This window comes from Pollutimonas sp. M17, assembly GCF_025836975.1.
In the GTDB taxonomy this organism is placed as follows: domain Bacteria; phylum Pseudomonadota; class Gammaproteobacteria; order Burkholderiales; family Burkholderiaceae_B.
Window position 1 is genome coordinate 953,181 of sequence record NZ_CP107548.1, and the last position, 56,190, is coordinate 1,009,370.

52 protein-coding genes and 3 tRNA genes (2 of these 55 running past the window's edge) are annotated in these 56,190 nt (G+C 62.3%); 35 read left to right on the plus strand and 20 right to left on the minus strand.

What is annotated here, in order from left to right; all coding sequences use genetic code 11:
* The 7 genes from OEG81_RS04580 to OEG81_RS04610 form a co-directional block, all read left to right on the plus strand.
* A protein-coding gene (locus OEG81_RS04580) for an acyl-CoA synthetase (RefSeq protein WP_264131543.1) crosses the window boundary here: on the plus strand, window positions 1–335 show its 3' portion. The gene continues 1,321 nt to the left of window position 1, outside the view; 335 of the gene's 1,656 nt are visible here — the last part of the coding sequence; its start codon lies beyond the left edge, outside the window; the stop codon is at window positions 333–335.
* A gap of 188 nt (window positions 336–523) precedes the next feature.
* Window positions 524–1,783 carry an ABC transporter substrate-binding protein gene (locus OEG81_RS04585; protein ID WP_264131544.1) on the plus strand — a complete coding sequence of 420 codons (1,260 nt, stop codon included), beginning with the start codon at window positions 524–526 and terminating at the stop codon, window positions 1,781–1,783.
* Window positions 1,784–1,866: 83 nt separating this feature from the next.
* A complete protein-coding gene (locus OEG81_RS04590) occupies window positions 1,867–2,736 on the plus strand; it encodes a branched-chain amino acid ABC transporter permease (RefSeq protein WP_264131545.1) in 870 nt (289 codons plus the stop codon).
* A gap of 56 nt (window positions 2,737–2,792) precedes the next feature.
* On the plus strand, window positions 2,793–3,683 hold the full coding sequence (locus OEG81_RS04595; RefSeq protein ID WP_264132465.1) for a branched-chain amino acid ABC transporter permease: 891 nt from the start codon (window positions 2,793–2,795) through the stop codon (window positions 3,681–3,683).
* Window positions 3,680–4,429 carry an ABC transporter ATP-binding protein gene (locus tag OEG81_RS04600; RefSeq protein ID WP_264131546.1) on the plus strand — a complete coding sequence of 250 codons (750 nt, stop codon included), beginning with the start codon at window positions 3,680–3,682 and terminating at the stop codon, window positions 4,427–4,429. Before OEG81_RS04595 ends, OEG81_RS04600 begins: the two co-directional genes overlap by 4 nt.
* Window positions 4,426–5,151: an ABC transporter ATP-binding protein gene (locus OEG81_RS04605; protein ID WP_264131547.1), complete on the plus strand. Its 726-nt coding sequence runs from the start codon at window positions 4,426–4,428 to the stop codon at window positions 5,149–5,151. Before OEG81_RS04600 ends, OEG81_RS04605 begins: the two co-directional genes overlap by 4 nt.
* 244 nt (window positions 5,152–5,395) lie before the next feature.
* Complete coding sequence (locus OEG81_RS04610; RefSeq protein WP_264131548.1) at window positions 5,396–6,493, plus strand: PLP-dependent cysteine synthase family protein; 1,098 nt, start codon at window positions 5,396–5,398, stop codon at window positions 6,491–6,493.
* Between the two features lie 16 nt (window positions 6,494–6,509).
* Here OEG81_RS04610 and OEG81_RS04615 read toward each other — a convergent pair whose 3' ends face one another.
* A complete protein-coding gene (locus tag OEG81_RS04615) occupies window positions 6,510–7,412 on the minus strand; it encodes a LysR family transcriptional regulator (RefSeq protein WP_264131549.1) in 903 nt (300 codons plus the stop codon).
* Between the two features lie 130 nt (window positions 7,413–7,542).
* Here OEG81_RS04615 and OEG81_RS04620 point away from each other — a divergent pair, with 130 nt between their 5' ends.
* From OEG81_RS04620 to trxB, 3 genes are all read left to right on the plus strand, one after another.
* The gene (locus OEG81_RS04620) at window positions 7,543–8,358 is read left to right on the plus strand and encodes a glutaredoxin domain-containing protein (RefSeq protein ID WP_264131550.1); all 816 of its coding nucleotides are present in this window, start codon (window positions 7,543–7,545) and stop codon (window positions 8,356–8,358) included.
* Between the two features lie 78 nt (window positions 8,359–8,436).
* A complete protein-coding gene (locus OEG81_RS04625) occupies window positions 8,437–9,363 on the plus strand; it encodes a tripartite tricarboxylate transporter substrate binding protein (protein ID WP_264131551.1) in 927 nt (308 codons plus the stop codon).
* Window positions 9,364–9,373: 10 nt separating this feature from the next.
* Window positions 9,374–10,309 carry a thioredoxin-disulfide reductase gene (gene trxB, locus OEG81_RS04630; RefSeq protein WP_264131552.1) on the plus strand — a complete coding sequence of 312 codons (936 nt, stop codon included), beginning with the start codon at window positions 9,374–9,376 and terminating at the stop codon, window positions 10,307–10,309.
* 80 nt (window positions 10,310–10,389) lie between these two features.
* Here the strand turns inward: trxB and OEG81_RS04635 are convergent.
* Together OEG81_RS04635 and OEG81_RS04640 are read right to left on the minus strand one after the other, a co-directional pair.
* Window positions 10,390–10,466 (minus strand) — tRNA-Pro (locus OEG81_RS04635).
* A gap of 35 nt (window positions 10,467–10,501) precedes the next feature.
* Entirely contained in the window at window positions 10,502–12,085 is a 1,584-nt protein-coding gene (locus tag OEG81_RS04640) for a TerC family protein (RefSeq protein WP_264131553.1), read from the minus strand.
* 160 nt (window positions 12,086–12,245) lie between these two features.
* On the opposite strand from OEG81_RS04640, the gene OEG81_RS04645 reads away from it, so the two are divergent.
* Complete coding sequence (locus OEG81_RS04645; RefSeq protein ID WP_264131554.1) at window positions 12,246–12,827, plus strand: DJ-1/PfpI family protein; 582 nt, start codon at window positions 12,246–12,248, stop codon at window positions 12,825–12,827.
* On the opposite strand, the gene OEG81_RS04650 is transcribed toward OEG81_RS04645, so the two are convergent.
* On the minus strand, window positions 12,824–14,713 hold the full coding sequence (locus OEG81_RS04650; RefSeq protein ID WP_264131555.1) for an LTA synthase family protein: 1,890 nt from the start codon (window positions 14,711–14,713) through the stop codon (window positions 12,824–12,826). The two genes, OEG81_RS04645 and OEG81_RS04650, sit on opposite strands and share 4 nt — an antisense overlap.
* Window positions 14,714–14,832: 119 nt before the next feature.
* Between OEG81_RS04650 and OEG81_RS04655 the strand changes: the two genes are divergently transcribed.
* The 4 genes from OEG81_RS04655 to OEG81_RS04670 are packed head-to-tail and all read left to right on the plus strand — an operon-like array spanning window position 14,833 to window position 19,499.
* Window positions 14,833–16,044: an ABC transporter substrate-binding protein gene (locus OEG81_RS04655; protein WP_264131556.1), complete on the plus strand. Its 1,212-nt coding sequence runs from the start codon at window positions 14,833–14,835 to the stop codon at window positions 16,042–16,044.
* A gap of 40 nt (window positions 16,045–16,084) precedes the next feature.
* The gene (locus OEG81_RS04660; RefSeq protein ID WP_264131557.1) at window positions 16,085–17,968 is read left to right on the plus strand and encodes an ABC transporter permease; all 1,884 of its coding nucleotides are present in this window, start codon (window positions 16,085–16,087) and stop codon (window positions 17,966–17,968) included.
* Window positions 17,965–18,741 carry an ABC transporter ATP-binding protein gene (locus tag OEG81_RS04665; protein ID WP_264131558.1) on the plus strand — a complete coding sequence of 259 codons (777 nt, stop codon included), beginning with the start codon at window positions 17,965–17,967 and terminating at the stop codon, window positions 18,739–18,741. Before OEG81_RS04660 ends, OEG81_RS04665 begins: the two co-directional genes overlap by 4 nt.
* On the plus strand, window positions 18,738–19,499 hold the full coding sequence (locus OEG81_RS04670) for an ABC transporter ATP-binding protein (RefSeq protein WP_264131559.1): 762 nt from the start codon (window positions 18,738–18,740) through the stop codon (window positions 19,497–19,499). The genes OEG81_RS04665 and OEG81_RS04670 overlap by 4 nt, the downstream gene beginning before the upstream one ends.
* Before the next feature lie 66 nt (window positions 19,500–19,565).
* Here the strand turns inward: OEG81_RS04670 and OEG81_RS04675 are convergent, their stop codons facing one another.
* Window positions 19,566–23,129 (minus strand): indolepyruvate ferredoxin oxidoreductase family protein, encoded by a 3,564-nt coding sequence (locus tag OEG81_RS04675; RefSeq protein WP_264131560.1) that lies wholly within the window; start codon window positions 23,127–23,129, stop codon window positions 19,566–19,568.
* A gap of 106 nt (window positions 23,130–23,235) precedes the next feature.
* On the opposite strand from OEG81_RS04675, the gene OEG81_RS04680 reads away from it, so the two are divergent.
* The gene (locus tag OEG81_RS04680) at window positions 23,236–24,192 is read left to right on the plus strand and encodes a LysR family transcriptional regulator (RefSeq protein ID WP_264131561.1); all 957 of its coding nucleotides are present in this window, start codon (window positions 23,236–23,238) and stop codon (window positions 24,190–24,192) included.
* Between the two features lie 49 nt (window positions 24,193–24,241).
* On the opposite strand, the gene OEG81_RS04685 is transcribed toward OEG81_RS04680, so the two are convergent.
* Complete coding sequence (locus OEG81_RS04685; RefSeq protein ID WP_264131562.1) at window positions 24,242–25,537, minus strand: phospholipase A; 1,296 nt, start codon at window positions 25,535–25,537, stop codon at window positions 24,242–24,244.
* A 206-nt stretch (window positions 25,538–25,743) separates the two neighbouring features.
* On the opposite strand from OEG81_RS04685, the gene OEG81_RS04690 reads away from it, so the two are divergent.
* The 3 genes from OEG81_RS04690 to OEG81_RS04700 all read left to right on the plus strand — a co-directional run bounded on the left by OEG81_RS04690 (window position 25,744) and on the right by OEG81_RS04700 (window position 27,975).
* Window positions 25,744–25,820 (plus strand) — tRNA-Arg (locus OEG81_RS04690).
* Between the two features lie 25 nt (window positions 25,821–25,845).
* Window positions 25,846–27,516, plus strand: a complete 1,671-nt coding sequence (locus OEG81_RS04695) for an ABC-F family ATP-binding cassette domain-containing protein (RefSeq protein ID WP_264131563.1) — start codon at window positions 25,846–25,848, stop codon at window positions 27,514–27,516.
* A gap of 159 nt (window positions 27,517–27,675) precedes the next feature.
* Window positions 27,676–27,975, plus strand: coding sequence for a putative quinol monooxygenase (locus OEG81_RS04700; protein ID WP_264131564.1), 300 nt, complete (start codon window positions 27,676–27,678; stop codon window positions 27,973–27,975).
* A gap of 126 nt (window positions 27,976–28,101) precedes the next feature.
* Here the strand turns inward: OEG81_RS04700 and OEG81_RS04705 are convergent, their stop codons facing one another.
* The 3 genes from OEG81_RS04705 to OEG81_RS04715 all read right to left on the minus strand — a co-directional run bounded on the left by OEG81_RS04705 (window position 28,102) and on the right by OEG81_RS04715 (window position 29,462).
* Window positions 28,102–28,395, minus strand: a complete 294-nt coding sequence (locus OEG81_RS04705; RefSeq protein WP_264131565.1) for an addiction module antidote protein — start codon at window positions 28,393–28,395, stop codon at window positions 28,102–28,104.
* A gap of 1 nt (window position 28,396) precedes the next feature.
* Entirely contained in the window at window positions 28,397–28,693 is a 297-nt protein-coding gene (locus OEG81_RS04710; protein WP_264131566.1) for a type II toxin-antitoxin system RelE/ParE family toxin, read from the minus strand.
* A gap of 178 nt (window positions 28,694–28,871) precedes the next feature.
* Window positions 28,872–29,462 (minus strand): TetR/AcrR family transcriptional regulator, encoded by a 591-nt coding sequence (locus OEG81_RS04715; protein ID WP_264131567.1) that lies wholly within the window; start codon window positions 29,460–29,462, stop codon window positions 28,872–28,874.
* A gap of 76 nt (window positions 29,463–29,538) precedes the next feature.
* Between OEG81_RS04715 and bdcA the strand changes: the two genes are divergently transcribed.
* Window positions 29,539–30,252, plus strand: a complete 714-nt coding sequence (bdcA, locus tag OEG81_RS04720; RefSeq protein WP_264131568.1) for an SDR family oxidoreductase — start codon at window positions 29,539–29,541, stop codon at window positions 30,250–30,252.
* 91 nt (window positions 30,253–30,343) lie between these two features.
* Here bdcA and OEG81_RS04725 read toward each other — a convergent pair whose 3' ends face one another.
* Window positions 30,344–30,961, minus strand: a complete 618-nt coding sequence (locus OEG81_RS04725; protein WP_264131569.1) for a nucleotidyltransferase family protein — start codon at window positions 30,959–30,961, stop codon at window positions 30,344–30,346.
* A 136-nt stretch (window positions 30,962–31,097) separates the two neighbouring features.
* Window positions 31,098–31,997, minus strand: coding sequence for a LysR family transcriptional regulator (locus OEG81_RS04730; RefSeq protein WP_264131570.1), 900 nt, complete (start codon window positions 31,995–31,997; stop codon window positions 31,098–31,100).
* A gap of 101 nt (window positions 31,998–32,098) precedes the next feature.
* Between OEG81_RS04730 and OEG81_RS04735 the strand changes: the two genes are divergently transcribed.
* A complete protein-coding gene (locus OEG81_RS04735) occupies window positions 32,099–33,298 on the plus strand; it encodes an MFS transporter (protein ID WP_264131571.1) in 1,200 nt (399 codons plus the stop codon).
* A gap of 104 nt (window positions 33,299–33,402) precedes the next feature.
* On the plus strand, window positions 33,403–34,440 hold the full coding sequence (locus OEG81_RS04740; RefSeq protein ID WP_264131572.1) for an acyltransferase: 1,038 nt from the start codon (window positions 33,403–33,405) through the stop codon (window positions 34,438–34,440).
* A gap of 45 nt (window positions 34,441–34,485) precedes the next feature.
* Here the strand turns inward: OEG81_RS04740 and OEG81_RS04745 are convergent, their stop codons facing one another.
* Entirely contained in the window at window positions 34,486–35,697 is a 1,212-nt protein-coding gene (locus OEG81_RS04745; protein WP_264131573.1) for a trans-sulfuration enzyme family protein, read from the minus strand.
* 265 nt (window positions 35,698–35,962) lie between these two features.
* Between OEG81_RS04745 and OEG81_RS04750 the strand changes: the two genes are divergently transcribed.
* The 8 genes from OEG81_RS04750 (at window position 35,963) to OEG81_RS04785 (ending at window position 44,396) form a co-directional block, all read left to right on the plus strand.
* The gene (locus OEG81_RS04750) at window positions 35,963–36,685 is read left to right on the plus strand and encodes a GntR family transcriptional regulator (protein ID WP_412034106.1); all 723 of its coding nucleotides are present in this window, start codon (window positions 35,963–35,965) and stop codon (window positions 36,683–36,685) included.
* A 2-nt stretch (window positions 36,686–36,687) separates the two neighbouring features.
* Window positions 36,688–37,986, plus strand: coding sequence for a malonyl-CoA decarboxylase (locus OEG81_RS04755; RefSeq protein WP_264131575.1), 1,299 nt, complete (start codon window positions 36,688–36,690; stop codon window positions 37,984–37,986).
* On the plus strand, window positions 37,977–38,780 hold the full coding sequence (locus OEG81_RS04760) for an enoyl-CoA hydratase/isomerase family protein (protein ID WP_412034107.1): 804 nt from the start codon (window positions 37,977–37,979) through the stop codon (window positions 38,778–38,780). The genes OEG81_RS04755 and OEG81_RS04760 overlap by 10 nt, the downstream gene beginning before the upstream one ends.
* A 1-nt stretch (window position 38,781) precedes the next feature.
* Window positions 38,782–40,314: a malonate--CoA ligase gene (locus OEG81_RS04765; protein ID WP_264131577.1), complete on the plus strand. Its 1,533-nt coding sequence runs from the start codon at window positions 38,782–38,784 to the stop codon at window positions 40,312–40,314.
* 84 nt (window positions 40,315–40,398) lie between these two features.
* A complete protein-coding gene (gene dctP / locus OEG81_RS04770; protein ID WP_264131578.1) occupies window positions 40,399–41,391 on the plus strand; it encodes a TRAP transporter substrate-binding protein DctP in 993 nt (330 codons plus the stop codon).
* 89 nt (window positions 41,392–41,480) lie between these two features.
* The gene (locus tag OEG81_RS04775) at window positions 41,481–41,969 is read left to right on the plus strand and encodes a TRAP transporter small permease subunit (RefSeq protein WP_264131579.1); all 489 of its coding nucleotides are present in this window, start codon (window positions 41,481–41,483) and stop codon (window positions 41,967–41,969) included.
* On the plus strand, window positions 41,966–43,282 hold the full coding sequence (locus tag OEG81_RS04780; protein WP_264131580.1) for a TRAP transporter large permease: 1,317 nt from the start codon (window positions 41,966–41,968) through the stop codon (window positions 43,280–43,282). The genes OEG81_RS04775 and OEG81_RS04780 overlap by 4 nt, the downstream gene beginning before the upstream one ends.
* 142 nt (window positions 43,283–43,424) lie before the next feature.
* The gene (locus OEG81_RS04785; protein ID WP_264131581.1) at window positions 43,425–44,396 is read left to right on the plus strand and encodes a Bug family tripartite tricarboxylate transporter substrate binding protein; all 972 of its coding nucleotides are present in this window, start codon (window positions 43,425–43,427) and stop codon (window positions 44,394–44,396) included.
* A 13-nt stretch (window positions 44,397–44,409) separates the two neighbouring features.
* Here the strand turns inward: OEG81_RS04785 and OEG81_RS04790 are convergent, their stop codons facing one another.
* The 5 genes from OEG81_RS04790 to OEG81_RS04810 all read right to left on the minus strand — a co-directional run bounded on the left by OEG81_RS04790 (window position 44,410) and on the right by OEG81_RS04810 (window position 48,315).
* Window positions 44,410–45,864 carry a phospholipase D-like domain-containing protein gene (locus OEG81_RS04790; protein WP_264131582.1) on the minus strand — a complete coding sequence of 485 codons (1,455 nt, stop codon included), beginning with the start codon at window positions 45,862–45,864 and terminating at the stop codon, window positions 44,410–44,412.
* A gap of 118 nt (window positions 45,865–45,982) precedes the next feature.
* Window positions 45,983–46,192 (minus strand): hypothetical protein, encoded by a 210-nt coding sequence (locus OEG81_RS04795; RefSeq protein WP_264131583.1) that lies wholly within the window; start codon window positions 46,190–46,192, stop codon window positions 45,983–45,985.
* Between the two features lie 48 nt (window positions 46,193–46,240).
* A complete protein-coding gene (locus tag OEG81_RS04800; RefSeq protein WP_264131584.1) occupies window positions 46,241–47,332 on the minus strand; it encodes an FUSC family protein in 1,092 nt (363 codons plus the stop codon).
* A 40-nt stretch (window positions 47,333–47,372) separates the two neighbouring features.
* Window positions 47,373–47,873 carry a ferritin-like domain-containing protein gene (locus tag OEG81_RS04805; protein ID WP_412034108.1) on the minus strand — a complete coding sequence of 167 codons (501 nt, stop codon included), beginning with the start codon at window positions 47,871–47,873 and terminating at the stop codon, window positions 47,373–47,375.
* A 366-nt stretch (window positions 47,874–48,239) separates the two neighbouring features.
* Window positions 48,240–48,315 (minus strand) — tRNA-His (locus OEG81_RS04810).
* 306 nt (window positions 48,316–48,621) lie between these two features.
* Between OEG81_RS04810 and OEG81_RS04815 the strand changes: the two genes are divergently transcribed.
* Window positions 48,622–48,996 (plus strand): hypothetical protein, encoded by a 375-nt coding sequence (locus OEG81_RS04815; protein ID WP_264131586.1) that lies wholly within the window; start codon window positions 48,622–48,624, stop codon window positions 48,994–48,996.
* Window positions 48,997–49,006: 10 nt separating this feature from the next.
* On the opposite strand, the gene OEG81_RS04820 is transcribed toward OEG81_RS04815, so the two are convergent.
* Complete coding sequence (locus OEG81_RS04820) at window positions 49,007–49,855, minus strand: neutral zinc metallopeptidase (protein ID WP_264131587.1); 849 nt, start codon at window positions 49,853–49,855, stop codon at window positions 49,007–49,009.
* 99 nt (window positions 49,856–49,954) lie between these two features.
* Here OEG81_RS04820 and OEG81_RS04825 point away from each other — a divergent pair, with 99 nt between their 5' ends.
* The 4 genes from OEG81_RS04825 (at window position 49,955) to bamC (ending at window position 53,437) form a co-directional block, all read left to right on the plus strand.
* Entirely contained in the window at window positions 49,955–50,581 is a 627-nt protein-coding gene (locus OEG81_RS04825; RefSeq protein ID WP_264131588.1) for an L-threonylcarbamoyladenylate synthase, read from the plus strand.
* Between the two features lie 77 nt (window positions 50,582–50,658).
* The gene (locus OEG81_RS04830) at window positions 50,659–51,309 is read left to right on the plus strand and encodes a site-2 protease family protein (protein ID WP_264131589.1); all 651 of its coding nucleotides are present in this window, start codon (window positions 50,659–50,661) and stop codon (window positions 51,307–51,309) included.
* 88 nt (window positions 51,310–51,397) lie between these two features.
* Window positions 51,398–52,303 (plus strand): 4-hydroxy-tetrahydrodipicolinate synthase, encoded by a 906-nt coding sequence (dapA, locus tag OEG81_RS04835; protein WP_264131590.1) that lies wholly within the window; start codon window positions 51,398–51,400, stop codon window positions 52,301–52,303.
* Window positions 52,304–52,318: 15 nt separating this feature from the next.
* Window positions 52,319–53,437, plus strand: coding sequence for an outer membrane protein assembly factor BamC (bamC, locus tag OEG81_RS04840; protein ID WP_412034109.1), 1,119 nt, complete (start codon window positions 52,319–52,321; stop codon window positions 53,435–53,437).
* A gap of 69 nt (window positions 53,438–53,506) precedes the next feature.
* Here the strand turns inward: bamC and cysG are convergent, their stop codons facing one another.
* Together cysG and cysI are read right to left on the minus strand one after the other, a co-directional pair.
* Entirely contained in the window at window positions 53,507–54,904 is a 1,398-nt protein-coding gene (gene cysG, locus OEG81_RS04845) for a siroheme synthase CysG (RefSeq protein ID WP_264131591.1), read from the minus strand.
* A 27-nt stretch (window positions 54,905–54,931) separates the two neighbouring features.
* On the minus strand, window positions 54,932–56,190 hold the 3' portion of the coding sequence (cysI, locus tag OEG81_RS04850) for an assimilatory sulfite reductase (NADPH) hemoprotein subunit (protein ID WP_264131592.1). 442 nt of this gene lie beyond the right edge of the window; the window shows 1,259 of its 1,701 coding nt (coding positions 443–1,701); the start codon falls outside the window, past its right edge — the gene reads right to left on this strand; it ends in the stop codon at window positions 54,932–54,934.

The window sequence follows — 56,190 nt, forward strand, 5'->3', positions numbered from 1 at the left end:
CGTCCGCGGGCTACCGCATCGGCCCGGGCGAGATCGAGGACAGCATATTGCAACACCCCTCGGTGAAGATGGTCGCGGTGGTCGGTGCCCCCGACGAGCAGCGCACCGAGATCGTGGCCGCGGTCATCGTGCTGCACGACGACCGCAGCCCGAGCGATGGCCTGAAGCGTGAAATCCAGGAGCATGTGAAGTCGCGCCTGGCCGCGCATGAATACCCGCGCGAGATATTCTTCGTCGATGAACTGCCCATGACCACCACCGGCAAGGTGATACGCCGCGAGTTGCGCCAGATGGTCGGGCAATGGCGCCAGGATGCTTCGAAAGCCGCGTCCTGACTGGCTTCTGAATGAAAGCTTACCGCTTGCTGATAGATGCAAAAAGCCATTGACAAGCCCATGTGTTTGGGCGCAAATTAAAAAACAGGGGGACCGAAGCTTGACGCAGGCATGCGCGGCATCGGCGGGCATGTCCGGTCACGGACGGCCGCCGGCCTGGGCGCATGGGCCTGTTGGAGGAGAGTCCCATGGAGAATCAAAAAAAATCCACTGCAGTCAGCCGCCGGGCGGTTCTGCAACTGGCGGCGGCAACCGGCCTTGCACAGCTTGCGCCGCCCTTCATCATCAGTGCGCGCGGCGAGCAGTCGGTCAAGCTCGGGCTGGACAACCCCCTGACGGGAACCTATGCGGCCACCGGCAAGAACGAGCTGAACGGTTGCGAGCTTGCGGTGGAGCAGATCAACGCCAAGGGCGGAATACTGGGCCGTCCGGCCGAGCTTCTCATCGAGGATTCCACCAGCGGCGACGCCGGCACCGCGGTGCAGAAGGCGCGCAAGCTCATCGATCGCGACAAGGTCAACTTCTTGCTGGGCAACGTGAACTCGGGCCTGTCGCTGGCCATGGCGCAGGTCAGCAACGAAAAGGGCGTGCTGCATGTCGTCCCGGGCGGCCATACCGATGCCGTCACCGGCGAGACCTGCCACTGGAACGTCTTCCGCGTGTGCAACACCACCCGCATGCTGACCAATGCCATCGCCAAGACGCTGATGGACAACTACGGCAAGAAGATGTATTTCCTGACGTCGGACTATGCGTTCGGCCACACCCTGCAAGACGGTTATGACGCCAACCTGAAGCAGTACGGCGGCACGAAGCTGGGCGAAGACCTGACGCCGCTGGGCACCACGGACTTTTCCTCCTACCTGATCAAGGCGCAGTCCACCAACCCCGACGTCATCGTCTTCCTGATGAACGGCGAGGATTTGCTCAATGCCCTGAAGCAGGCTGTGCAGTTCGGCCTGGACAAGCGCATACATCTGGCCGGCGCCAACACCGAGCTTGAAGTGCTGGAAGGCCTGCCTCCGGAAGCGCGCATCGGCGACTGGGTCGCCGAGTGGTACCACATACAGCCCGGCGTTGCGCATGTTGACGAGTTCGTCGCGGCCATCAAGAAGAAGACCGGCCGCGTGCCCACCGCGCGGACCTGGTTCGGCTACGTGGGCGCCTGGACCTGCGCATTGGCGGCGAACAAGGCCAAGTCGCTCGATGCGGTGAAGATGGCCAAGGCGCTGCAAGGCATGGAGCTGCCGCCCGAAGTGGGGCTGATGCCCAACACGCCTTTCTATCGCGCGGACCAGAATCAGTTGATCGGGTCGCTGTATGTCGGCCATGCACAGGCCAAGGGCAGCGAGCCCGACGACCTGTTCCACGTCGACACCGTGGTCAACGGCAAGGACGTGGCGGGCACGGTCGAACAGTCCGGCTGCAAGATGAGCTGGCCGGCCTGACGGCGTCTTGAAGCGTGGGCGCCGCGGCGGTTGCGGCGCCCGCCCGAGCTGAAAGGCATGCGCATTACAAGACGGATACCTGAATGACCGAACTTATCCTGTTCAATGTGTTCAACGGATTGATCGTGGGCGCCTTCTACGCGCTGATGGCTCTGGGCCTGTCCCTGATCATCAATCTGACCAGCGTCATCAATTTCTCGCACGGCGGTTTCCTGGCCCTGGGCGCCTACATCGCCTACGAGCTGGCGCCTTATCTGGGATTCTGGGGCGCCTTGATTCTCGCCCCGGTGCTGACGGCGGTGCTGGGACTGGTGGTGGAGCGCGTAATGATACGCCGGCTGTATGGGCGCGACCCGCTGTACAGCCTGTTGCTGACCTTCGGGCTGGCCTATGTGTTCGAAGACGGCCTGCGCTACATCTGGGGCGCGCAGAGCTTGCCTTTCCACGTTCCGGACTGGCTTACCCGGCCGCTGAGCACCTATTTCTTCTTCCTGACCGGGTACCGGGTGTTCATGGTGGTGCTGGTGGCCGTCGCGGTGGCGGCGCTGTTCCTGATACTGACCCGGACGCGGCTGGGCATACGGATACGGGCGGGCACGCTGGACCTTGAAACCGTGTCGGTGCTGGGCGTGAATGTGCGCATCCTGCGCAACCTGAATTTCGGGCTGGGCATCTACCTGGCCGGCCTGGCCGGCGTGCTGGCGGCCGGCCTGCTGGGCCTGCAACCCACGATAGGCGATGCGCTCATCATGCCCAGTTTCGTGGCGATTATCGTGGGCGGCCTGGGCAGCCTGTTCGGCACTTTGCTGGGCGGCCTGCTGATAGGCGTGGCGGCCGGCATCGCAACCGTTTTCGTGCCGTCCGCTTCGGAAGCCATCATCTACATCATGATGGCTGTCGTCCTGTTGTTCCGGCCGCGCGGCCTGCTTGGCGAAGAAGGGATGAACCTGTGACCGATTCCAACAAGAAAATAGTCGCCATCGCGCTGCTTTGGCTCGTGCTGCTGACCATGCCCTACTGGATGGGCGCGGTGGGCGGCTATACCGGGCTGGCCACCCGCGTGGTGGTGCTTGGGCTGGCGGCCATGTCGGTGAACTTCCTGCTGGGCTTCACCGGCGTGCTGTCCTTCGGCCATGCGGCGTACTTCGGCCTGGGCGCGTATGGCGCGGGCATGCTGCTCAAGTATGTCGCGCCGAGCACGACGCTGGCCATACTGGTGGGCGTGGTGGTCGGAACGCTGGCGGCCGCGGCGGTGGGCGCGCTGATCGTGAAGCTGCGGGGCATCTACTTCGCCATGGTGACCATCGCCTTCGGGCAGATGTTTTATTTCATCGCTTTCCGCTGGAGCTCGGTGACGGGCGGCGACGATGGATTGACCGGCTGGCGGCGCCTGCCCATAGATCTGGGTTTCACCACGATAGACATACTCGACAACGCCGAAGCGTATTACTACATGGTGCTGCTGATCTTCGCCGTGTCGGTGGGCATCATGGCCCTGATATTGCGCTCGCCGTTTGGGCGGACGCTGCTGGCCATACGCGAAAATGAAAGACGGGCGCGTTTCCTGGGCATACCGGTGGAACGGCACATCTGGATCGCCTTCGTGATCTCGTGCTTCTTTGCCAGCCTGGCGGGCGTGCTGTACGCCTTGCTGAACAACTTCGTCGATCCACGCACCCTGCACTGGACGCTGTCCGGCAACTTCGTGATCATGGCCGTGGTCGGGGGCATGCGCTCTTTCTGGGGACCCTTGATCGGGGCGGCCATATTCGTCGTTCTGCAGGACTACGTATCCAGCTACACCCAGAACTGGATGTTTTTCATCGGGATATTCTTCGTGCTGATCGTGCTGTTCTTTCCGCGTGGGGTCCTGGGCATCATTCGCAAGAGGTTGTCATGAGTCTGCTGGAAGTCAGGAACGTATCGCAGCATTTCGGCAGCCTGGTGGCGGTCGATAATGTATCCATGGCGGTGGAGCGCGGCGAATTGCGCGCGCTGATCGGCCCCAATGGCGCGGGCAAGACCACCTTCTTCAATCTGATCAGCGGCTTCTTCCGTCCCACCGCGGGGCATATCGTGCTGGATGGCCAGGACATCACCACCGTGCCGCCGCACAGGCGCGTCATGCTGGGCATGGCGCGGACCTTCCAGATTACCGAGATATTCCCCGAGCTGACCGTGCGGCAGAACCTGCGCATTCCGGTCGAACTGGCCACGGGCTTGCGCCTGCGTACGCGACTGGGCCGCCGGCAGGACGTGCAGATCAGAGAAAGGATAGACGAGCTTCTGGAACTGGGCGGCCTGGCCGCCAATGCGAACAGGCTGGTGGGCGAACTCTCGCACGGCGACCAGCGCGCCACCGAAATCATGATGACGCTTGCCTTGAGGCCGCGCCTGCTGCTGCTGGACGAACCGACCGCCGGCATGGGCAGCCGCGAAACCTACAGCACCGCCATGCTGATACGCAGGCTGCACAGGACTCAGGAGTTGACCATAGTCTTGGTGGAGCACGATATGCGCGTCATTTTCAACCTGGCCGATCGTATAACCGTCCTGGCCGAAGGCGCGGTGCTGGACGAGGGCGCGCCCGATGAAATCGCTGCCAGCGAGACGGTCCAGGCGGCTTACCTGGGGAAGGCGGCATGAAGGCGCTGGAGGTCCGGGACCTGCATACTTATTACGATAAAAGCCATATCCTGGATGGCGTAAGCCTGAGCGTCGAGGAAGGGGAACTGGTCACCTTGCTGGGCCGCAACGGCGCTGGAAAGTCGACCACCCTGCGCAGCATCATGGGCCTGACCCACGCGCGCAGCGGTACGGTCTCCTTGTTCGGGCAGGACACCACGCAATGGCCGCCGTACCGGATCGCCGCCCTGGGCGTGGGCTTCGTGCCGGAGGGCCGGCGTATCTTCGCCAACCTGACGGTCGAAGAGAACCTGAAGGTGCCGGTGGACCGGCCCGGCCCGTGGACGATTGCGCGCATCTACGAACTCTTTCCCAGGCTGGCCCAGCGCAAGGCGAACAAGGGCCGCCAGTTGTCCGGCGGCGAACAGGAAATGCTGGCCATCGCCCGCACCCTGCTCCTGAATCCCCGGTTGCTGCTGCTGGACGAGCCCTCGCAAGGGCTGGCGCCGCTCATCGTCCAGGATGTCTTCAAGGTCATCACCGCGACGCGCCAGGAGGGCACGTCCATTTTGCTGATCGAGCAGAACGTGCGGGCCGCGGTGGAAGTGGCCGATCGGGCCTATGTACTGGACGACGGGCGCATCGTCTACGAAGGCGCCGCGGCCGAGTTCGGCAAGGATGAAGAGCGCGTCCGGGCGCTGGCGGGAGCAAGCGCCGAGAAATGGGAGCTGGAAGCGGAATAGCCAGCTTGTAAAACGGATCCTTATCGGCGAGAAGTAATGGAGCGCCTATTTGCGATATGGCCGAATCGCGCTTCTGTTTCGGCGGCGTCCCATCCCTCGCGGCGCAGCTCGGCCGCTAGCTCCCGCGATCGGCTCTTATAATCCAGTCTTTGCCATGGTCGGCGCTTTATCGCGGCTGCCCGGGCGCTGCGGGCGCCATGCGGTGGGCCAATGCGGCGCACATCAAAAAGGAAGGGACTGGTTCATGCCTAATATTCGTGACGCATGGGTGCAACAGGCTGTGCATAAGATAGAGGCGGACTTCAACAGGTCGGCCGACACGCATCTGATCCCCTTGCGCCTGCCGGCTTATCCCGGCGTCGATCTCTACCTGAAAGACGAGTCCAGCCATCCGACCGGCAGCCTGAAGCATCGCCTGGCGCGTTCCCTTTTCCTGTATGCCCTTTGCAATGGCTGGCTCCGTCCGGACAGCACGGTCATCGAAGCCTCGTCGGGCTCTACCGCTGTTTCGGAAGCCTATTTTGCGCGTTTGATAGGCTTGCCCTTCATTGCCGTCATTCCCAAAAGCACTTCCCGGGAAAAGATCGCCGCCATCGAGTTCTACGGCGGGAAGATACATCTGGTGGACTCGGGAAGAGCGATCTACGGCGAGTCCGAGCGCCTGGCGCGCGAGCTGGGCGGGCATTACATGGATCAGTTCACCTACGCGGAAAGAGCCACGGACTGGCGCAGCAACAACAACATCGCCGAGTCGATTTTCAACCAGATGCGGCAGGAGCCGCATCCCGTGCCGGCATGGATCGTGTGCAGCTGCGGAACGGGCGGCACCACCGCGACGATAGGCCGCTACATACGCTACCAGGGCTACGACAGCCGCGTATGCGTGGCGGACCCGGAGAATTCCGTGTTCTTCGATGCTTACGCTACCGGCGACCGCCAACTGGAAATTCAGGCCGGTTCCCTGATAGAGGGCATAGGCCGGCCGCGCGTCGAGCTGTCCTTTATCCCCTCGGTCATCGACCGCATGGTGAAGGTGCCGGATGCCGCCAGCTTGTCGGCGCTGCGCTATTTGCAGGCCAGCCTGGGGCGGCGTTGCGGGGGCTCGACGGGCACGAACTTCGTCGCCGCCCTGCACCTTGCGCGCGAGATGCACGAGGCGGGACGACAGGGCTCCATTGTTACCGTGCTGTGCGACAGCGGCGAGCGCTATACGCAAACCTATTACAACGATGAGTGGCTGGCTGGCCGGGGCTTTGACATAGGTAGCCTGGAATCCTCAGTCCGGGACTGCGCACAGGATGGATCGCCCATGCCGTGGACGCTGACGGAGCATGTGCGCTGATTCCTCCCATCATGCCTCATGCGCCTGAGGCGCTTGTTTTCAGAAGATGCTCCGCCAGTAGTCGAGCCGCCGCGGGAAGCGTGTCCATGCTGCGCACCGCCAGTAAGAATTCGCGCCTGGCCCAGACATCCGAAAGCGGAATGATATGGAACTGCACGGCCTTGCGCAGGCGTTGCGCGACCATTTCGGGTATTACGCTTATTCCCAGCCCTGTATTGACCATTACACACAAGGCATCGAAGCTGGTTACCTGAATACGCAGCTTGAAGGGGCGTTGTATATTTTGCGCCGCCCGGCTTAACAGGATATTGATGGCGCTTCCCGTATGCAGCCCAACAAAGTCATAGTCAAGCGCATCCTTGAATGCGAGCGCTTTCCGTTGGGTCAATACGTGGTTCTTCGGCGCAATGACTACCAGGCGATCGGACTGAAACGGATAAGTCTCCATGTCGAGCCCGGATACCAGAGGCAGATAGATGCCGATGTCCGCCGCATTTTCGGAAACCGCCTTTGCCACCAGCGGGCTGGTCTTCTCCTCCAGCTGAAGCTGTACTTCGGGATGCATGGCCATGAATGACTGTAGTGGTTCCGCCAGAAACTGGGTTATCGCCGACATGCTCGCGCAGACCCGCACGAGGCCACGCACTCCCGTGGCGAAACTTTCCATCTGCGCCCATACCTGATCCAGTTCATGAATGGCGCTGCGCGCCAATTGCAATAGCGCCAGGCCGGCGGACGTAGGCTCCACGCCCTTGTTGTTGCGATACAAAAGCGAAGTTCGCAATGCGCTTTCCATTTCCGCGATGCGCTTGCTTACCGCCGCCGATGATATGTGCTGGCTTTCCGCGGCGGCCGCGATTGTGCCTCGCTCAACCACGCTGATGAACAGTTTCAGGGAGAGGGGGTCCAGGCGGCTCATGGGTGCGCAGTCCTTGTTTCGATAAGAATCAGCATCGATTTTGCCATAACCTTTCGTTAATGCACCGTCGTGAAGCGCTGCTTTTCGCCACTTGCCCGAATGCCTAGAATCCCCACATCAGGAACGCGCCGTGACAGGACGTTCGCCGGATGAATTCATGTCATTTGAGGAAGTAAAAATGGAAAACACGCCACCAATCAGGATCAAGGTGTTCTGGCAACCGGGTTGCTCTTCATGCCTGCGCACTAAAGAGTTTCTGACCAAGCAGGGCATCGAATTCGAATCAATCGATGTGCATAACAATCCCGACGGGATGGCTCAACTGCGCGCCCTGGGCGCGCGCAGTGTGCCCGTGGTGTCCTTGGGGAAAAAGTACACGCTATGTCAATCCTTCGATGATGTCATCCGGTTCCTGGGCTTGAACGTTGAATTGAACGGCCTGTTGCCGCCGGCTCAACTGATCGCCAAGCTGGACCTCGTGCTGGCCGCCGCGGCTCGCTATACCTTGCAGTTTCCACCCGGTAAGTTTCGGCTGTTCTTCCGCGATCGCCAGCGCTCTGCTGCGGATACGGCATACCACGTTTTTCGCGTCGCGGAGATGGGGTTTCAGGCCGCCCAGCAGATTGAATTGCTGTTCGAGGGGTTCAACGACCTGCCGCCGGCAGACTGGTCCGCTCGGGATATCGCGGATTGGGGATTGGGCATCCGGCAGAAGATTCGCCATTGGTGGGAGGAGGACGCCGACCAGGCGCTGGAATTCACCGTGCCTACTTATTATGGGCGCCGCAGCATGCATAACGTGCTTGAGAGAACGACCTGGCATGCGGCCCAGCATACGCGCCAACTGATACTGATGCTGGAAGAGTACGGAGTGCGGGCGGATCGCCCGTTGTCGACAGAAGACTTGAAGGGTTTGCCCGTGCCGGAGAAGGTTTGGGATAACTGATTCATTGGTTCAGAAAAGGAGGGGACAATCATGATTCATAATTTAATCGTTCGCCTGGCGATCATCTTCATTACCTGTATGGGCGCAACAACGGCATTGGCGGAGGCAACCTTTCCCAGCAAGCCGATTCGTATCATCATGCCGTTTTCGCCCGGCGGTGGCGGCGACATGGTGGTCAGATCGGTCGCGGATCGGCTCGGAAAACGTTTGGGCGTCCCCGTAATCATAGACAGCCGTCCCGGGGCGTCCGGCTTTATCGGCGCGCAGATGGTGGCTGAAGCGCCAGCCGACGGCTACACGCTGCTGATGGGCTTCGATGGGTCACTGGTGGTTGCTACGAACGTGCTCAAACCGCCATTTCATCCCATATCCGACCTGGCCGCAGTGACCAAGCTGGCTGATTCGCCATTGCTGGTGCTGGCACACCCATCTTTCAGGCCCAGCAGCATCAAAGAATTGGTGGACGCCTCCGAAACGACATCGGACGGATTGCCTTATGGTTCGGCAGGCCGGGGAACGACACATCATCTGGTGGGCGAGCTGCTGACATTGAAGACGGGAGCAAAGCTCCTGCATGTGCCATACAAGGGAGGCGCCGCGGCCATCGTCGATGCCGTGGGAGGGCAAATCCCGCTTGTGATCACGGTCCTGCCGACGGCGTCGGCATTCATCAAGGATGGAAAGCTGCGGCCAATTGCCGTTACCAGCCGCGAGCGGGTTGCTGCGCTGCCCGACGTACCCACGATGATGGAGGAAGGGGTGCCGGATTTCGACGTGATGTCCTGGTACGGAATTTTTGCGCCTGCGGGAACCCCGCCGGCGATTGTGGAAAAGCTGCAGTCCAATATCGCCGTCGTACTGGAGGATCCGCAAGTACGGGATCTATACCTGAAGGCGGGCTTCATCCCTTCGGGCAATAATCCGTCGGAGTTCGCCGCGCAAGTCCAGGCCGATTACCAGCGATGGGCCCAAGTGGTGAAAGCGGTGGACATGCAGCCCGAGTAAGGATAAAACGATGCATGCGAAAGTCCTTATTCTGGGGTCGGGCCCGGCGGGCTATACGGCGGCTATGTATGCGGCGAGAGCCAGGCTGGATCCGGTGTTGATCGCGGGAAATGTCCAGGGAGGCCAGCTTGCGGGCACCGGCGACGTGGATAACTGGCCCGCGGATGCGGGGGGTGTGCGGGGGCCCGAGCTGATGCGGCGTTTCCATGCGCATGCCGAGCGCTTTGAAGTCCGCATCGTGCAGGATCATATCAATTCGGTTGATTTCAGCCGGCGGCCCTTAGTTCTGGAAGGTGGGCATGGCGCCTATGCTTGCGATGCTCTCATCATTGCGACCGGTGCCAGCGCCAGATACATTGGCTTGGAAAGCGAACGTGACTTTATTGGAAGGGGCGTGTCGGGCTGCGCTACCTGCGACGGTTTTTTCTATCAGGGCGAGGAGGTCTGCGTGGTCGGTGGAGGAAACACGGCAGTGGAGGAAGCGCTGTTCCTATCCAATATCGCGAGCAAGGTGCATCTCATCCATCGCCGGGATCGGTTTCGCGCCGAGCCCATCCTGGTGGACAAGCTGATGGCGCGTGTCCGGCAGGGCAAGCTGTACCTGCATCTATGGCATCAGATCGATGAGGTCCTTGGCGATGCCTCCGGTGTCACGGGCGTGCGCCTGCGTTCCACGCAAGACTCGAGCCAAACCCGGGAGCTGACGCTGAGGGGCTGCTTCATTGCCATCGGCCATACGCCAAACACCGAAATCTTCAAGGATGCGCTTCAGATGAACGACGGCTACATCGTTACCCGTTCCGGGCGGCAGGGCTTTGTCACCATGACCAGCGTCCCGGGGGTGTTCGCGGCCGGCGACGTCCAGGATTCCATTTATCGCCAAGCCATCACCTCGGCCGGCAGCGGCTGCATGGCAGCATTGGATGCCCAACGTTTTCTGGAATAGCCGGTGGGCTGGGGTTCGATGCCTCGCAAAAAAAAAGCCTACGCACAGTAATGCGTAGGCTTTTATATTTTCTGAAGTAATGGTCGGGGCGAAAGGATTCGAACCTTCGACCCTCTGGTCCCAAACCAGATGCGCTACCAGGCTGCGCTACGCCCCGAATTTACGACAGCCAGCGACTATACCATAAAAAGCCTAGGCGGCGTCGGCCGGCGCCTGGGGTTCGGCACTGCTGGCCGGGAAGCGCTGCACCAGCACTTTGGCGATGCGTCGTCCTTCCAGCTGCAGGACCCGGAACTGGAATGTGCCGTTCGGCTTGGAGAACTCCAGCTCGTCGCCCACGTCGGGCAGGCGGCCGAACTGGCGCAGCAGGTAGCCGGCCAGCGTGCTGAATTCGTCGGTGTTGTCCTGCAAGCCCTCGAGTTCCAGCGTCTGCTCGAAATAATGCATGTCGGTGGCGCCGTCGACGATCCAGCGGCCGTCGCCGTCGGCGATGATGTCGGGGGTTTCGTCCTCGTCCGGGAAGTCGCCGGCAATGGCTTCGAAGACGTCGATGGGGGTGACCAGTCCTTCGACGGTGCCGAATTCGTTGATGACGATGACCAACTGGCCGCGTGCGGACTTGAGCGTCTGGATGAGGTCGAGGATGCGTATGGTCTCGTGCACCAGGATGGGCGGACGCAGCTTTTTCTCGTTCAGCGTCCTGTGCGCGACCAGGTCGGCAATCATGTCCTTGGCGCGGCCTATGCCCACGATATCGTCCAGCGAGCCGCGGCAGACGGGAAAGAAACCGTGAGGCGTATCGCTGATTTCCTTGCGGATTTCGTCGGGGTCGCCGTGCAGATCTATCCAGCTGATGTCGGTGCGCGGCGTCATGATGGAATGGACATTGCGGTCCGCCAGCCGCAGCACGCCGCTGACCATATTGCGTTCTTCCACGCCGAAGGGCGTCTCGTCGGGGGCGGGCGTGACATCGGGGACCGGCTCGTCGGTGGCGGCGGGCCGCTTGCCCAGCATGCGCAGGATGCCCTCCGCGGTGCGTTCGCGCATGGGCCGCTGGGTATCGCGATTCAGGAGGTTGCGCCGGGCGATCTGGTTCAGCGCTTCGATCGCGACCGAGAAGCCGATGGCCGCATACAGATAGCCTTTGGGCACCTTGAAGCCGAAGCCCTCGGCCACCAGCGCAAAGCCTATCATCAGCAGGAAGCCCAGGCACAGTATGACCACGGTGGGATGGGCATTGACGAAGCGTGTCAGGGGCTTGGATGCAACCAGCATGATGCCGATGGCGATGATGACGGCGGCCATCATGACTTCCAACTGGTCGACCATCCCTACGGCGGTGATCACGGCGTCCAGCGAAAAGACGGCGTCCAGCACCACGATCTGCGTCACGATGACCCAGAAGCTGGCGTACATGCGTGAACCCGACATGGCATGCGCCTTGCCTTCGACCCGCTCATGCATTTCCATGGTGCCCTTGAAGACCAGGAAGAAGCCGCCGACGATAAGAATGAGATCGCGTCCCGAGAAGCTGAGGGACCCCAGCGAGAACAGGGGCTCGGTCAGCTTGAACAGCCACGATATGGCTGACAGCAGCGCCAGGCGCATGACAAGCGCCAGCGACAGCCCGATGACGCGGGCGCGATCGCGTTGCGCCGGCGGCAGCTTGTCGGCCAGGATGGCGATGAAAATCAGGTTGTCGATGCCCAGAACGATTTCCAGGACGACCAGTGTCAACAAGCCGATCCACATGGTGGGATCAAGCAGCAACTCCATTTTTATTCCTTTCAGTTTGCAGTAAGCATTGTATCGCGCTTGTTTTTTGCCGGAAATGGATGGAAGATGGAAATGCCCAAGGGCTTGTACGGGCGGGGCGCGCCGCGTCTATCCGTCGCCGGCGTTCATTACAACATGCAGTCTTTACACGAGGCGACACATGAGCAAAAAATTATTGATGCTGGTCGGCGACTACGCCGAAGACTACGAAACCATGGTGCCATTTCAAACCCTGCTGGCCGTGGGGCATACGGTGCATGCCGTGTGCCCGGACAAGAAATCGGGCGATACCGTTGCGACCGCCATCCACGATTTCGAGGGCGACCAGACATACAGCGAGAAGCCCGGACATCGCTTTGCATTGAATTACGATTTCGACAAGGTCGACGTCGCCGACTACGACGGCCTGGTCATCCCGGGCGGCCGCGCGCCCGAATACCTGCGCATGAATGCCAGGATAATCGAAATCGTCAAGCAGTTCGACGCTGCCAAAAAGCCGATTGCCGCCGTGTGCCATGGCGCCCAGATACTGGCCGCGGCCGGTGTCCTGAAGGGGCGCACGTGCTCGGCGTACCCGGCTTGCGCGGCCGAGGTTCGGCTGGCGGGCGGCACCTATGCCGACATCGCCGTCGACCAGGCACATACCGACGGCAATCTGGTCACCGCGCCGGCATGGCCGGCCCACCCGGCCTGGATGGCTCAATTCCTGGCTGTATTGGGAACGCGCATACAACACGCTTAGATCTTGGGCCTGAGCTGGGGCAGGGTGTAGGCCCGGTTCTGGTATGCCCAACTGGGCCACAGGACGTGGGCCAGGGCCTCGCGGGCCAGGTCCGCGTCCAGCGCCACCGGTGTGTAAGATTCGGGCGCCTCGTAGCGATACTGGGTGGGATCCCTGTGCGGTTCCATCACGACCAGCGTGTCGCCCTTCAGATAGCCGTAATTTTCGCCATACTGCATCATGGCCCTGTCCCCGCCCGCCACGGTCAGGTCGCGTCCTATCATGGGATGCTCGGCCCGCAGGCCCATGATGGACAGCAGGGTGGTGGGCAGGTCCACCTGGCTGACCAGGCGGTCATCGCGCCGGGCGGCCACATCGGCCCCGGTGATCAGGGCGGGGATATGGAAATGGCGCAGGGGCACGAGGCTGGCGCCGCCCACCCGCGAATCGTGGTCGGCCACGACCAGGAATACCGTGTTCTCCCAGTAATCGGATTGCTTTGCCCGATCGAAGAACTGTCCCATAGCCCAATCGGCGTAACGTACGGTGTTTTCCACGGTGGCCGGGTTGCCATCGGTCTCTATCCGGCCGGCGGGGTATTCCCAAGGCGAATGGTTGCTGACGGAAAAGGCCAGGGTGAAGGTGGGCTGGCCGGACGCTTCGCTGAGCAGGCCATGCACGGTATTGAACATGTCTTCGTCGCTGGCGCCCCAGGTGCCGACGAATGCGGGATTCTTGAAGGTGGGCAGGTCGTACAGGTCGTCGAAGCCGTTGCCCAGGAAGAAGCTCTTCATATTGTCGAAATGCGCTTCGCCGCCGTAGACGAAACGCGAGCGGTAGCCGTGCTGCTTCAGGACTTGGGCCATGGTGAAGAAACTGCTCTGCGCGCCCGACAGGCGCAGCGCCGCGTCGGACACCGTGGGCGGAAAGCCCGCGACCACGGCTTCCAGGCCGCGCACGGAACGGGTGCCTGTGGCATAGGCGCGGGTGAAGTTCCAGGACGTTTCGGCAAGCCTGTCCAGGCAGGGCGTGAGTCGGGCGCCGCCCAGATTGCCCACGTATTGGGCGCCCAGGCTTTCCTGCACGATCATCACCACATTCAGCGGACGGCTTCGCGGGAAGGTGGGCTCCTGAGTGTGCAGCGTGGGCATCTCGGCGGGGCCGGCGGCCAATCCCGCGCAATCCCGAACGATGGCGTTCATCTCGTCCGCGGGCATGTCGCCGTACACGTCGGCGGCGGAGCGCTCGTTCTTCATGCTGTAGATGGCGTAGGCTACGCTATACAGGGAATTCAGCGGCAGGGTGTTCAGCATGCTGTCGCCGCAGTAGGCGACGGTGGACGGATTGATCGGGCGATGCCCCAGTGTGCCGCGTATGGCCAGGAAGACCAGGGCCGCCGCTGCCAGGGTAAAGAGGGGGCGCTGCCACCATGCCATGGGAAGGTCGGCCGGCACGTTGGCGAACAGCAGCCAGCCGATCCAGGCAAAGACGGCCAGGGCGGCGACGGCGCCGAAGATCACCGCCTTGTACCCTTTCCACAGCATGCCGAAGACTTCCTGGGGATGCTTCAGATACTCCACGTACAGCCGGTTGGGCCGCGTATCGTATTCATGGATGAACTGGGGCGTGGAAACCTCCAGCAAGACCAGCAGGAACCAGGCGAACTGGAACCACCATCCGGTAATGGATACGGCCAGCGGCAAATGGCCCAGCCAGGGCGCGAGCAACAGCGGGATGCCCGCGATGACGGCGATCTGGTTGGCGTCGATGCGCAGTCCGCCCTTCAGTATGGGAAGCAGGCCGCCCGCCTGCCTGACGCGACCCCACTGCCAGGCCGCCAGCAGGCAGCGGCTGAGCGTCAGCAGGCAAAGGCTGGATACGATGAAAATCAGGCTGAGTTCGCGCATGGGGAGGAAGTAGAATGGTTCAGTCGGCGTAGTGTAATGGCATCTGCCGGTCATGCCGGCCTATATTGCGTACAATTTATTGCACTTTTACCTTCGGGCGGTTCAGCACAGGATCCCACATGTACTCCTTCAGGTTTTATTTGAAATTGGCGGGCGCGGCGGCGCTGGCCACCGCGAGCGCCGCGGTTGCGGCCCAGGATGCCATCAAGATAGGCGAGCTGAACAGCTACAAGACCCAGCCCGCATTCCTGGAACCGTACAAGAAGGGCATGGAGCTGGCGGTCGAGCAGATCAACGCGGCGGGCGGGGTCAACGGCAAGCCGCTGGAACTGATCGTGCGCGACGACAATTCCAATCCGGGCGATGCCGTGCGGGCCGCCGAAGAGCTGCTTACGCGCGACAAGGTCGATGTGCTGACCGGCACCTTCCTGTCGCATATCGGCCTGGCGGTCACCGATTACGCCAAGCACAAGAAGCAGTTCTTCCTGGCCAGCGAGCCGCTGACGGACAAGATCGTCTGGGCGGACGGCAATCGCTATACCTATCGCCTGCGCAATTCCACCTATATGCAGGTGGCCATGCTGATACCGGCCGCCGTCAAGATGAACAAGAAGCGCTGGGCCATCGTCTATCCCAATTACGAATACGGGCAATCCGCGGTCGCCACGTTCAAGACGCTGCTGAAGCAGGCCCAGCCGGACGTCGAGTTCGTTGCGGAGCAGGCCACGCCCCTGGGCAAGATCGATGCGGGCAATGTCGTGCAGGCGCTGGCCGACGCGCGGCCCGAAGCCATGTTCAATGTGCTTTTCGCCACCGACCTGGCCAAGTTCGTGCGCGCCGGAACGCAGCGCAATTTCCTCAAGGACCTTCCGGTGGTCAGCATGCTGACCGGCGAACCCGAATACTTGGATCCGCTGGGCGCCGAGGCGCCCGTGGGCTGGGTGGTGACCGGCTACCCCTGGTACGCCATCGACACGCCGGAGCACAATGCCTTTCTCAAGGCCTACCAGGAACGCTACGACGACTATCCGCGCCTGGGCACCATTGTCGGCTACAACGCCATCCTGTCGCTGGCGGCCGGGATCGGGAAGGCGGGCTCCACCGAAACGGAAGCATTGATCCAGGCCTTCAAGGGCCTGGAAGTCGATACGCCTTTCGGGCGCATCAAATACCGCGGAATCGATCATCAGTCCACGATGGGCGCCTATGTGGGCACGGTGGCCGTCAAGGACGGCAAGGGCATCATGACCGATTTCACTTACGTCGATGGAGCCAGCGTACAGCCGACCGACGATCAGGTCAGGCAGTGGCGGACCGCGCCGGCCGACTAACTTCCAGGGCAGCGGCGCCTGAAGGCGCCGCCTTTTCCGCATGCACCTTACCGGTTTCATCGTTCAGTTCCTGAACGGCTTGGCAGAGGCGTCATCCCTTTTCCTGGTGGCGGCCGGGCTGTCGCTGATTTTCGGCGTCAGCCGCATCGTCAATTTCGCCCACGGCTCCCTGTACATGCTGGGCATATACATTGCCTACTCGCTGGTTCAGCACTGGGGGCAGGGGCCGCTGGGCTTCTGGGCCAGCCTGCTGGGCGCAGCCCTCATCGTGGGGCTGCTGGGCGCCCTGGTCGAAGTGATCTTGTTGCGCCGCATATACCGGGCGCCTGAAATGTTCCAGCTTCTGGCCACCTTCGCCCTGGTGCTGGTGTTCAACGACATGGCCCTCTGGCTGTGGGGGCCGGACGACCTGCTGGGTCCGCTGGCCCCGGGGTTGAACGGCTCCCTGCAGGTTTTCGATCGCTACCTGCCGGTGTACGACCTGGTGCTTATCATCACGGGGCCGGTGGTGCTGCTGGCCTTATGGCTGCTGCTGACGCGCACCCGATGGGGCACGCTGATACGCGCGGCCACCCAGGACCGTGAAATGCTCGGCGCCCTGGGCGTGAACCAGGCCTGGCTCTTTACCGGCGTGTTCGCATTGGGCGCCTTCCTCGCGGGCCTGGGCGGGGCGGTGCAGATTCCCCGCCAGCCCGCCAGCCTGGGACTGGACCTGAGCATTATTGGCGACGTATTCGTGGTGGTCGTGGTGGGCGGCATGGGCTCGATACCGGGGGCTTATCTGGCGGCGCTGATCATCGCCGAGCTCAAGGCCCTGTGCATCGCGCTGGGCGTGGTCGACATCGCCGGCGTCAGCGTGGCTTTTCCCAAGCTGACCCTGGTGGTCGAGTTCATATTCATGGCGTTCGTGCTGGTGTTCAGGCCCTGGGGCCTGCTGGGCAAGCCCTTGGCATCCGTCCGCCACGCCGGCCAGCCGGATGCTCCGCTGCGCGCGCCCGGCCCGGCCTTCACGTGGTCCGCGTTGTTGCTGCTGGCGGCCTTTGCCCTCTTGCCCAGCCTGGCCGGTGTCCTGCCCTACGCCCCGGTACTGGCCCAGGACATGCTGATTTCCGTGCTGTTCGCCGTCAGCCTGCATTTCATGATGGGGCTGGGCGGCATGCCGTCCTTCGGCCATGCGGCCTATTTCGGGGTCGGCGCCTATGCCGCGGCGCTGCTGTTCAAGTCGGCCGGCCTGGGCATGGCGGCATCGCTGTTTTCGGCGCCCCTGGCCGCCGGCCTGGCCGCCGTCGTTTTCGGCTGGTTCTGCATACGCCTGACGGGCGTGTACCTGGCCATGCTGACCCTGGCTTTCGCCCAGATCGTGTGGTCCATAGCCTATCAGTGGGACGCGGTCACGGGCGGGTCCAACGGCATTGTCGGAATCTGGCCCGAGGCCTGGCTGTCGGGCGATGCGTATTACTACTTTACGCTGGCGGTGGTCGCCGCCGTGATCGTCATCGTGCGCCGCATGGCCTTCGCGCCATTCGGGCATGCCTTGCGCGCGGTGCGCGATTCGGCCTTGCGCGCCGACGCCATCGGCCTGAACGTGAAGGGCATCCAATGGGCCGCCTTCATCGTGGCCGGCCTTCTGGCAGGCCTGGCGGGCGCGCTGTATGTGTTTTCCAAAGGCAGCACCTCGCCCGAGGTCATCACGGTGGGCAAGTCGGTCGATGGGCTGGTCATGGTGCTGCTGGGCGGCATCCAGAGCTTGTCCGGGCCCGTCGTGGGCGCGGCCGGCTTTACCTTGCTGCAGGACTATTTCGTTGGCATCACCGAATACTGGCGCGCCCTGTTCGGCGCGGTGATCCTGCTCATCGTCCTTGCCTTTCCACAGGGAATCGCCGGCTATGCCGGCATGTTGATGCAGCGGCGGAGGACGGCATGAGCCTGCTTCGGGTCAATGGCCTGACCAAGAATTTCGGCGGCAACAAGGCGGTGGACGCGATCAGCTTTCAATTGCGGGCCGGCGAGCTGCTGGCGCTGATCGGACCCAACGGCGCGGGCAAGTCGACCACCTTCAATATGGTGGGTGGGCAATTGCGGGCTTCCGCAGGGTCGGTGCAGTTCGACGGCGTCGAACTGCTGGGCCTGCCTACGCGCAAGATTGCACGCCTGGGCGTGGGGCGCACATTCCAGATCGCCGCCACCTTCGCGTCCCTGACCGTGCTGGAGAATGTGCAGGCGGCTTTGCTGTCCCACCACCGCAGGGTCTATTCGTTCTGGCGTTCCGCCTCGTCGCTGTACCGGGACGAGGCCATGCGCTTGCTGGATCAGGTCGGCATGGCGGAGCAGGCCGGCCGCGCATGCAGCGAACTGGCCTATGGCGACGTAAAACGGGTGGAACTGGCCATGAGCCTGGCGGGCGACCCGCGCCTGCTGCTGATGGACGAGCCAACCGCCGGCATGGCGCCCGCCGAGCGCAATGCGCTCGTCAGCCTGGTCAAGAGACTGGTCGCGCAGCGGAATATGGCGGTCCTGTTCACCGAGCACAGCATGGACGTGGTGTTCGCCTATGCCGACCGCGTGATCGTGCTGGCCCGGGGCCAGCTGATTGCGGAAGGCAGCGTCGACGAGGTGCGCCGCCATCCCAGGGTCCAGGAGGTGTATTTCGGAACAGGCCGGACCTTCCAGGCGGAAACCGGAGGCGCCGTGCCATGAACCTTCCAAGCGCGACATCGCATCGGGCCGAGCATGAGCCGCTGCTGTCGGTCGCGGGCCTGAACGCATGGTACGGAGCCGCCCATATACTGCACGACGTCGGCCTGAAGGTGGGCCGGGGCGAGGTCGTGGCCTTGATGGGGCGCAACGGAGCCGGCAAATCGACCACCCTCAAGGCCATCATGGGGCTGCTGCCGCAGCGCCAGGGAGAGGTCGAGTTCATGGGGCACGGCCTGCAAAAAAGGCAGGCCTACGAGGTTGCGCGTCTGGGACTGGGCTATGTTCCAGAGGATCGGCGCATTTTCACGGACCTGACCGTCATGGAGAACCTGGCGACGGGCCGCCAGCCCGACCGGACCTGGCCCGACGGCAGCCCGGGGCTGAACTGGTCGCTGGATGCGGTGTTCGATCTGTTCCCGCATCTGGCGGGCATGCGCCATCGCCTGGCCGGCTCGCTGAGCGGCGGCGAGCAGCAGATGCTGACGGTGGCGCGAACCCTGATGGGAAATCCGTTTTGCCTCTTGCTGGATGAACCGTCCGAAGGCGTGGCGCCGCTGATCGTGGAGCAGATGGCCGACATGATCCTGGCCTTGAAGGCCAGGGGGGCCAGCGTGCTGCTGTCCGAGCAGAACATCCATTTCGCGCAGCTGGTGTCGGACCGCGCCTACGTGCTGGAGAAGGGCGCGATCCGCTACGCCGGCGCCATGGCCGAACTGGCCGCCAACGACGAGGTGCGCAGCGCCTATCTGGCGCTTTGATCTGCATGGTCCGCGGGCCTGCGGCCGCGCTGCGGCGACAGGCCCGCGCGGCCCGCAACGGAGCGGCTAGGCCACCCGCCCCAGCGGCTCCGCGTTCCGGTAGCTGTCCAGCAGCTGCGACCGCCGCGCCTGGGCCGCCTGCAGGTTTTTTTCCTTCACATGGCCGAAGCCCCGGATGTCCTGCGGAAGATTGGCCAGCTCGATGGCCACGGCCAGCCTGCCCTCCGTGAGGCAGGCGTCGAACTCGTTGATCAGGGCAAGATAGTCGTCGATCAGCTGGCGTTCCTGGCGGCGTTCGGCGGTCCGTCCGAACACGTCCAGAGCGGTGCCCCGCAAACCTTTCATGCGGGCCAGCGCCTTGAATACCGTCATCACCCAGGGGCCGTATTTTTTCTTGACCAGCTCGCCCTTGTCGTTGCGCTTGGCCAGCAGCGGCGGCGCCAGATGGAAGTGCAACCGATAGTCCCTCCCGGGTTCGCCCGCGAACTGCGCGCGCAGCTTTTCCGTGAATGCGGGATCCGTATAAAGCCGGGCGACTTCATACTCGTCTTTGTAGGCCATGAGCTTGGCCAGGTTCACAGCCACCGCGCGCGTCAGGCGCAGGCCTTTGCCCGACGCCAGGCCGGACTCTTTGGCACGTACCCGCTCCACCGCCGCCGCATAGCGGCGCGCGTAGGCCGCATTCTGGTATCCGGTCAACCACTGGATGCCGCGTTCGACGACGGCGTCCAGGGTCTCGGGCATGGCGATGATTTGCGCGGGCGTGTCGGCCTTGCCCATGTCCGGCGCAATGGCCGCCACGCCATGGTGCGCGGCGGCGCGGCCCCACTCGAAGGCCGACAGGTTTTTTTCCACCATGACGCCGTTCAGTTCGATGGCGCGCCGCAGGCTTTCGCCCGAGAGCGGTATCCAGCCCTTCTGCCATGCATAGCCCAGCAGCAGGGGGTTGGCATAGATGGCGTCGCCCAGCAGATGCACCGCCAGGGCATTGGCATCCAGGACCTCGCAGCCTTCGCCCATGGCCTCGGCCAAGGTGGCGTGGGCCGCGGCGTCGGGGAAGCGCCATGACGGGTTCCTGATGAAATCGGCGGTCGGAATGGGCGCGCTGTTGATGGCGGCGCGGGTCGTGTCCTTGCGCACCTTCGACAGAACCTCGGCCGAGGTGGTGACGATGGCGTCGCAGCCTATGATGACCTGGGCTTCGCCGGTTGCAATGCGGGTCGCGTGCAAGTCGTCGGGATGCCGGGCGATCTGCACATGGCTGAGCACCGCGCCGCCTTTCTGCGCCAGGCCGGCCATGTCCAGCACGGTGACACCCTTGCTTTCGAGATGAGCCGCCATGCCCAGCAGGCCGCCTATGGTGACCACGCCGGTGCCGCCTATGCCGGTGACCAGGATGCCGTAGGGCCCGTCGATGGCCGGTATGCGGGGGGCGGGCAGGCCGGTGTCCGGTGCGCTGGCCGCCTTGGACTCTTGCGGCAGCGGTTTCTTCAGCTGCGCGCCTTCGGCGGTGATGAAGCTGGGGCAGAAGCCATTGACGCAGGAAAAATCCTTGTTGCAGGAGGACTGGTTTATCTTGCGCTTGGTGCCCAGGGGCGTTTCCAGCGGCTCGACCGACAGGCAGTTGGACTTGACGGAGCAATCGCCGCAGCCTTCGCAAACGGCGTCGTTGATGAACACCCGGCGCGCGGGATCGGGGTAGGCGCCGCGCTTGCGTCGGCGCCGTTTCTCGGTGGCGCAGGTCTGGTCGTAGACCAGCACGGTGGTGCCTTCGGTTTCACGCAGTTCGCGCTGCACGCGGTCCAGTTCGTCGCGATGGTACACGGGCGCATTGCCGGCCAATGCGATGCCTTTGTATTTTTCGGGCTCGTCGGTGACGACCACCACCTTCCTGGCCCCTTCGGCCTGTACCTGCGCGATCACGTCCGTCACCTTGAGCACGCCGTCCACGGGCTGGCCGCCCGTCATGGCAACGGCGTCGTTGTACAGGATCTTGTAGGTGATGTTGGCGTTGGAGGCGATGGCGGCGCGAATGGCCAGGATGCCGGAATGGAAGTAGGTGCCGTCGCCCAGGTTGGCGAATACATGCGTTTCGCTGGTGAAGGACTTCTGTCCTATCCAGGCCGCTCCTTCGCCGCCCATATGGCTGAAGGTTTCGGTCTTGCGGTCCATCCAGATGGCCATGTAGTGGCAGCCGATGCCGGCCAGCGCGCGCGAGCCTTCGGGCACATTGGTCGAGGTATTGTGGGGGCAGCCCGAACAGAACCAGGGCTTGCGGTCGATGGACGCGGCCGGTGACTGGAGTTCGCGTTCCTTGGCGTCGATGATGGCGACGCGGGCCGTGATGCGCGCGCGCAGCTCGGCCGGCAGCTCGGTCTTTTCCAGCCGGCGGGCGATGGCGCGCGCGATCAGGGCGGGCGACAGTTCGCCGCGCGCGGGCAGCAGCCATTGTCCGCGCGGCACCGACCATTCGCCGCCGGCGTTGTCCTTCTCGTCGAACTTGCCGTACACCTTGGGACGCACGTCGTCGCGCCAGTTGTAGAGTTCTTCCTTCAGCGCGTATTCCAGGATCTGGCGTTTTTCCTCGACCACCAGTATTTCTTCCAGTCCGGTGGCGAATTCGCGGGCATCCTGCGCATTAAGGGGCCAGACACAGCCCACTTTCATCAGGCGTATGCCCAGCTGCGCACAGGCGGACTCGTCCAGCCCCAGGTCGGCCAGCGCCTGGCGGGTGTCCAGGTAGGCCTTGCCGGCGGTCATGATGCCGAAACGCGGGCGGGGCGTATCGATGACGATGCGGTTCAGCTTGTTGGCGCGCGTATAGGCCAGGGCCGCGTACCACTTGTAGTCGATCAGCCGCGCTTCCTGGGCCAGCGGCGGATCGGGCCAGCGTATGCCCAGTCCATCGGGCGGCAGCACGAAGTCTTCGGGAATGACGATGCGTGCGCGGTCGGGATCGATGTCCACCGAAGCGGTAGATTCCACCACCTCGGTGACGCACTTCATGGCCACCCACAAGCCCGAGTAGCGGCTCATGGCCCAGCCGTGCAGGCCATAGTCCAGGTATTCCTGCACATTGGACGGGTAGAGCACCGGAATGCCGGCCGCCAGAAGATCGTGTTCGGACTGATGGGCCACGGTGGACGATTTGGCTCCGTGGTCGTCGCCGGCCAGGACCAGGACCCCGCCGTGCCGGGACGTGCCGGCCGAGTTCGCATGCTTGAAGACGTCCATGGAGCGGTCCACGCCCGGCCCCTTGCCGTACCACATGCCAAAGACGCCGTCGCGCGTGGCGTCGGGGTAAAGAGTGACTTGCTGCGTGCCCCAGACGGCCGTGGCGGCCAGGTCTTCGTTCAGCCCCGGCTGGAACACGATGTCGTGATCGCTCAGATGCGACTTGGCTTTCCAGAGCGCTTGGTCCAGCGCGCCCAGCGGAGAGCCGCGGTATCCCGAGATGAAGCCGGCGGTGTTCAGGCCGGTGCGCTGGTCCCGGGCTTTCTGCAGCATGGGCAGGCGCACCAGGGCCTGGGTGCCGCTCATGTAGGCGCGGCCCTTTTCCAGCGTGTATTTGTCGTCGAGGGATACTTGGGCAAGCGTCGATAGCGCCGCCTGATCGAGGGGAGCATTCATCGGGGCAGTCTCCTGTGCAAGTGTCGTTCTGCTTATCGGCTTAGTGTATGAGCTTGGGTCGATATCGTAAAATCAAATTTTCAGCTATCAGGTATTTGAAAATCAGATGAAAAGCGAGGTGACTCTGCGGCAGTTCCGCTACTTCATCGCCGCGGCGACCTCGGGGCAGTTTTCCAGCGCGGCGGTGGCCGAGCATGTGTCCCAGTCGGCCATCACCAGCGCCGTGCAAAGCCTGGAGCGGCAATTGAAAGTCCAATTGTTCGAGCGGCTACCGCACGGAGTGGTGCTGACGCCCGAGGGCCAGGTATTTTTTCATCATGCGCGCCACGTCATGGATTCGGTCAACGACGCCATGCGGCATGCCAGCCTGCTGCCGCAGTCTGCAAAGGGCACCATACGCCTGGCGGCCACCTATACCGTGCTGGGCTATTTCCTGCCGGATCTCCTTAGCCGCTTCAAGCGCAGCTATCCCCAGGTCGAGATCGACCTGGTCGACATGGACAGGGCCGCGCTGGAGTCCGCCCTGGCAGAAGAAAGCATAGACCTGGGCATAGGACTGCTGTCCAATATCGGCCGGCAGGACGACTATGGCCACCGGCTGCTGGTGCGTTCCCGGCGCCGGGTCTGGACGGGGGCGTCCCATCCGCTGGCACGCCAGACCATCGCCACGCTGGAGGACATCGCCGCTCATCCCTACATCATGCTCACGGTCGACGACGCCGACGCGGCGGCGTTGCGCCACTGGCCCGATACACCGGCTTTGCAGGTGGCCATGCGCACCAGCTCGCTCGAGGCCTTGCGCGGCCTGGTGGCCTACGGTTTCGGCGTATCGATATTGTCGGATCTGGTCTATCGGCCCTGGTCGCTGGAGGGCAAGAAAATCGTGGCGATACCGATATCCGATCCGGTGGCTCCCATGGACGTGGGGCTTTTGTGGCCGCGCGGCAAAGAGCCCGCCGGCCTGGTCGATGTCTTTCGCCAGTTCCTGATTCACGCCTGCGAAAGCGAAGGGCAAGGCATGCCGGCCGCGCCCTCTTCGCGGGCAGGCGCCCGCCCGCGCTAGGCGGGTTCCAGGGCAGGGCTCTTTTCGAGTCCTGCTGGCGAGCGTTTTCTTACGGAACCAGCGATATCCCCACGCGAACCTGCCCGTCGCTTTTATGGTTGTATCCCAGAAGTGTTTCTCCGTAGCCTTTGAAGTACTGGACATGAAGGTAGCCGTTCATGTTCAGGAAGGTGCGGCGCAGGGGCCAGGCGGCTTCGAGCTGCGTCGCATTGCGGCCTTCGTGTCCCTGCCGGTACAGGCCCGACAGCACCAGGCCGTTGTCTTGCGCCCAGCGCAGCTTCCAATCCACATGGCCGGCGTAATCCGCGTAGTCGGGATTGTTCTTCACGCTGAAATAGCTTTTGAATCGGGGCGCAAAGGTCAGTGTGCTGCCGCCGTCGAAGCGATAGTTCAGTTCGGGCTGTATGTAGGCGAAGTTGAGCGAGCGCGAGTCGTCGCCGCTCTTGCCGTTCGATTCATGCTCCACGCCGGACGCCAGGCCCAGGAACCAGTCTTTTTGCGGCGACTGCCATAGCGCGTCCTTGCGCCAGAATAGGCTGGGCTTGAACGAGGTGTCCACGAAGGGATGCGAATCCGAGTGCAAATCCCACAGCGCCGTCTGCGTGTAGCCCAGATAGATGTTGTCCGCGAAGCCCGGATTGTTCGGGTCCTTGGGCGTGAAGATGCGGTACTTGAAGCTGACCTGGTAGCGCGCATTGCGACCGCCCTTGTTGCCCACGTCGAAATAAATGGGCTCGTAGGGCGAGATGGCGCTGCGGAAATTCTCGAAGGCGGAAGTGGGCGTGGTCAGATGCTTGGTCGAATTGACGGGAGGCCCTTCGGTCAGCGATGCGCCCGTCGCGGCGACCACGTTGGCGGGCAGCGGCGGATCGGAGTGCCCGCTGCCGTTTGCCGCGCCCGCGTCGATGACAGGCACCGCGGCCGGCGTTCCCGCAATCATGCTGCGTTCCAGCGGGCTGGCGTCCAGCGCCAGCAAGGTGGGTTCGCCTTCGATGTTCACCGCCTGCAAGCCCTGGACGCCCGTCGGCACGACCGCGCTCCAGGACAGCTTGACGAAATTGTTGACCGGAATATTGATGGGGCTCTGGTTGCCTTCCAGATAGGCCAGGCTGCGTATGCTGCGGCCGTTTTGATCACGCCATTGGAGCACGAGGTTCTTGGGGGCCGTCCAGCTCATGACGGTGTCGGTGTCATTGAACAGCACGGCCCTGATGTTCACGGTCTCGCCGGCGACGGCGTGGGTCTGTTCAAGCTTGTAGCTGATTCCGGCGGAAGCGGCGCCTGTCATGAGCAAGGCGGCCAACAGGGTGAGGATGCGGGACTTCAGAAGAGACGTATGAGTCATGGATTGCATTCCATTCGACTTGTTATAGGTACGAAGGAGAATGTAGCATCGGCTGAAATGGTTCAAGCAACCTATTGTAAATCCGTTGTCAAATTGCTGATTCACTGACGTTGTGCGCAGTTCAAGAGGCGGTAAGTGGACGATTTCACGGTCTTTTTGGCTTTGATGGACGACGCGTTAAAATGCGCCGTCCCGCCTGCGACAAAGCGGCAGTAGCTCAGCTGGATAGAGCACGGGCCTTCTAAGCCCGGGGTCGGGGGTTCGAGCCCCTCCTGCCGCGCCAACTCCTTTAAAGACACAAGTCCTGAATGATCATCCTCAAGAACGTGACCCTGCGTCGCGGCAGTAAAGTATTGCTGGACAAAACATCCGTCACGCTCAATCCCGGTGAGAAAGTCGGCCTGGTTGGACGCAATGGCGCGGGCAAGTCGTCCCTGTTCGCCGTGCTCAACGGTACGCTCAACGAAGACAGCGGCGAGTTTTCCATACCCGCTCAATGGCGCATGTCGCAAGTCGCCCAGGACATGCCCGAAACCGAACAAAGCGCTACGGACTTTGTTATCGAAGGCGACACGGTGCTGCTGGCCGCGCAAACTGAAGTGGCCGATGCGGAAAATAGCGACGACGGCATGCGCATGGCTCATGCCTACATGGCCCTGCACGACGCCGGCGCGCACGATGCGCCGGCTCGCGCCCAGGCGCTCATCCTGGGCCTGGGCTTTAGCGTGGCGGAGCTGGACCGGCCGGTAAACAGCTTCTCGGGCGGATGGCGCATGCGGCTTCAGTTGGCGCGCGCCCTGATGTGCCCCTCCGACTTGCTCTTGCTTGACGAGCCGACCAATCACCTGGACCTGGACGCCCTGGTCTGGCTTGAGGCCTGGCTGAAGAATTATGCGGGCACCATGGTGGTCATCAGCCACGACCGCGAGTTCCTGGATGCCGTGACCAACGTGACCTTGCATATTGATCAGGGCAAGCTGTTGCGCTATGGCGGCAATTACAGCAAGTTCGAGGACATGCGCGCCGAGCAGATGCTGCTGCAGCAGGCGGCGCACGCCAAGCAGCAGGAAAAAATCGCCCATCTGCAAAAATTCATCGACCGCTTCAAGGCGAAAGCCAGCAAGGCCAAGCAGGCGCAAAGCCGCGTCAAGGCGCTGGAGCGCATGGAGAAGGTCGCGCCCATGCTGGCTGACGCCGAGTTCCAGTTCGGATTCAAAGAGCCGGCCAGCCTGCCCAACCCCATGCTGTCGATGTCCGATGCCAGCTTCGGCTATCCGCCCGCCGAGGATGCGCCCGCCGGCACGCCGCCCACGGTCATCGTGCAAAAAGTCAATCGCTCGGTGCTGGCGGGGCAGCGCATCGGCATCCTGGGCGCCAACGGCCAGGGAAAGTCCACGTTGGTGAAAACCATTGCGGGGGCGCTGCAAGCCACCGCGGGCGAAATCATCACCGGCAAAGGACTGAACATCGGCTACTTTTCGCAGCAGGAGCTGGACGTCCTGCGGCCCGCCGAGAATCCGCTGGAGCACATGATACGGCTGGCGCGCGATACGCCCGCGGCTGTGCGACCCAGCGCCATGGACTGCCGCGAGCAGGGCCTGCGCAACTTCCTGGGCACCTTCAATTTCAGCGGCGACATGGTCAAGCAAAGCGTGGGCAGCATGAGCGGCGGCGAAAAAGCCCGCCTGGTGCTGTGCATGATCGTGTGGCAGCGGCCCAACCTGCTGCTGCTCGATGAGCCCACCAATCATCTGGACCTGGCCACGCGCGAGGCGCTGAGCGTGGCCTTGAACGAATTCGAAGGCTCGGTCATGCTGGTCAGCCACGACCGGGCCTTGCTGCGTTCGGTATGCGACGAGTTCTGGCTGGTATCGCGCGGAGGCATGACGGACTTCAACGGCGATCTGGATGACTACCAGGTCTATCTTCTTGAGGAAGCCAAGCGCCAGCGGGAAGCCGTGTCACGCAAGGCCGCCTGATCGGTACTTAAGGCGGGTCGCGAGCGGGGACGGGATTGTGTGTCATGCGCCCGTAAGCCTGTTTATGCGGGGGCCGTTCGGACCCTTGCGGGATTTCCCATTACGGCTTATCGATATATGCTGTCCACTTCGCTATGAACGACTTAGGGGTAAACAAACATGTTATTGATCGTTGGAACCGTACGTCTTCCGCCCGAGAATCTTTCCGAGGCCCGGCCGGCCATGGAAACCATGGTGGCGTCCAGCCGGGCCGAGGACGGCTGCGAAGAATATTGCTATGCCGAAGACGTGCTTGATCCCGGCCTTATACACATAAAAGAGATGTGGCGCGATCAGCAGGCGCTCGATCGGCATTTTGCGACCGAACATATTGCGGCATGGCGGGCGGCCTGGCCTGGGCTGGGGATAGGGGACCGCAATTTGCGTATTTACGAGGTTGGGGAGCCACGCAAGACGTGATCGTGGGAGGACTACGGCAATCATGAAGTTGGCCCCTATCGTACGCTCGAGTCAGCGGTCGTTATGGCTTATCACGGCCGCAATCAAGTGATGTTGGCTCACTGTTTTATGCGAGCAGCCATATGATCAGCTCGCGACATGCGGCTTGGCCGTCATATCGACGCCAAGCGCTCGCATCACGGCTAGAGTAGTCTTCAAAGTAGGATTGCCACGCTCACTGAACGACCGATAAAGCTGCTCACGGGAAAGTCCGGTTTTTTTTGCTATTTCTGTCATCCCTTTGGCGCGAGCAACCACGCCAAGAGCCTTGGCAATATAGGCTGCATCGCCTGTTTCAAAGGCATCAGCCATGAAGAATGCGATTTCTTCATCATCGACCAGGGCGGTGGCAGGGTCGTAGGTTGTCAGTTTTTCAGTCATCTTATTCACTCCATTCTTTGGCCAGTTTCTTTGCGGCGGCAATGTCGCGGGCCTGAGTGCTTTTATCTCCGCCGCACAGCAATACGACCAGAAGGTTTCCCCGTCGCTGGAAGTAGACGCGATAGCCCGGGCCGTAGTGAATCCGCAATTCGTTAACTCCTTCGCCTACCGATTCAATATCGCCTGGCAAACCTTCCGCCAATCGCATCAAACGCGCTGCGATGATGGTTTTTGCTCGTTTGTCACGTAGCCTGGCTTCCCACTTCTCGTAGGTTTTTGTCTGCTTTAGCTCGATCATACATAAATGTAGTCTATAAACTACGATTGTGCAATAGCGACAGAGTCGGAAGAGAGGCGCTCTTGCTGAAAGTTCGCCCTACAAGCTCTGGCGGGATGGAGGCTTTCCTGGACAGGCTATCCCGATCTACAGATGGATATGGTGGTTCCCTCACTTTGAATCAGGATGGCGGCCGATGTCACGCGCGAAGGGTTGACGCGACGGCAAGGCCGGCTACGCGTACGGTTTCAAGAAGGGTGTCCAGCCCCTTTCCGGCGCGCGCCTGTGCGGAAAGGCCGATCATCAGAGTGCTGATGTACTCCGTAAGTTGTGCGGCAGCCGAGGGGTGTCGAGCAGCGATGTAGCTGCGGACCATTGCGACGGCAGCGCTATGCGCGGCGCGTGCGAGAGCACGGGCTTCTTCGTCGCTGCTGCGGCATCCCTCCAGCACTATGCATCCGGTCGCGGCGGGATCAGCGGCATAACGACGTGCCGCTTCCTCGAGCATGGCGGTGAGGCACTCCGCTACCGGACGGTCAGGGCGCAGAAGATCGGCAAGCGGAACGGCTCCATGGTCCGCATACCGGTGAATGACGCGCTCATAAAGGCCGGCTTTGCTTCGGAAGGCCGAATAGAAACTAGGTGTGTTGATGCCCAGCGCATCGGTCACATCCGACACGCTGACAGCTTCATAGCCCCGGGAATGGAACAGGTTCTGAGCGGTGGCGATGGCCTCGTCAACATCGAATTTGCGGGGACGTCCCCTAGGCCTAACTAATTTTGTAGTCATAACTATAAAAATTCTTGACATCATCGTTGATTCGTTTATTGTAGTGAATCCTACATATTTAATCTAGAGGTGTTTGATGGCTGTGTTCGACAAGAAATCTGTATTGGTGCTGGGTGGAAGCCGTGGTATTGGAGCGGCGATTGTGCGACGCTTTGTTGCTGATGGAGCCAAGGTAACGTTCACCTACTCCGGGTCCCGGGCCGCAGCTGAAGCGCTGGCTGCGGAGACCGCCAGCAAGGCAGTGCAAACGGACAGTGCTGATCGGGATGCCGTCATCGCGCAGGTGCGCGACAGCGGCCCATTGGACGTGCTGGTCGTGAATGCAGGCATCGCAATCTTCGGCGACGCGCTCGAACAGGATCCGGATGCCGTGGATCGCCTGTTCAAGATCAATGTGCATGCGCCATATCACGCATCCGTCGAGGCGGCGCGCCGTATGCCCCAAGGCGGCCGGATCATCATCATCGGCTCGGTGAATGGCGACCGGATGCCCGTGCCTGGCATGGCGGCGTATGCGCTCAGCAAATCCGCTCTGCAGGGATTGGCTCGAGGCCTGGCGCGCGACTTCGGTCCGCGCGGCATCACCGTGAACGTCATTCAGCCAGGCCCCATCGACACGGACGCCAATCCGGCCGACGGGCCGATGAAAGACCTGTTGCATGGGTTCATGGCCATCAAGCGCCACGGCAAGCCAGAAGAGGTCGCGGCAATGGTGGCATGGCTGGCAGGGCCCGAGGCCGGCTTCGTGACCGGGGCGATGCACACGATAGACGGGGCATTTGGAGCCTAAGGGATGAATCGAGCGGGATCCGGGTAGGGCATTTCCTGTTCGGGCCCCGTCTCCAAATCGAGTTTGTCCAGAAATGGGTATGCGCGTGCGTTCATGGATTACAAACCGAAAGCCGAGGCCATCGTTCTTTGAATCTCTTGGATTGCACGCGATGCATGAATGTTGAAACACTCGCACGGCGAGAATTATGCCGAACCCTTAATTCAAACAGGTCGTTCAATCCGTATGGCGCGATGATCTTCAACGCCCCACAAGCATCCAGGTAAATGCCGACGCAGGTGGCATACTCCGGCCAGGTGGCCAGCCCGTCGTCCAAAGAAGAGAGGGGTGCAACCGTCGCGCCCAGTGTGTCCGCGAACCACTCGTGCACCCGGGCCTGGTTGGTCACTTCCCAGGGGACGTTGGGAAGGATCCTATGCAGCCGCTCTTGAAGTTCGGCATCCAGGCCCCGGGGTGCTTGTGCATCAAAATACGCGACGTCCACATCATCCACATCTGAAGGCTGTTGAAAGCCATGCAAGCCATCCCATACCAAAGACCTTATGGAACCTGCGCCTATGCACCACGAGGATAAACCCAGCGAGCGGGCCGCTTGCAGCGCGGCCATCAATCGCCCCGAGGATCGGACAAGGTCGCATAATTGTTGCTCGTAGCCTGCTTCAACGTTTGCCATCATTTCGCCAGGGATTGGCCTCTTTGGTTTACCCATACAGTAAGAGCATATCCGCCATCGTGTGCGGACGGAGGCCGATTGTCGGCATCCAGGATCAGCATTGCAATTGGCCTGCTCTAAGCTCCGCCTTGAGCGGTCTCTGAAGTGAGAATCAAATATATTGGAGGACCGCCTACTTTTCCAATACCCCCTCACTCAATCGCAAGGCCAATAGATCCACCAGCGCTGCCACGCGCGGGGCCAACGCTCCGTGTTTATAGAACACCGCCCATACCGGCTGCTTCCAGGGCAGCGTTTGCGCTTCCAGCACCGGTACCAATCGTCCATTCGCCACATCGCCGCGAGTCAGAAAATCGGCCAGGCAGACGATACCCGCATGGGTCAGCGCCAGGTGCCGCAAGGTTTCGCCGCTGGACGCCGCGATGGCCGGCTGTATGGGCAATCCATCGCAACCGTCGTGGGGCAAGGGCCAGATATTCAGTGATGCGGGTTCGGTAAAGCCCAGCAGACGGTGCCTGGACAGGTCGGCGACATCGGCGGGCTTGCCGTGGCGCTCTAGGTAATCGGGCGAAGCCAGCAAGCGCAGGGTGCTGGTTCCCAGGCGCCTGGCATTGAGGGTGGAGTCGGCCAAAGCGCCTATGCGGATGGCGAGGTCGGCGCGTTCCTCTATGAGGTCGACGATGGTTTCGCCGCTGACCAATTCCAATCGCAACAGCGGATAGGCATCCAGCAGCTCGGCCAGCAGGGGAGCCAGCAGATGGTCCAGCACGGGCGTGGCGGCGTTGACGCGCACCAGTCCCGACGGCTGGGAAAGTCGGGCCGCCAATTGCTGTTCGGTATCTTCCAGGTCAGCCAGCACTTTGCGCGCGCGGGCCAGCAGCCACTGGCCCTCCTCGGTCAGATCCAGGCGGCGCGTGGTGCGCGTTATCAAGGCCATGCCCAGTTTCTTTTCCAGGCGCGAAATGGTTCGGCTTATGCCCGAGGGCGTCAGGCCCAGGCGTTCCGCAGCGGCGGTGAACGACCCGGTATCGTTTACCGCGACGAAAGTAATCAGCGAGTCGACATCCAGCATTGATGACTCCTGGTCAAAAGTATATTGTAGCGGCGCTGGTTTTTCTTTGAGTGGGCAGGCCTCACACTGCCAGGCATCCAATTCTTATGCCGGAGAAAAACATGCCTCTCGCTTTATGGGCCTTGACCCTTAGCGCCTTTGCCATCGGGACGACAGAGTTCGTCATCGTCGGCCTGATTCCCACCATTGCCGTCAGCCTGGGCGTATCGGTGCCTTCGGCGGGTTTGCTGGTCAGCGTCTATGCGCTGGGCGTGGCAGTCGGGGCGCCGGTGCTGACGGCCCTGACCGGCAAGGTGCCGCGCAAGCAGTTGCTGCTGGGCTTGATGGCCTTGTTCACCGTGGGAAACCTGGTGGCCTGGATGGCGCCGGGCTACGTGGCGCTGATGGGCGCCCGTGTTCTTACCGGCCTGGCGCATGGGGTGTTTTTTTCCGTTGGCTCCACCATTGCGACCGGGTTGGTCAGCAAGGACAAGGCCGCCAGCGCAATCGCCCTGATGTTTACCGGGCTGACCGTAGCGCTGGTGACGGGCGTGCCGCTGGGCACCTTCATTGGCCAGACGCTGGGCTGGCAGGCGACCTTTCTGGCGGTTGCGGGGCTGGGGGTCATTGCTTTCGCCGGCAGCCTGTTGCTCGTGCCGGGCACGATACCCAATAGCCCGGCGGCCCCGTTGACGGCCCAGCTGGCGGTGTTGAAGAAGCCCAGGCTTCTGCTGGTCTACGCCATCACGACGCTGGGCTATGGCGGAAGTTTTGTCGCCTTCACCTATCTGGCGCCCATTCTGCAAGAGGTTCCGGGCTTTTCGGCCGCCAGCGTCAGCCTGGTGATGCTGGTGTACGGCGTGTCGGTGGCCATCGGAAATATCTGGGGCGGCAGACTGGCTGATCGCAAAGGCGCGATTCCCGCCCTGAAAATTGTATTCGGCCTGTTGGCCCTGGTGCTGTTTGCCTTCGCCTTTACCGCCGGCCACGCGTGGCTGGCGCTGATCACCGTACTGGCCTGGGGCGCGGTTGCTTTCGGCAATGTGCCGGGCCTGCAGGTTTATGTGGTGCAGCAAGCCCAGCGTCATGCGCCCCAGGCGGTCGATGTCGCGTCGGGCCTGAATATCGCGGCCTTCAATGTGGGTATCGCTTTGGGCGCATGGGCGGGCGGCATCATCGTTGCGCACCGGGGCTTGATGGCGACGCCCTGGATAGGCGCCGTCGTGGTGCTGGGCGCGCTGGCGTTGACGGCGCTGGCGGGCCGGCTGGACGGCGAGTCCGTTCGCAAGCTGGAGCCTTGCGCGCTTGCCGAGTCCAACTGAAGCCGCCGCCTTACTTGCGGCAACCGCTTGAAATACCTGCTCGCATGCCGCAGCAGGCTTCGTGTTACTACTGAATGTGTAACAACAGTCAGGAGGTGGGAAGCATGTCTGCGGCAAAGGCTCGGTTCAGCACGGCAATGGATACCGCCAGGGTGGGCGCCTGTTTCATGGTCGTCATCCTGCATGTGGCCGCGATCCGTTTCGCCACTTTCGACGACCAGTGGTGGGCCAGCAATTTCTACGATTCGCTTGCGCGCAGCTGCGTGCCTTTGTTTCTGATGATTACCGGGGTGCTGCTGTTGGGCAAGCAGGAGTCCCTGCCGGCATTCCTGTCCAAGCGCTTTGCGCGCATCCTGCCCCCCTTGCTGTTCTGGTCGCTGTTCTACATGGCATGGAACACCTGGCGTGGCGAGCAATACGGCCCCTGGTACGACTGGCTGCGCGCCCTGGCCCATGGTCCCGTGGTCTTTCATCTTTGGTATCTCTATGCCATTGTGGGCATTTACCTATTCGTGCCTTTTTTGCGGGCCATCTGGAATGCCGCGCGGCCATCCGAAAAAATCGCCTACCTGGCCCTTTGGGCGGTGGCTTCGACGTGGCCCACGCTGGGAACGGCCATGGGCGTCGACACCGGCTTGCTCCAGGTGTATGGCCTGGACACGTTCTTTGGGCTGGCCGGCTATCTCTTCCTGGGCGCCTACGTGCATGAGGCCTACTTGCGCCGCACGGAAAAACGCCGCTACTGGTATGCCAATGCGCTGTTGTTCATCGTGTTCAGCGTGTTGACCATGCTGGCGACCTACCTCCTTACCAAGCAGTCGGGTGTGCCCACCACCTTGTTCTATGACTACTTGTCGCCGTTCGTCATGGCATCGGCCATATGCGCTTTCAATGTCCTGTATGGCCTGGGAACGAAGGCCGGGGAATACGCCGGTCCGCTGAAGAAGCTGTCCGCCTGCACGCTGGGCGTTTATTGCTTGCACATATTTGTGTTGAACGAGCTCGATTCGGCGCTTCAGGACATGGGCGCGGCCGGCTCGTCCTGGTGGTCGATTCCCGCTCTGGCCGTGGCCGTGTTCGGCATTTCGCTGGGTGCGATCATGCTGCTGCGCCGCCTCAAGCCCTTCGAACTGGTCACTTAGATACAGGGGGCGTCTTGAGCGGGCGCAGCGCTGAGCCGCGCGACGCTAGTTATCGCGGGACAGCGCGCGGCCTATATCGGCTTTCAGGTCTTCGATGTGTTCCACGCCCACCGACATGCGCACGAAATTGGCTTCGATGCCGGCCGATTCCATTTGCGCCTCCGTCATGGTTCCGGCCCACATGGCGGCGGTGTGCACCGCCAGCGTCTCCACGCCGCCCAGGCTGACCGCATGGGTGGCGAGCCTCAGCGAAGCAACGAAGCGGCTGGTGGCATCGAATCCGCCTTTTATTGAAAAGGCGATGACGGCGCCGTAGCCTTTCATCTGACGGGCCGCCAGCTCGTGCTGGGGGTGGCTGGCCAGCCCGGGGTAGTACACGCGCTCGATCTGCGGCTGCGCTTCCAGCCATTGGGCCAGGGCCAGCGCATTGGAATTGATGCGCTCCATGCGCAGCGGTAGGGTGCGCAGGCCGCGCAGCAGCAGCCAGGCGTCCATGGGCGACAGCACCGAGCCCAGGGTGGTGTGCATGCCCCAGATCTTCTCGGCATATTCCCGGCTGCAGCATACGGCGCCGGCCGTGATGTCGTGGTGTCCGCCGAAATACTTGGTGGCGCTGTGAACGACGATGTCTATGCCCAGGGCATGGGGCTTCTGGTTCAGGGGCGAGGCGAAGGTGTTGTCGGCGATGGTGATGATGCCCTTGGGTCCGGCCAGCGCGGCAACCGCTTCCAGGTCGGTCAACGACAGGGTGGGGTTGACCGGCGTTTCCAGCATGATCAGGCGGGTCTCGGGCCGGATGGCTGCGCCGAGCGCCGCCAGGTCGGTCTGGTCGACGATGGTGGATTCGACGCCGAATCGCGGCAGGACCTCTTCGAACAGCTTCGACGTGCTCATGTAATGGCGGCGCTGCGCGATGACATGGTCGCCGCGCGCAACCAGCGCCAGTATCGTGGTGCTGATGGCGCCCATGCCCGATGCCATCAGCAGAGCGGTTTCCGTGCCCTCCAGTTCGGCCAGTATGGCCTCGACCCGCTTGTGCACCGGGTTGCCGTAGCGGGTATAGAAGCCGGGATGGCGCGGCGTGTTGGCCATGTCGGCGAACTGCGCGGCATCGTCGGCCCGGAAAGTGGCGCTGTAATGGATGGGTGGCACGACTGACGAATCCGCCGTCAAGCCCGAATCGCCATGCAGGACGGTGGTCTCGTCGCGCCAGTTTTCCATTTCGCCGGCCGATGCGGCTTGCGCTGTGTCTTTCATTGCTGTGCTCCTGAGGAATCGGCCGGTGATGGGCGGGCGGGTTGGACGCCATCCAGGCGGCGTGACGGTCCATGGCCGCGGCCAGGGTAGCTCAAAGCCACCATGATACGCCTGCCCTCGCCCCACGCAGGGGGACGAAGCCCCGGCTCCTGCAAGCCGGCGGGTGAAACGGGAGCCTAGGGAAAACTATAGGCGCCCCGCACTTGAATTAATCTTCGAATTCTCCATAATTATGAATTATGAGCTGCGGAAACGCGGCGGTCGCATGGGGAATTCCGTGAACACTCGCATCGTCCAGCAGGTGCTGTACCAGGAAGTGGCCGACAGGTTGCGCGGCATGATCCAGGCGCGCGAACTGGAAGCCGGCGAATGGATAGACGAAGTCGCCCTGACCAAGACGCTGGGCATCTCCCGGACTCCCTTGCGCGAGGCCCTGAAGGTGCTGGTCGCCGAAGGCCTGCTGCGGCTGGAGCCGCGCCGGGGCTGCTATGTGAACGAGCTTTCCGTCGACGATCTGGACGAGATTTTTCCGTTGATGGCCATGCTCGAAGGGCGTTGCGCGCACGAGGCCGCACGCAAGGTCACCGACCAGGACCTGCAACGCCTGGAACCTTTGCATCAACGCCTGCAAGAGCAGGCTGCAAAGGGCGATATTGATGAATACTATGCCAGCAACGCCCTCATCCACGAGGCCATACAGGCCTTGGCGGCCAATCACTGGCTTTCCGATCTGGTCGACAACCTGCGCAAGCTGCTCAGCCTGTCGCGCCACAAAAGCCTGGTGCTGCCCGGCCGCATCGACGAATCCTGCGCCGAGCACATGGCCATCTTCGCGGCCTTGAAGGCGCGCGATCCGGAAGGGGCCGAAGCCCTGACGCGCAAGCACCTCATGCGGCAGCTCGATGCGCTTCACACCTTGACCGCGCAGGAGCGGGCCGGCGCCGCGGTTCAGGAAAGTCCGTCCACTCTACAGGATTCAGGAGTTTGAACATGACAGCCACCGAGACCCCTCTTGCGGTAAGAAACAAGCCGGACGCCGAGGCGCCCGCGCCGACGGTCAAAGAGAAGGAAGCACAGGGCATCATGGCCCGGCTTGGACGCTGGCTGGAGCGCGATCGCTGGCCGACGCCGTCCGATACCCTTGCGCTGTTCAGTGCGCGCCTGACCGACGTGGCGGCCAACAAGCTCGCCAAGCAATGGAGCCTGCGCTATGACCAGGCCGACTCCACCGAGCGCCGCGTGCTGCTGGCCGGCCTGGCGCAGGCCAGCGCCAGCCTGGAGCCCCGGGGCGATCAGGGCTTGCGGCTTTTCCGGCGCCTGTATGCGCAGGCCGACAGCCTGAAACTGCTGGTGGAGCTGCGCGCCGACATCCTGCGCTGGCGCAACCAGGTGGCGGGCCTGGGCGTGCTGGAGCGCGAACTCGAAGGCCTGCTGTCGAGCTGGTTCGATGTGGGCATGCTGGAATTGCGGCCGATCAATTGGGACTCCCCCGCATCGCTGCTTGAAAAACTCATCCAGTACGAGGCGGTGCATGAAATCCGTTCGTGGGAAGAGCTGCGCCACCGCGTCGCGGACCAGCGCCGCTGCTATGCCTTCTTCCACCCGCGCATGAACGACGTACCGCTCATTTTCGTGGAAGTGGCATTCGCCGCTCAAATGGCCGACAACGTCCAGGTTCTGCTGGATCCCCAGGTTCCCGCCGGCGATCCATCCAAGGCGCGCTGGGCGATCTTCTATTCCATCTCCAACACCCAGCCGGGTTTGCGCGGCATCAGTTTCGGCAACTTCCTGCTCAAGCGGGTCATCGATGAGCTGCTGAGCGAGCTGCCGAAGCTGAAGTCCTTTGCCACCCTGTCGCCCATACCGGGCTTCGCCGACTGGCTGGCCAAGCAGGACGGGCAGGCCATGCAGGCCTTGCTGCACGACAAGGCCGACAAGCAACAGGCGCAGGACGACCCGTCGGCCGGGCAGAAGTGGGTCGAGCGTCTTCAGGCCGCCGCCGCGGGCAAGGCGCCCGACGCCATTCAGCGCACGGGCTTGCGCCTGGCCGCGCATTACCTGAAAAGCATGAAGAACGGCCAGCCGCTGGATCCGGTGGCGCGCTTTCACCTGGGCAACGGGGCACGCATCGAAAGGGTGAACTGGGCCGCCGATCTTTCGCCCAAGGGCATGGCGCAGTCCTGCGGCATCATGACCAACTATTTGTATGAGCTGGATCAGCTTGACGACAATCTGGCGCAACTGGCCGCCGGCAAGCCCAAGACGGGGATGACTTTGCGATGGCTATGACGGGACACTCCGAAACCGGGCGCGTGCTGCTCGATTACGACGGAGCGATCGCCTTCGTCACCCTAAGCCATCCGGGCCGCCTGAACGCCATCAGTGTGTCCATGTGGCGCGAGCTTCAGCGGATATTCACCGAGATAGGCGCCAATACGGATTTGCGCTGCGCGGTGCTGCGCGGTGAGCAGGGTAATTTTGCGGCGGGCGCCGACATCAGTGAATTTCCGCGTGAACGTGCCGACCGGAACGGTGTCGTCAACTACCACATGCGGGTCATTGCTCCGGCGCTCCACGCCATCGCCGATTGCATGCACCCGGTGCTCGCGCAGATCGAGGGAGTCTGCGTCGGCGGCGGCCTTGAAATCGCCAGCCAGTGCGACCTGCGCATTGCCGGCGAGTCCTCCCGCTTCGGCGTGCCGATCAACAAGCTGGGTTTTCCCATGGCCCCCGAGGAAATGCGCGGCCTGCTGGCGCTGGCCGGGCGAGCGGCCACACTGGAAATACTGCTGGAAGGGCGTGTGTTTCCGGCCGCCGAAGCGATGGCCAAGGGTTTGCTCACCCGCGTGCTTCCCGATGCCGACGTGGCCGGCGATGTCTTGCGCACGGCGCGGCGTATCGCTGCGGGCGCCCCGCTGGCCGCCCGCATCAACAAGAAGACGGCTGCAAGGCTGTGTTCCGTGCCCGAGCCGCTCAGCGAATCCGAGCTCGACGAGCTTTTCAGTTATGCCCAGACGCGTGACCACCACGAGGGTATAAGAGCATTTTTGGCTGGCCAGGAGCCGGTATTCTCAGGAGATTGATTTGGAAAGCAACGCTAATCTGTACGCCTTGCTCGCATCGGGCTTCCCGCCGGATCGTTCGCAGGCCGCCATTGAAACGCCGGACCAGGCTTATAGCTGGAACGATATCGAAGAAATGAGCGCCCGCCTGGCATCGTTGCTGCAAGCCCTGGCTCTACCCTCCGGCGCCCGCGTTGCCGTGCAGGTGGAGAAGTCGCCCACCGCCTTGATGCTGTATCTGGCCACTGTGCGGGCCGGATTGGTGTACTTGCCGCTGAATACCGCATATCGCTCCGCGGAAGTTGAGTATTTCCTGACCGACGCCGAACCGGCCGTGGTGGTGTGCGACAGCAAGAATCTGGAGTGGATAGAAGCCCTGGCCCGGAAAACCGACATCGCCAATGTGTATACGCTGGATGCCGATGGCAGTGGCAGCCTGGCGGTGGCCGCCGCCAGCCAGGGCAGTCAGTTCGACACGGTCGTCAGCCAGCCGGATGACCTGGCCGCCATTCTGTACACCTCGGGCACGACGGGCCGCAGCAAGGGCGCCATGCTGTCGCACCGCAACCTGTCGTCGAACGCCCAGGTCCTGAAGGAGTTCTGGGGCTGGCGTCCCGACGATGTGCTGCTGCACATGCTGCCCATCTTCCATGTGCATGGTCTTTTCGTGGCCTCGCATGGCGCTTTGCTGGCCGGTGCCAAAATGATCTGGCTGCCCAAGTTCAATGTGGACCAGGCCCTGCATTACCTGCCGCAAAGCACGGTGATGATGGGCGTGCCCACCTATTACGTGCGCCTGCTGGCCGATGCCCGGTTCACCCGCGAGGTCACGCGCAACATGCGCCTGTTCATTTCGGGCTCCGCCCCCTTGCTGACCGAAACCTTCACCGAGTTCCGCGAACGCACCGGCCAGACCATACTCGAACGCTACGGCATGAGCGAAACCATCATGCTGACCTCCAACCCCTACGACGCCGCCCTGGGCGAGCGCCTGGGCGGCACCGTGGGCCAGCCCCTGCCGGGCGTGTCGGTGCGCGTGGTCGACGAGGCGGGCGCCGCGCTGCCCGCTGGCGAAATCGGCAATGTCCAGGTGCGCGGCCCCAATGTGTTTTCGGGCTATTGGCGCATGCCCGAGAAAACCCGCGAGGAATTCACCGCGGATGGCTGGTTCCGCACCGGCGACGTGGGGCAGTGGGGCGGGGCCAATGTGCCGGACAACTACCTGACCATCGTCGGCCGCAGCAAGGACTTGATCATCTCGGGCGGGTTCAACGTTTATCCCAAAGAGATCGAATTGGTCATCGATGAGCAGCCCGGCGTTGACGAGTCGGCGGTCATCGGCGTGCCGCACCCTGATTTCGGCGAGGCGGTGGTGGCGGTCGTGGTGGAGAAGCAAGGGTGCAAGATCGACCCTGAGGCAATGCTGGCGGGCCTGAAAGCCTGCCTGGCGAATTTCAAGGTTCCGAAGCGGATCGTCGTGGCGGCCGAATTGCCGCGCAACACGATGGGCAAGGTTCAGAAGAACGTATTGAGAGAGCAATACAAGAACCTGTAGTTAGAAGACAGCGGTAAATAGTTACGCGCAGCAAGGCAGTTCGCATAGAAAGTAGTCCTTATTAAAATTTCAGGAGACAAAACTATGAAGAGCCTATATCGCATCGCGGTGGGAGCCGCAATCCTGGCCGCTGCCGGCACGGCGGCGGCCCAGACCACCCTGAGGGCATCCCATCAGTTTCCAGGCGGGCAGGGAGATCCCCGGGACGAGATGGTGCAGATCATCGCTCGCGAGGTCGAGGCCGCCAACGTGGGGCTGAAGATCCAGGTGTTTCCGTCCTCGTCCTTGTACAAGGCCACAGAGCAGTGGGGCGCGATTACGCGCGGCCAATTGGATATGTCGGCGTTTCCCCTGGACTACGCCTCGGGCCGCGTCCCGCAGTTTTCAGCCACGCTCATGCCCGGGCTGGTGCGCAACTACGACCATGCGCAGCGTTTGAACAAGTCCGATTTCATGAAGGACATCAAGGCGCTGGTAGAGAAAAGCGGTGCGGTGGTAATTGCCGATGCGTGGCTCGCGGGCGGCTTTGCCTCCAAGAAGCAATGCATCACCAGCCCCGATACCATCAAAGGACAGGTAATACGCGCCGCCGGTCCCGCGTTCGAGCAAATGCTGGCGGCGGCGGGCGCGTCTATTTCATCCATGCCGTCCTCCGAGATCTATACGGCCATGCAAACCGGTGTCCTGGATGCGACCAATACCTCCAACGACAGCTTCGTGTCCTACCGCATCTACGAACAGGTCAAATGCCTGACCGCTCCGGGCGAAAATGCGCTTTGGTTCATGTATGAACCCGTGATCATGTCGAAGAAAGTATTCGACAGACTGAAGCCCGAGCAGCAAAAGGCGATCATGTCCGCGGCCAAGAAAGCCGAAGATTACTTTACCGGCGAGGCGCGCAAAGGCGAGAAGAAAATGATCGATACCTTCACCAATGCTGGCGTCAAGGTCGTCAGCATGAGCAAGGAGGATTTCGATGCCTGGATGAAGGTGGCCCAGGCTTCGTCTTACAAGCAGTTTGCCGAGAAGGTGAAAGGCGGCGATGAGTTATTGAAAAAGGCGCTGGCGGTCCAGTGATGTCCTGAGCGCAGCCGGCCGGGCCGGGGGTGGTTTTGCGTGCCGTCCCGCCCAGCCGGGCTGCTTTATCGTAAAGAAAAGGATGTCACATGACTGGACGATTTATCCGTTTCGTTGAAACCCTGTCGCGCCTATGCGGATTGCTGTCAGGCTTGCTGCTGATTTTTTCCATGCTTGTGGTGTGCGAAATGATCTTCCTGCGCTATATCTTCCGCGCCGCCACGATCTGGCAAACCGAAGCGGTGGTGTTCAGCGCGACCGCGGCGATCTTCCTCGGAGCCCCCTATGTCTTGCAGACCAAGGGGCATGTCGGCGTCGATTTCATACAGCTGGTAGTCAAGCCGCGCACCCGCCTGGCCATGGACCGCGCGGGGGCGATTTTCGGTATCCTGTTCTGCCTGGTCATGGCGGTTGCCACGGGCATCCACCTGTATGAAGCGCTGGAGGGCGGATGGACCACGCCCAGCGTTGCGGCTGTTCCATTGTGGATGCCGCTTTCGCCCATGCTGGCCGGCTTCGTCCTGCTCAGCCTGCAATACATTGCCGAGATCGTCAAACTGTCCGGAGAGCCATCATGAGCCCGACCCAGGCGGGGATTGCGCTGGTCGTGGGGCTGTGCCTGTTGCTGGGCACCGGCATGCCGATCGCGTTTGCGCTGGGTCTGGCGGCCATCGCCGGCCTGTTTCTGGATATGGGGCCGGACGTCATCTATGTGATTGCCGAAACGATGTTTGCGGGCATTGCCAATCTGGCTTACGTTGCCATACCCATGTTTGTGTTGATGGGCGCGATCGTGGCCGGAACGCCGGCGGGGGGCGATTTATACAAGTCGCTGGATCGCTGGCTGTACAAGGTGCCGGGCGGGCTGGTGCTGTCGAATATCGGCGCCTGCGCTATTTTTTCGGGCATGACGGGGTCCAGTCCCGCAACTTGCGCGGCCATCGGCAAGATGGGCATACCCGAGATGCTCAAGCGCGGCTACCCCAGTTCGGTGGCTACGGGCTCCATCGCGGCGGGCGGCACCCTGGGCATATTGATACCGCCTTCGGTCACCATGATCGTGTATGGGATATCGACGCAGACCTCTATCGGGCGGCTGTTCCTGGCAGGCGTCCTCCCAGGCCTGATGCTGACCGCCATGTTCATGGTCTGGGCATTGATCGATGCCCGCAGGAAGGGATTCCGTTTCCAGTCCGTGGCGCTGCACTATACCTTGAAGGAGAAGCTGGCGACCCTGCCGCGCGTACTGCCGCTGCTGCTGATCATCCTGGGCATGCTGTTCGTGCTGTATGGCGGGGTGGCGACCCCGTCGGAGGCGGCCGGCGCGGGCGCCATGCTGACCCTGCTGGTGGTCATCGTGGTGTATCGCCTGTTCAAGATCAGGCCGTTCGTGGGCATCTTCGGCTCCGCCATGCGCGAAAGCGTCATGATCATGATGATCATGGCCTCGGCTGAGCTGTTCGCGTTCGCCTTGTCCTCGCTTTACATTACGCAGTCATTGGCCGCCGCGATCGCCGAATTGCAGATCAATCGATGGGCGCTGATGGGCCTGATCAATCTGTTTCTGCTGGTATCGGGAATGTTCCTGCCGCCGGTTGCGATTATCGTCATGTCGGCGCCACTGCTTTTCCCCATTATCACCCAGGCCGGTTTTGATCCGTACTGGTTCGCCGTGGTGCTGACCATCAATATGGAGATAGGCCTCATTACCCCGCCGGTGGGCTTGAACCTCTTTGTGCTGAATTCCATTGCGCCCGACGTCCCGACCCGGGAGATTCTTTGGGGGGCGTTGCCCTACGTGCTGGTGATGCTGCTGGCCATCGTCGTGTTGTGCCTGTTTCCCCAGATCGTCACATCGCTGCCCGAGTACGTGATGGGTCCGGCTGTTTAGTTTTACGCTGCGAAAGCAGCTTTTATGCTGGCGATAGGTGTTTTCTCCAGTAGTATGCAACACGCTCCGCACAGAGAATGCGGAGTGCTTTATGCGAATGATCGCACTTTAGTTTTTATATAAGAATCCAAGAGGAGATTTCATGAAGAAGCGTTTTGTTCTGGCTGCCACCGTGGCCCTGTCCGCATTGGCAGTGTCCGGCGCCGCCCAGGCTGCATGGCCCGACCGATCCATCACCATCATCGTTCCGTTCCCCGCCGGCGGCGGCACCGACACCTTCGCCCGGCCTTTGGCCCATCAGCTTGGCCAGCAGCTGAAGCAAAGCGTGGTGGTCGACAACAAGGGCGGCGCGGGCGGCACGCTGGGTGCCGGCGTGGCTGCGCGCGCACCGGCCGACGGCTATACCTTCTTCATGGGCGGGGCGCACCATGCCGTGGCGCCGTCCATCTACAAGAAGCTGAACTACGACATCCAGAAGGATTTCGTGCCCGTTGCTCTGCTGGCCCAGCCGCCCCAGATCATCGTGGTGAATCCCACCAAGCTTCCCGTCAAAAGCGTGAAGGAGCTGCTTGAGAAGGCCAAGGCCAATCCCGGCCAGATCAACTTCGGTTCGGCCGGCGTGGGAAGCACCCACCATCTGGCGGGTGAATTGTTCGCGCTGAAAAACGGCATCGAACTGACGCACGTCCCCTACCAGGGCGCGGGCCCCATGCTGACCGGCCTCATCACGGGCCAGGTCGATGTGGCGTTCGACGGGCTGGGATCGTCGGCATCGCATATCCGCGCGGGTTCCATACGTCCCCTGGCGGTGGCGGCGGCCCAGCGCTCGCCGTCCTTCCCCGACGTTCCGACGGCGGCCGAAGCCGGAGTGCCCGACTATGAAGTGTCCACATGGTATGCCATGTGGGCGCCGGCGGGCACGCCTGCGGACATCGTCAAGAAGATGTCCGAAGAACTGGTCAAGGCGCTGAATGCTCCCAAGGTGAAAGAGCTTTGGAACAGCAACGGCTCGGCCACGCCCAACATGACGGGCGAGGCTTTCGGCAAGTTCGTCGACAGCGAGATCGTTCGCTGGGGCGATGTGGCCAAGCAGGCAAAGGTCCAGCCTCAGTAAGCCTGGCGGCGTTTCACAAATAAGGGCTGGCCAGCCATATCACCCTGTTGCGCAGACGCTTGCGAAAGGGAATGGCGGCCAGCCCTTGCAGTGTGACCGCTTCGGAATTCTGTATTTCACTGTCGATAAGCCCTTCGATCCGGCTTGCCAGATCTTGGCTGTAGACTTCCATGTCAAGCTCGAAATTCAACCGCAAGCTGCGCGGATCCATATTGGACGAACCCACGTAGGACCAGGCTCCGTCTATGGTGATCAGCTTGGAATGGTTGAAATTCCCATGGGCGCGCCATACCCGGCAGCCATTGCGTATCACCTGGTCCAGCTGGGCGGTCATGGCGTAGTTCACCAGGCGCAGGTTGTTGCGTCCCGGGATGACGATGTCCACCGTGATGCCTCGCCGGGCCGCCGTGTTGATGGCGCCCAGGAGTATCTGGTCGGGCAGGAAGTAGGGCGACTGTATGCGTATGTGCTTCTGGGCCACGGCAAAGGCGCCCAGCAGCATGTTGTGCGTTCCAACGATATAGCGATCGGGACCCGAGCGTATGCAGCGCGCGGGCATGGTCGGCTGGGGCGGATCCCAGGCCGTGCAGCACCAGGTTTCATAAGGCAGGCTTTCCTTGGTCGTGAATTCCCAGTCGTGCGCAAAGACCGAGATCAATTGCAGGACCACCGGGCCTTCCACGCGGAAGTGGGTATCGCTTGCCGTGTTGCCGCCCGCCACGGCGGTAACGAACCCTTCGCGTATATTCATGCCTCCCGTAAAGGCGCAGCGTCCGTCTATGACGAGTATCTTGCGGTGGCTGCGCAGGTTGGCGTAGGGCATGCGCATCCCAAGGGGATTGGTCATGAACAAGGCCGAGGGGATGCCAAGCTTGCGCAACAGCCTGATGATGGGCGGGCGGGAATACTTCGACCCGACAGCATCGATCAGGACGCGCACCTGGACCCCGCGTTCATGGGCGCGCGCAAGCGCCTGGACGATTTTCCGCCCTTCGCTGTCGTTATCGAAAATATAGGTTTGCAGGGCAATGGACCGGGTGGCCTGGTCGATGGTGGCTATCATTTCGGGGTAGGTCTGGTCGCCGCCGACCAGCATCTGTATATGGTTGCCATCGCGCAAGGGAAAATGGCTGACGCGGTCCCCCAGCACATGCAGCGATGTGAACTGCTCGCCGAAGAGGGCGCCGACGTCGGCAACAGGCGGCTCGGGGATGGCCGCGTAATCCTTCAGGCTTTTATTGCGCTGGTCGGTGATGTGATCGCGGCGTATCCGGTTGATGCCGGCAATCAGATAAAAGAAGGGGCCCACCAGGGGCGACATCAGGATGACGCCCACCCAGCCTATGGCGGCGCGAACATCGTTCTTGGTCATGGCGGCATGGACGGCGGCGGTTCCGCCGACGGCCAGACTCAGTAGAAACGCCAGATGCGGCCAGTATTCCGAAACCACATATTCCAACGAAGCCATATTGATGCCTTAACGGTTTTTCATTGCAATCGGAAGCGGGCTGCGGTTCATGCAGCCCTCTGTGAAAATGCAAAAGCTAGCCTGCGCCAAGTATATAGAACTGGAAAAAAGCGGATGGTCAGGGCTGTGCCGGACGCTCCAGCAGCGTTTCATGCCATAGGGGGTTGGGATCGTCCTGGCGGGCGAAAGCCTGTGCTCGCGAAGGCGCGCGCCATACCCCGCCGCCTATGCCCGGCACGGGCTTTACGCCGTACCAGAACCAGCGGCCGTCTTCGTCTTGTGCGGCCCAATTCCAGCCTTGCGGCGCATGCGTCCAGTCCAGCTTCATAGTGCTCCCCCGCGCTTGGCGTACATGGCAAGCGTTATAGCATGGCGATCATGGTTTTTGTGGCTGGCCGGGCCCGGCGGGATGCGGGCGCCCCCGCGCCTGACGGGCCAGTTCCGCCAGATTGGACAGGACGGAACCATACGCGCTTTTTATCGAAACCATATGCTCTTCGTCTTCGACGGGAAAGCCGCCATGCTTGATGGACGCGTCCACTTGTTCTTCAAATGCCCGGTAAACCTTTTCCACGTCGTCAATCTCCTGGCACGGTTTCCCGGCTTCGACCGCGTCGGCGATTTCCTCCAGGCAGTTCCTGACCGTGCCGGCGAGCTCAAGGAGCGCTTTCTTGTCGTCGTCGCGCATGTCCGAAATCGGCTTGTCGCTGAAACGATCCACCAGGGTAAGGGTATAGGCGAAACGCTCGATTTCGGGAAGCAATGCCTGGGAAAACGGACTGAGGCCCATGGCGGGAGTCTTTTCTTCTATGCGGGCCTCGCGCGCCATGAGGCGGGCCTGCTCGATGGATCGCTGTATGGCGTTCTGGGCCTTCCTGTCCTTGTCCCGCTTGTCCCTGACCAGACATGTCGTGCATTCCAGCACGTAATCGCCACAGTTGCGCAGGGCCGTGGCCAGATGCTCCTGCTCGGTGCGCCTGGCAAGAACGGGGAATACGGCAAAGGCGGCCACCATTCCGCAGCTGGAACCGATGGCGATGGCCAGCACCTTTTTCAGCGCGCCTTCCACGATATAAAAGTCGGGCGCCACGGCGATAATGGCGACGGTGACCAGCCCGTAGGCCAGCACCGGCCATTTCGCGGCCAGGAAGCTCATGATGCCGACGCCGGCCAGCAGGGCGATGAGGGTATCCCAGCCTTCGGTTCCCAGCAGCATGACCAGCGCAACGGCAATGACCGCGCCAAGGGCGGCGCCCGCGATGCGGCCCAATGCGGCGCCTATGGTCCCGCCTATGCTGGCCTGAACGACGAACAGCGCCGAAAACACCCCCCACGACACATCCTCGACCTCCATGAAGAAGCTGGTGGCGAAATACGCCAGGAATACCGCGGAGGCCGTCTGTATGGGTATTCGGACCTCATCGGTCTGGAGGTGCTTGCGTATCCACTTCAGTGCGGGCGCCTTCATCGCCTATCATCGGGCGGCGGGTGGTGTCGTTCAATTCCCCTCAATGCTTTGCCGTTGTGCCGGCGGTTTCGTCGCGGACCAGGAACTCCTGCACCGTCTTCGACAGGTGGTCGGCCAGCCAGTTCGCCATCGCTTCTTCCTCCACCAGGATTTGCTCGCAAACCCGCCTGGTTTCCATGTCGCCGCAGGCCTCCGCGGCGGCGATCAGGGCCCGGTAGCTGGCGATCTCCATATGCTCGAAGGTATAGCTTGCCAGGCTGGCCTTGACGACCTCGTCCGAAACAAACATGCCGCTCATTCCCTGGGCCATGGCCATCATCTTGGCTGTGGCGTCCTTGATTGCCGAGGTGTCGCCGCCAAGGCGTTCAATGCATCCCCGCACCGATTGCGCCTGGCGCCGGGTCTCCTCGATATGCTGTTCGATGCGGCGTCGAAGTTCGGGATAGTTCTCCAGCCGCTCGGCCGTCGTGGTCAGCATTTTCTCGGCTTGCTCTTCCATTGCGTGAGCGTCGCGCAGCCAGTCCAGCAAATTGTCTTTCATTTGGGTAGTCATAGTGTCCTCGTCCATGTGCATGAATCACATTGCGCCTGCCGGCGGCGGCGCTGAAACGGACTGGCCGATGCTCCGCCAGCCGTCGGGGCCATGGCAGCAAGCCATATGCCTGTCTCCCGGACCAGGCATATGGCTGGCAGGGAAGGGCGGCAGTGGCGTCAGGTATGAATCGACCGCGGGCTGCGTTGTGGCTGTGCGGGAACGGGGAGATGCGCGCGAAGATGGCATTGCGACTCCGCGCGGCATGCTCCGACGCAAAAAAGCCCCGCACTTGGCGAGGCCGTTTCAATGGTGTTCTGGTTTTTGTTCTACGGCAAAGCGGGGCTAGCCGTAAGGCATTGAAAAAAGAAATATTGGGGTGACCGATGGGGCTCGAACCCACGACAACCGGAATCACAATCCGGGACTCTACCAACTGAGCTACGGTCACCACCGAGACAGCAAACGTCAACTAAAAAGTATATCACTGTTTAACTGAACGCATGCGTCGTGAAGAGAAACGGGATTCTAGCATGAACGGGAAAATAAGGCTTGCGCGTATAAGGCACGAGGCGAAAAACTGAAACTCCATGTTTCATTCGCTCGCGCGCCCTGCGCGCAGACGGGGACGTGACCTGTCGGCGAGCCGGGGAATCCGCTATGACTGCTGTGACGGCTTGAAACGTTTGAGCGGTCACGGCGCGTCGGGTTTGCCCTACGATGAATGTTCAGCAATCTTTCCAAGGAGCTGGCTATCATGAAAACATTGCATAAAAAGCTGCTGTTGACCGCCTTGCTGGCCGCGCCCTTTGCGGCCGCCCAGGCGCACGATGACGATGCCGCCCATAGGGCATGGCTCAAGGCCCAGCAGATAGACATCAAGCCGACACTGACCATCAAGGAAACCGAGATCCCGGCGGGCTCGGCCGCCAGCTCGACCGGCACGGGTTCGCCCGCGGGCACATCGGCGCCTTCGTCCATGCCCGCGTCGCCGTCCGCGCCGCCGTCCACCATGCCCTCGTCGCCAGGCACATATTCGCCGGGAGCCCAGCCGTCCGGGACGCCGGTTTATCCGGCGCCCATAGAAAACCATCCCGGCATGAATTCCGGCCCAGGGGTCCCGGCGAAGTAGTCATGCCGATTCAGAGCGGCGCCGCGCCGAAGGTATCGCATTGGGCGATGTCGCCGCTCTTCAATCCGCGCGTGAACCAGCGTACGCGTTGTTCCGAGCTTCCGTGCGTGAACGAATCGGGCACCACATAGCCCTGCGATCGCCGTTGAAGGCGGTCGTCGCCAATGGCGCTGGCGGCGTTCAGCGCCTCTTCGATGTCGCCGGGTTCCAGCGTGTTGCCCTGCGCGTCGGAGTGCCGGGCCCACGCGCCGGCCAGGCAGTCCGCTTGCAGTTCGACGCGCACCGACAATTGGTTTGCCGCCGCTGCGCCGGCGCCGCGCCGGGCCTGGTCCACTTGGTCGGTGATGCCTCGTAGATGCTGGACGTGATGCGCGACTTCATGCGCAATGACATAGGCCTGGGCGAAGTCCCCCGGCGAATCCAATTGCTGCTCCATTTGCTTGAAGAAGCTCAGGTCCAGGTATATCTTGCTGTCGCCGGGGCAGTAGAACGGCCCCATGGCGGACTGGCCGGTGCCGCAGGCTGTGGGCGTGGCGCCATTGAACAGGACCAGCTTGGGCTGCCGATAGCGGCCCCAGCCCTGTTGCTGGAATATGGCCTCCCAGGCGTCTTCGGTATCCGCAAGCACCTTGGAGACGAAACGGGTCTCGGGTGTCGCCGAGGGTTCCGCGTCGTAGGTGGCGTCCTCGGCGGTGGGCGGGGCGTTTTGAAGAACGATGCCGGGGTCTATGCCGAAATACATGGCCACCAGCGCCAGGACAATGGTGCCCAGGCCGATTTTTCCCCGGCCGCCCATTCTCATGCGCCGGCCACGCCGGTCTTCGATATTGCTGCTCTCGCGCGAGTTATCCAGACGCATGCGGAATTTCCTTCAATCTAGCCTTCGGAAGGCTTAATTTTATTGCCTGTAGCCGCGTTGGAATTTAAACTCGCCCTCCAGGAATGTTAGGATACGTTAATGGCACAATTCTTTGTTGTTCATCCGCAGAATCCCCAACCCCGCCTGATGAAGCAGGCGGGCCAGTTGCTGTCCGACGGCGGCCTGGTGGCAGTGCCCACCGACTCCAGCTACGCGCTGGTGGCGCGCCTGGACGACAAGCCCTCGGCCGACGCATTGCGGCGCCTGCGCGGCCTTGACGAGCGTCATCACCTGACGCTGCTTTGCCGCGATCTGGCCGAAATCGGCCATTTTGCGCGTGTCGACAACAAGCAGTACCGCTTCCTCAAATTGGCGACACCCGGTCCGTGGACCTTTATCCTCGAGGCCACGCGCGAAGTGCCGCGCCGGGTATCCCATCCATCGCGCAAGACCATAGGCATACGCGTACCCGACCATCCGGTGACGCGGGCTCTGATCGAGGCCGCGGGCTCGCCCCTGATGTCGACCACCTTGATACCGGAAGGCGAAGAAGAGCCCATGAACGATGCGCAGGCGATCTTCGATCGCTACGCCAATCAGCTTGCCGCCGTCATCGATGGCGGTCCTTGTCCCCTGGCTCCCACCACCGTCATCGACCTGACCGGCCCCAGCCCCGAGATCACTCGTCGCGGGCAGGGCGATTTGTCCGCCCTGGGCCTGGACTAAAGAACTTTTTCACCTTTCGGCAGCCTTAGCCATACAGGCCGTCCCTTGCCTCCGGCTGCCCATCTTTGCGGAACCCCATGGATTCGTTGATACAGACCATTACCGTTTATGCCCTGCCCGTGCTGTTCGGCATCACCCTGCATGAAGCGGCGCATGGCTATGTGGCCCGGATGTTCGGCGATCCCACGGCCTGGCAGGCCGGTCGCATCAGCCTCAATCCCATCCGCCATATCGATCTGGTCGGCACCATCATCGTGCCGCTGGTGCTTCTGTTCAGCACCAAGCTCATGGGCGGCGGAGGGCTGCTTTTCGGCTGGGCCAAGCCGGTTCCGGTCGACTGGGGGCGTTTGCGCCGGCCCAAGCAGGACATGTTGTGGGTGGCGCTGGCCGGCCCGGGATCCAACCTGGTCATGGCCATCATCTGGGCCATTGGTCTGCGTTTGCTGGCGGAGACGGGCGCCAGCCAGGGCGACTTCTGGGTGCAGATGACGATCGCCGGCATCCAGGTGAACCTTATCCTGATGGCGCTGAACCTCGTGCCCTTGCCGCCGCTGGATGGCGGCCGCATCGTATTCAGCCTGCTGCCCTCCCGGATGGCCTGGCAGTTCTCCCGGATCGAGCCCTACGGCCTGCTGATCCTGATCATTTTGATGCTGACCGGTATTTTGTGGGTGGTATTGCAACCATTGCTGGCGTTCGGCCAGTCGATTGTGAATTGGTTCTTATGATTTTCGACGCATATCCGGTAAACTTGTGAGTTAATTCACGTCTAGGCACGTTCACCATCCGGGTGAATTCGAGGAGATCATTCCCATCATGGCAACAAGCACGGATTCCGCGATTCCTACCTTTCAGGGCAGCATGGTGGCGCTTATCACGCCCATGCATCCCGATGGCAGCCTGGATTTCGACAGTTTCCGAAAATTGATCGACTGGCACGCCGCCGAGGGAACCGATGCCCTGGTGGTGGTGGGCACGTCGGGCGAGTCGCCGACCGTGGACGTGGACGAGCACGCGGAAATCATCAAGGTGGCAGTCGAACACGCGGCGGGGCGCTTGCCCGTCATTGCGGGCGTGGGCGGCAACTCGACCCAGGAAGCCATCGAGCTGTCCCGGCATGCCAAGGCGGTGGGGGCACAGGCCGGCCTTTCGGTCGTTCCCTACTACAACAAGCCCACCCAGGAAGGCCTTTACCAGCACTTCAAGGCCATTGCCGAAGCCGTCGACCTGCCTTCCATTCTGTACAACGTGCCGGGCCGGACGGTCGCCGACATGTCGAACGACACTGTGCTGCGCCTGGCGCAGGTTCCGGGCATCGCCGGCATCAAGGATGCCACCGGCGACATCGGCCGCGGCGCCAGGCTACTGCGCGACGCGCCGGCCGGCTTCCAGATCTTCAGCGGCGACGACGCCACGGCCGCGGCCCTCATCCTGCTGGGCGGACGCGGCAACATTTCGGTCACGGCCAATGTCGCTCCGCGCCTCATGCACGAAATGTGCATGGCGGCGATTGGCGGCGATGTTCCCTTGACGCGGAAGCTCAATGCCCGTCTTGCGACGTTGAACCAAGTGCTTTTTGTTGAATCCAACCCGATTCCTGTTAAATGGGCCGTTGCTGAAATGGGCCTGTCCAAACTGGGCTATCGCTTACCCTTAACCTCCTTGCACGAACAGCACCATGCTCTGGTGCGCAATTCGCTAAAAGAAGTGGGCTTAATCTAAATGATGAATATGCGTATGAACAAACGCTGCGCCGGCCTGGCTCTGGGCATGGGCATGCTATTGCTGTCCGGTTGCTCCGCCTGGAACCAGATGGTGGGCACCGAGGAAGCCGTCGATTACAAGAGCACGGTCGCCGGCGACCCGCTCAGCATTCCACCCGATCTGACCCAGGCCAACACCGACGCCCATTATCGCGCGCCGGAAGGCACGGCCACGTTCAGCCAGTACGCCCAGAACCAGCAGGCCCAGCAGGGCAGGACGGCGGCCGACCGCATACTGCCGCAAGCCCAGGGCGTATCGGTCATGCGCGATGGCGACTTGCGCTGGCTGGTGGTCGACAAGCCGGCTGAAGAGGTCTATCCGAAAATTCTCGATTTCTGGGGCGAACAGGGCTTCACCATTCACTCCCAGGATCCGCGCGCCGGCCTGATGGAAACCGACTGGGCCGAAAACCGCGCCAAGATTCCCGAAGGCTGGATCCGCAGCGCCCTGGGGTCCATCATCGACACCGTGTTCGACAGCGGCGAGCGTGAGCGCTTCCGTACGCGCGTCGAGCGCGTCAATGGCAAGACCGAGGTCTACATCAGCCACCAGCAGATGGTCGAAACGCCCACCCAGGACGGCTCCACCTTCAAATGGGTATTCGGCAAGGAAGATCCGGGCCTGAACGCCGCCATGCTGGCCCGCCTCATGGTGTTCCTGGGCACCGATGTCCAGAAAGCGCACGACATGGTCGCGCAGGCTGAAAAGGACTCGGAGCAGGCCTCGATCACGCAGATGCCCGACGGCCAGGCCGCCATCGCGCTGGCCGAACCTTTCGACCGGGCATGGCGCCGCGTGGGCGTGGCCATCGACTCGGCGGGCTTTGCGGTCGATGATCGCGATCGTTCCGCGGGCGATTACTTCATCCGCTACCTGGACAGCGACACCGGCGAGAAAATCGAGCAGCAGAATTTCATCGGACGACTGTTCGGCTCGAAGAATACGGCGGAAGCGGCGGCATACCGCATTCACGTTGCCGGCCAAGGTTCGGGTTCCATTGTCACGGTCCTGGACCAGAATGGCCAGGTTCAGAACACGGATACCGCCAGGCGCATCATTACGGTGTTGTCGACCCACATGAAGGCGAAGTAAGCCTGCGGACGCTGCCCGCCCTTGAACGGTGGGCAGCACGCATCGAACGGGGCCGCCGCAATGGCGGCCCTAGTCTTGCCGGATGCTGGCGCCAAACCATTCCAGCGCAGGCCCTAACGCGGCCACCTCGCCGATCAGCAGCAAGGATGGCGCTTTCATTTCATGGCGGCGGGCCAGTTCAGCCAGGTCTTTCAGGCTGCCCTGCAGTACGCGCTGGTTGGCGCGCGTGCCGTTCTCGACCATGGCAAAGGGCGTGTCGCCCGACCGCCCATGCGACATCAGTTGTTCCGACAGCCAGTCAAGCTGGCTGACCCCCATGTAGAACGCCAGGGTCTGCTTGTCGCGCGCCAGCGAGGGCCAATCCTCCAGGAAGGTGTCCTGACGGCAGTGCGCGGTGATCAGGCGGACCGACTGGGCATGGTCGCGATGGGTCAGCGGAATGCCGGCGTAGGCCGCGCATGCCAGGGCCGCCGTGATGCCGGGCACCACCTCGTAGGGCACATCGTGTTCGCGCAGGAATTGCAGTTCTTCGCCGCCCCGTCCGAACACGAAGGCATCGCCTCCCTTGAGGCGGACGACCAGCTGTCCCTGGCGGGCATGCGTCAGCATGAGCTCGTGGATGCGGGCCTGGGTGGCGTCGTGATTCTCGCCGGGAATTTTTCCGACCGGAATCTGCTCCGCATCGCGGCGCGCCAGTTCCAGTATTTCGGCATCCACCAGCCGGTCGTAAAGAATGACATCGGCTTCATTCAGTGCGCGCAGGGCTTTCAGGGTCAGCAGGCCGGGATCGCCGGGCCCGGCGCCGACCAGGATGACTTTGCCGGCGATGGCCGCTTGCGGTTGACGTAATTCGTCTTCCAGCAGCTGCTTCGCCTGCGATGGCCGGCGCTTGCGCAGTGCGTCGGCCACAGGGCCGTCGAGCAGCCAGTCATAGAACTCGCGGCGCCGGCGCAGGTCGGGCCGCGCCTGGCGTATGGCCTGGCGATAGCCCGCGGCCAGCGCGGCCAGCGAACCCAGTGTATGGTCGAACAGGCTTTCGATGCGTTCGCGCACGCGGCGCGCCAGCACGGGAGCGCTGCCTGCCGATGAAATCGCGATGGTAAGGGGCGAGCGGTCGACGATGGAGGGAACCTGGAAGCTGGAAAGCTCGGGGTCGTCGACCACATTGATGAAGCGCTTCCGCTCACCGGCCAGTCCGGCGATGTGCCGGTTCAGCTGGCGGTCGTCGGTGGCGGCCACGATCAGCCATGCGTCATCCAGCCAGGCCGGGTCGAACGGGCCGGACAGCAATTCGATCTTGCCTTGCCCGGCCAGTTCCCGCAGCGCATCCCCGGCCTCCAGCGCGCCGACCCGGACCCGGGCGCCCGAGGCGAGGAGGCTTTTGACCTTGCGTTCGGCGACGGCGCCGCCGCCCACGACAAGAACGAGCCGTGCCTGGAGGTCGGCGAACAGGGGGAATAATCTCATTGGCAGCGCCGTGGTGTCGGGATTGTTTTATACCACCGTGTCCAGAACGATAGGTATCAGTTTCTGCGACGGCGCGGGGATGACCCCGCTACGCAGGAGGAAGTCGCCGAATTTCTCGCCGTCCTGGCGATTCTTCGCATAGGCGCCGAACAGGCCGTCCAGCGTATCGAGTATTTCGGGTTCGGCGATGTTCTCGCGGTAGGGAATATTGAGGCGTTCGCCCGTGAAATCAGCACCCAGCCGCAGATCGTATCGGCCCAGGGCCCGCCCCACCAGCGCGATCTCGGCCAGATAGGGGCGCGAACAGCCGTTCGGGCAGCCGGACAGACGCAGCAGGATGGGCGCGTCGATCAGGCCGTGCTTGTCCAGCAGGGCTTCCAGCTTGGGCAGCAGGACCGGGGCATAGCGCTCGCTTTCGGCCATGGCCAGGCCGCAAGTGGGCAAGGCCACACAGGCGATGCTGTGGCGGCGGATGCCGCTTTGCCGCTTGTAGCCGTCCAGGCCGTACTGTTCAACCAGCTTGTCGATCTTGCCGCGGTCTTTGGCGGCGACATTGGCGATCAGCAGGTTCTGATTGCAGGTCATGCGGAACTCGCCTTTCAGCACCTTGGCGATTTCGCGCACGCCCGTTTGCAGCTGCTTGTCGCCCGTGTCCCAGAGCCGGCCCGACTCGATGTACAGGCCCAGGTGCCACTTCCCGTCTTCGCCTTCCTTCCACCCGTAGCTGTCGCCGTTCAGGTCGAAACGATAAGGGCGCGTCGCTTGTAGCGTGAACCCGATGCGCTCTTCCAGCTGTGCCTTGAACCAGTCCAGTCCCCGGTGGTCGATGGTGTACTTGAGGCGCGCATGCTGGCGCTCGACGCGGTTGCCGTAGTCGCGCTGCAAGGTCACCACGCCCTCGGCGACCTGGATGAGCTGTTCGGGCGGCACGAAGCCGATCAGGCTGCCCAGGCGCGCATAGGTGGTCTCGTCGCCATGGGTCGCGCCCATGCCGCCGCCTATGGCGACATTGAAGCCCAGCAGGCGGCCGTCTTCGATGATGGCGATCAGCCCGAGGTCTTGCGCGAAAACATCGATGTCGTTGGTGGGGGGGATGGCCACCCCGATCTTGAACTTGCGCGGCAGGTAGGTGTCGCCGTAGATGGGCTCTTCTTCGGGCTCGTCGGTGATCTTCTCGCCGTCCAGCCATATCTCGTGATAGGCCCGCGTGCGCGGAATGAAATGGTCGGACAGTTTTTGCGTCCATTCCTGCACGATGCGATGCTGGCTGGAAAGATGCGGATTGA

Coding starts and splice junctions, on each gene's coding strand:
- OEG81_RS04820 (WP_264131587.1), bottom strand. CDS start 49,855: ATGCGTCTGGATAACTCGCGCGAGAGCAGCAATATCGAAGACCGGCGT.
- OEG81_RS04665 (WP_264131558.1), top strand. CDS start 17,965: ATGAGCCTGCTTCGGGTCAATGGCCTGACCAAGAATTTCGGCGGCAAC.
- OEG81_RS04615 (WP_264131549.1), bottom strand. CDS start 7,412: ATGAGCCGCCTGGACCCCCTCTCCCTGAAACTGTTCATCAGCGTGGTT.
- OEG81_RS04640 (WP_264131553.1), bottom strand. CDS start 12,085: ATGGAGTTGCTGCTTGATCCCACCATGTGGATCGGCTTGTTGACACTG.
- OEG81_RS04610 (WP_264131548.1), top strand. CDS start 5,396: ATGCCTAATATTCGTGACGCATGGGTGCAACAGGCTGTGCATAAGATA.
- bdcA (WP_264131568.1), top strand. CDS start 29,539: ATGGCTGTGTTCGACAAGAAATCTGTATTGGTGCTGGGTGGAAGCCGT.
- OEG81_RS04815 (WP_264131586.1), top strand. CDS start 48,622: ATGAAAACATTGCATAAAAAGCTGCTGTTGACCGCCTTGCTGGCCGCG.
- OEG81_RS04830 (WP_264131589.1), top strand. CDS start 50,659: ATGGATTCGTTGATACAGACCATTACCGTTTATGCCCTGCCCGTGCTG.
- OEG81_RS04685 (WP_264131562.1), bottom strand. CDS start 25,537: ATGACTCATACGTCTCTTCTGAAGTCCCGCATCCTCACCCTGTTGGCC.
- OEG81_RS04740 (WP_264131572.1), top strand. CDS start 33,403: ATGTCTGCGGCAAAGGCTCGGTTCAGCACGGCAATGGATACCGCCAGG.
- OEG81_RS04595 (WP_264132465.1), top strand. CDS start 2,793: ATGCCCTACTGGATGGGCGCGGTGGGCGGCTATACCGGGCTGGCCACC.
- OEG81_RS04710 (WP_264131566.1), bottom strand. CDS start 28,693: ATGATCGAGCTAAAGCAGACAAAAACCTACGAGAAGTGGGAAGCCAGG.
- OEG81_RS04760 (WP_412034107.1), top strand. CDS start 37,977: ATGGCTATGACGGGACACTCCGAAACCGGGCGCGTGCTGCTCGATTAC.
- OEG81_RS04795 (WP_264131583.1), bottom strand. CDS start 46,192: ATGAAGCTGGACTGGACGCATGCGCCGCAAGGCTGGAATTGGGCCGCA.
- OEG81_RS04700 (WP_264131564.1), top strand. CDS start 27,676: ATGTTATTGATCGTTGGAACCGTACGTCTTCCGCCCGAGAATCTTTCC.
- OEG81_RS04800 (WP_264131584.1), bottom strand. CDS start 47,332: ATGAAGGCGCCCGCACTGAAGTGGATACGCAAGCACCTCCAGACCGAT.
- OEG81_RS04755 (WP_264131575.1), top strand. CDS start 36,688: ATGACAGCCACCGAGACCCCTCTTGCGGTAAGAAACAAGCCGGACGCC.
- OEG81_RS04585 (WP_264131544.1), top strand. CDS start 524: ATGGAGAATCAAAAAAAATCCACTGCAGTCAGCCGCCGGGCGGTTCTG.
- OEG81_RS04705 (WP_264131565.1), bottom strand. CDS start 28,395: ATGACTGAAAAACTGACAACCTACGACCCTGCCACCGCCCTGGTCGAT.
- OEG81_RS04670 (WP_264131559.1), top strand. CDS start 18,738: ATGAACCTTCCAAGCGCGACATCGCATCGGGCCGAGCATGAGCCGCTG.
- OEG81_RS04625 (WP_264131551.1), top strand. CDS start 8,437: ATGGGCGCAACAACGGCATTGGCGGAGGCAACCTTTCCCAGCAAGCCG.
- OEG81_RS04645 (WP_264131554.1), top strand. CDS start 12,246: ATGAGCAAAAAATTATTGATGCTGGTCGGCGACTACGCCGAAGACTAC.
- OEG81_RS04730 (WP_264131570.1), bottom strand. CDS start 31,997: ATGCTGGATGTCGACTCGCTGATTACTTTCGTCGCGGTAAACGATACC.
- OEG81_RS04780 (WP_264131580.1), top strand. CDS start 41,966: ATGAGCCCGACCCAGGCGGGGATTGCGCTGGTCGTGGGGCTGTGCCTG.
- OEG81_RS04695 (WP_264131563.1), top strand. CDS start 25,846: ATGATCATCCTCAAGAACGTGACCCTGCGTCGCGGCAGTAAAGTATTG.
- trxB (WP_264131552.1), top strand. CDS start 9,374: ATGCATGCGAAAGTCCTTATTCTGGGGTCGGGCCCGGCGGGCTATACG.
- OEG81_RS04725 (WP_264131569.1), bottom strand. CDS start 30,961: ATGGGTAAACCAAAGAGGCCAATCCCTGGCGAAATGATGGCAAACGTT.
- OEG81_RS04735 (WP_264131571.1), top strand. CDS start 32,099: ATGCCTCTCGCTTTATGGGCCTTGACCCTTAGCGCCTTTGCCATCGGG.
- OEG81_RS04675 (WP_264131560.1), bottom strand. CDS start 23,129: ATGAATGCTCCCCTCGATCAGGCGGCGCTATCGACGCTTGCCCAAGTA.
- OEG81_RS04605 (WP_264131547.1), top strand. CDS start 4,426: ATGAAGGCGCTGGAGGTCCGGGACCTGCATACTTATTACGATAAAAGC.
- OEG81_RS04600 (WP_264131546.1), top strand. CDS start 3,680: ATGAGTCTGCTGGAAGTCAGGAACGTATCGCAGCATTTCGGCAGCCTG.
- OEG81_RS04825 (WP_264131588.1), top strand. CDS start 49,955: ATGGCACAATTCTTTGTTGTTCATCCGCAGAATCCCCAACCCCGCCTG.
- bamC (WP_412034109.1), top strand. CDS start 52,319: ATGAACAAACGCTGCGCCGGCCTGGCTCTGGGCATGGGCATGCTATTG.
- dapA (WP_264131590.1), top strand. CDS start 51,398: ATGGCAACAAGCACGGATTCCGCGATTCCTACCTTTCAGGGCAGCATG.
- OEG81_RS04660 (WP_264131557.1), top strand. CDS start 16,085: ATGCACCTTACCGGTTTCATCGTTCAGTTCCTGAACGGCTTGGCAGAG.
- OEG81_RS04750 (WP_412034106.1), top strand. CDS start 35,963: ATGGGGAATTCCGTGAACACTCGCATCGTCCAGCAGGTGCTGTACCAG.
- OEG81_RS04680 (WP_264131561.1), top strand. CDS start 23,236: ATGAAAAGCGAGGTGACTCTGCGGCAGTTCCGCTACTTCATCGCCGCG.
- dctP (WP_264131578.1), top strand. CDS start 40,399: ATGAAGAGCCTATATCGCATCGCGGTGGGAGCCGCAATCCTGGCCGCT.
- OEG81_RS04775 (WP_264131579.1), top strand. CDS start 41,481: ATGACTGGACGATTTATCCGTTTCGTTGAAACCCTGTCGCGCCTATGC.
- OEG81_RS04715 (WP_264131567.1), bottom strand. CDS start 29,462: ATGACTACAAAATTAGTTAGGCCTAGGGGACGTCCCCGCAAATTCGAT.
- OEG81_RS04745 (WP_264131573.1), bottom strand. CDS start 35,697: ATGAAAGACACAGCGCAAGCCGCATCGGCCGGCGAAATGGAAAACTGG.
- OEG81_RS04805 (WP_412034108.1), bottom strand. CDS start 47,873: ATGAAAGACAATTTGCTGGACTGGCTGCGCGACGCTCACGCAATGGAA.
- OEG81_RS04790 (WP_264131582.1), bottom strand. CDS start 45,864: ATGGCTTCGTTGGAATATGTGGTTTCGGAATACTGGCCGCATCTGGCG.
- OEG81_RS04590 (WP_264131545.1), top strand. CDS start 1,867: ATGACCGAACTTATCCTGTTCAATGTGTTCAACGGATTGATCGTGGGC.
- OEG81_RS04785 (WP_264131581.1), top strand. CDS start 43,425: ATGAAGAAGCGTTTTGTTCTGGCTGCCACCGTGGCCCTGTCCGCATTG.
- OEG81_RS04655 (WP_264131556.1), top strand. CDS start 14,833: ATGTACTCCTTCAGGTTTTATTTGAAATTGGCGGGCGCGGCGGCGCTG.
- OEG81_RS04650 (WP_264131555.1), bottom strand. CDS start 14,713: ATGCGCGAACTCAGCCTGATTTTCATCGTATCCAGCCTTTGCCTGCTG.
- cysG (WP_264131591.1), bottom strand. CDS start 54,904: ATGAGATTATTCCCCCTGTTCGCCGACCTCCAGGCACGGCTCGTTCTT.